Source organism: Blastococcus sp. SYSU DS0753 (assembly GCF_054051175.1).
Genome location: NZ_JBJHAT010000029.1, coordinates 1 through 56,481, shown reverse-complemented (window position 1 = coordinate 56,481; position 56,481 = coordinate 1). Strand labels below are relative to the sequence as shown.

Annotated in this window: 52 protein-coding genes (1 of these 52 only partly in view); 22 read left to right on the top strand and 30 right to left on the bottom strand. The window is 74.5% G+C overall.

Features of this window, described 5'->3' with window-relative positions:
- Positions 1 to 650, top strand: partial view of a 2-oxoglutarate dehydrogenase, E2 component, dihydrolipoamide succinyltransferase gene (gene sucB / locus ACI799_RS18040; RefSeq protein ID WP_456613620.1) — the final stretch only. Its footprint begins 1,192 nt before the window's first position; the window shows 650 of its 1,842 coding nt (coding positions 1,193–1,842); its start codon lies beyond the left edge, outside the window; it ends in the stop codon at positions 648 to 650.
- Positions 651 to 737: 87 nt separating this feature from the next.
- Positions 738 to 1,643, top strand: a complete 906-nt coding sequence (locus ACI799_RS18035; protein WP_456613619.1) for a TIGR01777 family oxidoreductase — start codon at positions 738 to 740, stop codon at positions 1,641 to 1,643.
- 14 nt (positions 1,644 to 1,657) lie between these two features.
- Here the strand turns inward: ACI799_RS18035 and ACI799_RS18030 are convergent, their stop codons facing one another.
- On the bottom strand, positions 1,658 to 3,244 hold the full coding sequence (locus ACI799_RS18030; protein WP_456613618.1) for a protein kinase domain-containing protein: 1,587 nt from the start codon (positions 3,242 to 3,244) through the stop codon (positions 1,658 to 1,660).
- Positions 3,245 to 3,343: 99 nt separating this feature from the next.
- Here ACI799_RS18030 and ACI799_RS18025 point away from each other — a divergent pair, with 99 nt between their 5' ends.
- The 4 genes from ACI799_RS18025 to ACI799_RS18010 all read left to right on the top strand — a co-directional run bounded on the left by ACI799_RS18025 (position 3,344) and on the right by ACI799_RS18010 (position 6,712).
- On the top strand, positions 3,344 to 4,591 hold the full coding sequence (locus ACI799_RS18025; protein ID WP_456613617.1) for an FAD-dependent oxidoreductase: 1,248 nt from the start codon (positions 3,344 to 3,346) through the stop codon (positions 4,589 to 4,591).
- Positions 4,591 to 5,322: a Type 1 glutamine amidotransferase-like domain-containing protein gene (locus ACI799_RS18020; RefSeq protein WP_456613616.1), complete on the top strand. Its 732-nt coding sequence runs from the start codon at positions 4,591 to 4,593 to the stop codon at positions 5,320 to 5,322. The genes ACI799_RS18025 and ACI799_RS18020 overlap by 1 nt, the downstream gene beginning before the upstream one ends.
- Before the next feature lie 67 nt (positions 5,323 to 5,389).
- On the top strand, positions 5,390 to 6,046 hold the full coding sequence (gene lipB, locus ACI799_RS18015) for a lipoyl(octanoyl) transferase LipB (RefSeq protein ID WP_456613615.1): 657 nt from the start codon (positions 5,390 to 5,392) through the stop codon (positions 6,044 to 6,046).
- Positions 6,047 to 6,118: 72 nt separating this feature from the next.
- Positions 6,119 to 6,712, top strand: a complete 594-nt coding sequence (locus ACI799_RS18010; RefSeq protein WP_456613614.1) for a carboxymuconolactone decarboxylase family protein — start codon at positions 6,119 to 6,121, stop codon at positions 6,710 to 6,712.
- Between the two features lie 40 nt (positions 6,713 to 6,752).
- On the opposite strand, the gene leuS is transcribed toward ACI799_RS18010, so the two are convergent.
- Positions 6,753 to 9,647: a leucine--tRNA ligase gene (gene leuS, locus ACI799_RS18005; protein WP_456589058.1), complete on the bottom strand. Its 2,895-nt coding sequence runs from the start codon at positions 9,645 to 9,647 to the stop codon at positions 6,753 to 6,755.
- Positions 9,648 to 9,921: 274 nt separating this feature from the next.
- Between leuS and ACI799_RS18000 the strand changes: the two genes are divergently transcribed.
- Together ACI799_RS18000 and ACI799_RS17995 are read left to right on the top strand one after the other, a co-directional pair.
- Positions 9,922 to 12,246: a putative bifunctional diguanylate cyclase/phosphodiesterase gene (locus ACI799_RS18000; RefSeq protein ID WP_456589057.1), complete on the top strand. Its 2,325-nt coding sequence runs from the start codon at positions 9,922 to 9,924 to the stop codon at positions 12,244 to 12,246.
- Positions 12,247 to 12,306: 60 nt separating this feature from the next.
- Positions 12,307 to 13,848 carry a diguanylate cyclase domain-containing protein gene (locus tag ACI799_RS17995; RefSeq protein WP_456613613.1) on the top strand — a complete coding sequence of 514 codons (1,542 nt, stop codon included), beginning with the start codon at positions 12,307 to 12,309 and terminating at the stop codon, positions 13,846 to 13,848.
- Between the two features lie 40 nt (positions 13,849 to 13,888).
- Here ACI799_RS17995 and ACI799_RS17990 read toward each other — a convergent pair whose 3' ends face one another.
- The gene (locus ACI799_RS17990) at positions 13,889 to 14,818 is read right to left on the bottom strand and encodes an LLM class F420-dependent oxidoreductase (protein WP_456589055.1); all 930 of its coding nucleotides are present in this window, start codon (positions 14,816 to 14,818) and stop codon (positions 13,889 to 13,891) included.
- Positions 14,819 to 14,874: 56 nt separating this feature from the next.
- On the opposite strand from ACI799_RS17990, the gene ACI799_RS17985 reads away from it, so the two are divergent.
- From ACI799_RS17985 to ACI799_RS17975, 3 genes are all read left to right on the top strand, one after another.
- On the top strand, positions 14,875 to 15,996 hold the full coding sequence (locus ACI799_RS17985; RefSeq protein WP_456589054.1) for a hypothetical protein: 1,122 nt from the start codon (positions 14,875 to 14,877) through the stop codon (positions 15,994 to 15,996).
- 84 nt (positions 15,997 to 16,080) lie between these two features.
- Positions 16,081 to 17,067, top strand: a complete 987-nt coding sequence (lipA, locus tag ACI799_RS17980) for a lipoyl synthase (protein WP_456589053.1) — start codon at positions 16,081 to 16,083, stop codon at positions 17,065 to 17,067.
- A gap of 83 nt (positions 17,068 to 17,150) precedes the next feature.
- Positions 17,151 to 17,987: a DUF4191 domain-containing protein gene (locus ACI799_RS17975; RefSeq protein WP_456589052.1), complete on the top strand. Its 837-nt coding sequence runs from the start codon at positions 17,151 to 17,153 to the stop codon at positions 17,985 to 17,987.
- A 22-nt stretch (positions 17,988 to 18,009) separates the two neighbouring features.
- On the opposite strand, the gene ACI799_RS17970 is transcribed toward ACI799_RS17975, so the two are convergent.
- Both ACI799_RS17970 and ACI799_RS17965 read right to left on the bottom strand, forming a co-directional pair.
- Positions 18,010 to 18,543 carry a GNAT family N-acetyltransferase gene (locus ACI799_RS17970; RefSeq protein WP_456599207.1) on the bottom strand — a complete coding sequence of 178 codons (534 nt, stop codon included), beginning with the start codon at positions 18,541 to 18,543 and terminating at the stop codon, positions 18,010 to 18,012.
- Positions 18,544 to 18,592: 49 nt separating this feature from the next.
- On the bottom strand, positions 18,593 to 19,012 hold the full coding sequence (locus ACI799_RS17965; RefSeq protein ID WP_456589050.1) for an RDD family protein: 420 nt from the start codon (positions 19,010 to 19,012) through the stop codon (positions 18,593 to 18,595).
- Between the two features lie 190 nt (positions 19,013 to 19,202).
- On the opposite strand from ACI799_RS17965, the gene glnA reads away from it, so the two are divergent.
- Positions 19,203 to 20,636: a type I glutamate--ammonia ligase gene (glnA, locus tag ACI799_RS17960; protein WP_456613612.1), complete on the top strand. Its 1,434-nt coding sequence runs from the start codon at positions 19,203 to 19,205 to the stop codon at positions 20,634 to 20,636.
- A 68-nt stretch (positions 20,637 to 20,704) separates the two neighbouring features.
- Here the strand turns inward: glnA and ACI799_RS17955 are convergent, their stop codons facing one another.
- Positions 20,705 to 20,830 (bottom strand): hypothetical protein, encoded by a 126-nt coding sequence (locus ACI799_RS17955; RefSeq protein ID WP_456589048.1) that lies wholly within the window; start codon positions 20,828 to 20,830, stop codon positions 20,705 to 20,707.
- 245 nt (positions 20,831 to 21,075) lie between these two features.
- Between ACI799_RS17955 and ACI799_RS17950 the strand changes: the two genes are divergently transcribed.
- The gene (locus ACI799_RS17950) at positions 21,076 to 23,148 is read left to right on the top strand and encodes a cutinase family protein (RefSeq protein WP_456613611.1); all 2,073 of its coding nucleotides are present in this window, start codon (positions 21,076 to 21,078) and stop codon (positions 23,146 to 23,148) included.
- Between the two features lie 30 nt (positions 23,149 to 23,178).
- On the opposite strand, the gene ACI799_RS17945 is transcribed toward ACI799_RS17950, so the two are convergent.
- Entirely contained in the window at positions 23,179 to 23,868 is a 690-nt protein-coding gene (locus ACI799_RS17945) for a Pr6Pr family membrane protein (RefSeq protein ID WP_456613610.1), read from the bottom strand.
- 56 nt (positions 23,869 to 23,924) lie between these two features.
- A complete protein-coding gene (locus ACI799_RS17940; RefSeq protein WP_456599203.1) occupies positions 23,925 to 24,767 on the bottom strand; it encodes an SDR family NAD(P)-dependent oxidoreductase in 843 nt (280 codons plus the stop codon).
- Between the two features lie 63 nt (positions 24,768 to 24,830).
- Here ACI799_RS17940 and ACI799_RS17935 point away from each other — a divergent pair, with 63 nt between their 5' ends.
- A complete protein-coding gene (locus tag ACI799_RS17935) occupies positions 24,831 to 25,856 on the top strand; it encodes an iron-containing redox enzyme family protein (RefSeq protein WP_456613609.1) in 1,026 nt (341 codons plus the stop codon).
- Between the two features lie 13 nt (positions 25,857 to 25,869).
- Here the strand turns inward: ACI799_RS17935 and ACI799_RS17930 are convergent, their stop codons facing one another.
- On the bottom strand, positions 25,870 to 26,784 hold the full coding sequence (locus tag ACI799_RS17930; RefSeq protein WP_456613608.1) for a bile acid:sodium symporter family protein: 915 nt from the start codon (positions 26,782 to 26,784) through the stop codon (positions 25,870 to 25,872).
- Between the two features lie 241 nt (positions 26,785 to 27,025).
- On the opposite strand from ACI799_RS17930, the gene ACI799_RS17925 reads away from it, so the two are divergent.
- A complete protein-coding gene (locus ACI799_RS17925; protein WP_456613607.1) occupies positions 27,026 to 28,573 on the top strand; it encodes a methyl-accepting chemotaxis protein in 1,548 nt (515 codons plus the stop codon).
- 18 nt (positions 28,574 to 28,591) lie between these two features.
- On the opposite strand, the gene ACI799_RS17920 is transcribed toward ACI799_RS17925, so the two are convergent.
- The 5 genes from ACI799_RS17920 to ACI799_RS17900 form a co-directional block, all read right to left on the bottom strand.
- Positions 28,592 to 28,912: a CDGSH iron-sulfur domain-containing protein gene (locus ACI799_RS17920; protein ID WP_456589041.1), complete on the bottom strand. Its 321-nt coding sequence runs from the start codon at positions 28,910 to 28,912 to the stop codon at positions 28,592 to 28,594.
- A 51-nt stretch (positions 28,913 to 28,963) separates the two neighbouring features.
- Complete coding sequence (locus tag ACI799_RS17915) at positions 28,964 to 30,544, bottom strand: AMIN-like domain-containing (lipo)protein (RefSeq protein WP_456613606.1); 1,581 nt, start codon at positions 30,542 to 30,544, stop codon at positions 28,964 to 28,966.
- A 117-nt stretch (positions 30,545 to 30,661) separates the two neighbouring features.
- A complete protein-coding gene (locus ACI799_RS17910) occupies positions 30,662 to 33,766 on the bottom strand; it encodes a bifunctional [glutamine synthetase] adenylyltransferase/[glutamine synthetase]-adenylyl-L-tyrosine phosphorylase (protein ID WP_456613605.1) in 3,105 nt (1,034 codons plus the stop codon).
- Positions 33,763 to 34,503: a type 1 glutamine amidotransferase gene (locus tag ACI799_RS17905; RefSeq protein ID WP_456589038.1), complete on the bottom strand. Its 741-nt coding sequence runs from the start codon at positions 34,501 to 34,503 to the stop codon at positions 33,763 to 33,765. The genes ACI799_RS17910 and ACI799_RS17905 overlap by 4 nt, the downstream gene beginning before the upstream one ends.
- A 118-nt stretch (positions 34,504 to 34,621) precedes the next feature.
- Positions 34,622 to 35,962 (bottom strand): glutamine synthetase family protein, encoded by a 1,341-nt coding sequence (locus ACI799_RS17900; protein ID WP_456589037.1) that lies wholly within the window; start codon positions 35,960 to 35,962, stop codon positions 34,622 to 34,624.
- Between the two features lie 152 nt (positions 35,963 to 36,114).
- On the opposite strand from ACI799_RS17900, the gene ACI799_RS17895 reads away from it, so the two are divergent.
- On the top strand, positions 36,115 to 37,950 hold the full coding sequence (locus ACI799_RS17895) for an NAD+ synthase (RefSeq protein WP_456589036.1): 1,836 nt from the start codon (positions 36,115 to 36,117) through the stop codon (positions 37,948 to 37,950).
- Positions 37,947 to 38,777 carry a 3-methyl-2-oxobutanoate hydroxymethyltransferase gene (panB, locus tag ACI799_RS17890; RefSeq protein WP_456613604.1) on the top strand — a complete coding sequence of 277 codons (831 nt, stop codon included), beginning with the start codon at positions 37,947 to 37,949 and terminating at the stop codon, positions 38,775 to 38,777. The genes ACI799_RS17895 and panB overlap by 4 nt, the downstream gene beginning before the upstream one ends.
- A 115-nt stretch (positions 38,778 to 38,892) precedes the next feature.
- Here panB and ACI799_RS17885 read toward each other — a convergent pair whose 3' ends face one another.
- The 3 genes from ACI799_RS17885 to ACI799_RS17875 all read right to left on the bottom strand — a co-directional run bounded on the left by ACI799_RS17885 (position 38,893) and on the right by ACI799_RS17875 (position 40,673).
- On the bottom strand, positions 38,893 to 39,654 hold the full coding sequence (locus ACI799_RS17885) for a helical backbone metal receptor (protein WP_456613603.1): 762 nt from the start codon (positions 39,652 to 39,654) through the stop codon (positions 38,893 to 38,895).
- Between the two features lie 70 nt (positions 39,655 to 39,724).
- Positions 39,725 to 40,420: an NADPH-dependent F420 reductase gene (gene npdG / locus ACI799_RS17880; RefSeq protein WP_456589033.1), complete on the bottom strand. Its 696-nt coding sequence runs from the start codon at positions 40,418 to 40,420 to the stop codon at positions 39,725 to 39,727.
- A gap of 70 nt (positions 40,421 to 40,490) precedes the next feature.
- A complete protein-coding gene (locus ACI799_RS17875) occupies positions 40,491 to 40,673 on the bottom strand; it encodes a hypothetical protein (protein WP_456589032.1) in 183 nt (60 codons plus the stop codon).
- A 148-nt stretch (positions 40,674 to 40,821) separates the two neighbouring features.
- Here ACI799_RS17875 and ACI799_RS17870 point away from each other — a divergent pair, with 148 nt between their 5' ends.
- Positions 40,822 to 41,937, top strand: a complete 1,116-nt coding sequence (locus ACI799_RS17870) for a diguanylate cyclase (RefSeq protein ID WP_456589031.1) — start codon at positions 40,822 to 40,824, stop codon at positions 41,935 to 41,937.
- A 71-nt stretch (positions 41,938 to 42,008) separates the two neighbouring features.
- Positions 42,009 to 43,307: a M24 family metallopeptidase gene (locus ACI799_RS17865; RefSeq protein WP_456613602.1), complete on the top strand. Its 1,299-nt coding sequence runs from the start codon at positions 42,009 to 42,011 to the stop codon at positions 43,305 to 43,307.
- Between the two features lie 45 nt (positions 43,308 to 43,352).
- Here ACI799_RS17865 and ACI799_RS17860 read toward each other — a convergent pair whose 3' ends face one another.
- Together ACI799_RS17860 and ACI799_RS17855 are read right to left on the bottom strand one after the other, a co-directional pair.
- Complete coding sequence (locus ACI799_RS17860) at positions 43,353 to 43,781, bottom strand: ChaB family protein (RefSeq protein ID WP_456599192.1); 429 nt, start codon at positions 43,779 to 43,781, stop codon at positions 43,353 to 43,355.
- Positions 43,782 to 43,960: 179 nt separating this feature from the next.
- Complete coding sequence (locus ACI799_RS17855; RefSeq protein WP_456589028.1) at positions 43,961 to 45,163, bottom strand: endo-1,4-beta-xylanase; 1,203 nt, start codon at positions 45,161 to 45,163, stop codon at positions 43,961 to 43,963.
- Between the two features lie 231 nt (positions 45,164 to 45,394).
- Here ACI799_RS17855 and ACI799_RS17850 point away from each other — a divergent pair, with 231 nt between their 5' ends.
- Positions 45,395 to 46,432, top strand: a complete 1,038-nt coding sequence (locus ACI799_RS17850; protein ID WP_456613601.1) for a LacI family DNA-binding transcriptional regulator — start codon at positions 45,395 to 45,397, stop codon at positions 46,430 to 46,432.
- A 56-nt stretch (positions 46,433 to 46,488) separates the two neighbouring features.
- Positions 46,489 to 47,037: a DUF4240 domain-containing protein gene (locus ACI799_RS17845; protein WP_456613600.1), complete on the top strand. Its 549-nt coding sequence runs from the start codon at positions 46,489 to 46,491 to the stop codon at positions 47,035 to 47,037.
- On the opposite strand, the gene ACI799_RS17840 is transcribed toward ACI799_RS17845, so the two are convergent.
- From ACI799_RS17840 to ACI799_RS17825, 4 genes are read right to left on the bottom strand one after another with little or no spacing between them, the layout of a single operon-like run.
- On the bottom strand, positions 47,038 to 47,421 hold the full coding sequence (locus ACI799_RS17840; protein ID WP_456589025.1) for an acyl-CoA thioesterase: 384 nt from the start codon (positions 47,419 to 47,421) through the stop codon (positions 47,038 to 47,040).
- Between the two features lies 1 nt (position 47,422).
- A complete protein-coding gene (locus ACI799_RS17835) occupies positions 47,423 to 47,653 on the bottom strand; it encodes a hypothetical protein (protein ID WP_456589024.1) in 231 nt (76 codons plus the stop codon).
- A 1-nt stretch (position 47,654) separates the two neighbouring features.
- Positions 47,655 to 47,912: a DUF2795 domain-containing protein gene (locus ACI799_RS17830; protein WP_456589023.1), complete on the bottom strand. Its 258-nt coding sequence runs from the start codon at positions 47,910 to 47,912 to the stop codon at positions 47,655 to 47,657.
- Positions 47,913 to 47,944: 32 nt separating this feature from the next.
- The gene (locus tag ACI799_RS17825) at positions 47,945 to 49,072 is read right to left on the bottom strand and encodes a baeRF2 domain-containing protein (protein WP_456589022.1); all 1,128 of its coding nucleotides are present in this window, start codon (positions 49,070 to 49,072) and stop codon (positions 47,945 to 47,947) included.
- A 171-nt stretch (positions 49,073 to 49,243) separates the two neighbouring features.
- Here ACI799_RS17825 and ACI799_RS17820 point away from each other — a divergent pair, with 171 nt between their 5' ends.
- Positions 49,244 to 49,588, top strand: a complete 345-nt coding sequence (locus ACI799_RS17820; protein ID WP_456589021.1) for a hypothetical protein — start codon at positions 49,244 to 49,246, stop codon at positions 49,586 to 49,588.
- A gap of 133 nt (positions 49,589 to 49,721) precedes the next feature.
- Here ACI799_RS17820 and ACI799_RS17815 read toward each other — a convergent pair whose 3' ends face one another.
- Genes ACI799_RS17815 through ACI799_RS17785 form a run of 7 tightly spaced genes read right to left on the bottom strand, consistent with a single transcriptional unit; the run spans position 49,722 to position 56,341 of the window.
- The gene (locus ACI799_RS17815; RefSeq protein WP_456599187.1) at positions 49,722 to 50,618 is read right to left on the bottom strand and encodes a type II secretion system F family protein; all 897 of its coding nucleotides are present in this window, start codon (positions 50,616 to 50,618) and stop codon (positions 49,722 to 49,724) included.
- Complete coding sequence (locus ACI799_RS17810) at positions 50,618 to 51,559, bottom strand: type II secretion system F family protein (RefSeq protein WP_456613599.1); 942 nt, start codon at positions 51,557 to 51,559, stop codon at positions 50,618 to 50,620. Before ACI799_RS17810 ends, ACI799_RS17815 begins: the two co-directional genes overlap by 1 nt.
- Positions 51,556 to 53,034: a CpaF family protein gene (locus ACI799_RS17805; protein WP_456589018.1), complete on the bottom strand. Its 1,479-nt coding sequence runs from the start codon at positions 53,032 to 53,034 to the stop codon at positions 51,556 to 51,558. Before ACI799_RS17805 ends, ACI799_RS17810 begins: the two co-directional genes overlap by 4 nt.
- A complete protein-coding gene (locus ACI799_RS17800; protein ID WP_456613598.1) occupies positions 53,031 to 54,224 on the bottom strand; it encodes an AAA family ATPase in 1,194 nt (397 codons plus the stop codon). Before ACI799_RS17800 ends, ACI799_RS17805 begins: the two co-directional genes overlap by 4 nt.
- Entirely contained in the window at positions 54,221 to 54,961 is a 741-nt protein-coding gene (gene cpaB / locus ACI799_RS17795) for a Flp pilus assembly protein CpaB (protein ID WP_456589016.1), read from the bottom strand. Before cpaB ends, ACI799_RS17800 begins: the two co-directional genes overlap by 4 nt.
- A 10-nt stretch (positions 54,962 to 54,971) precedes the next feature.
- Complete coding sequence (locus ACI799_RS17790; RefSeq protein WP_456599185.1) at positions 54,972 to 55,943, bottom strand: pilus assembly protein TadG-related protein; 972 nt, start codon at positions 55,941 to 55,943, stop codon at positions 54,972 to 54,974.
- Positions 55,931 to 56,341, bottom strand: coding sequence for a TadE/TadG family type IV pilus assembly protein (locus ACI799_RS17785; RefSeq protein WP_456613597.1), 411 nt, complete (start codon positions 56,339 to 56,341; stop codon positions 55,931 to 55,933). The genes ACI799_RS17790 and ACI799_RS17785 overlap by 13 nt, the downstream gene beginning before the upstream one ends.
- Positions 56,342 to 56,481 lie beyond the last annotated feature (140 nt).

Here is a 56,481-nt window from a genome sequence, read left to right as displayed (position 1 = left end):
GCGCCCAGCTGACGACGGTCGTCGAGGCCGACGTCACGCGCATCGCGCAGCTGCGGCAGCAGGCGAAGGGCACCTTCGAGGCCCGCGAGGGCGTCAAGCTCTCGTTCCTGCCGTTCTTCGCCAAGGCGGCGGTCGAGGCGCTCAAGCAGCACCCGTCGGTGAACTCCTCGATCGACCTCGAAGCGGGCACGGTCACCTACCACGACGCCGAGAACCTCGGGGTCGCCGTCGACACCGAGCGGGGGCTGCTCGTCCCGGTGATCCACGGTGCGGGGGACCTGAGCCTGGGTGGCCTGGCCCGCAAGATCGCCGACCTCGCGGAGCGCACCCGCACCAACAAGGTGACGCCGGACGAGCTCGGTGGTGGGACGTTCACGCTGACCAACACCGGCAGCCGCGGCGCCCTGTTCGACACGCCGATCATCAACCAGCCGCAGGTCGCCATCCTCGGCACCGGCTCGGTCGTGAAGCGGCCGGTCGTGGTGCAGGACGCCGAGCTGGGTGAGGTCATCGCCGTCCGGTCGATGGTCTACCTGGCGCTGACCTACGACCACCGGATCGTCGACGGGGCGGACGCCGCCCGTTTCCTCACCACGGTGAAGGAGCGGCTGGAGGCCGGTCAGTTCCACGGCGAGCTCGGCCTCGGCTGAGCCAGGGCACCCCGCCCGCAGCACCCGCGAGCCCGCGGCGGACCCCCGGCACGGGGTCCGCCGCGGCCTGCCTCCCCAGGAGCGTCCGTGAAGATCGCCGTGGCCGGTGCCTCCGGGATGATCGGCGGCGCGCTGCTGCCCGCGCTGCGCGCCGACGGCCACGAAGTGATCCAGCTGGTCCGCCGCACCCCGCGGACGGCCGAGGAACACCGCTGGGACCCGCAGCACCGGCGGATCGACCCGGCGCTGCTGCGGGACGTCGACGCCGTCGTCAACCTCGCCGGTGTGGGAGTGGGCGACCGGCGCTGGAACGAACGGCACAAGCAGGCGGTCCTCGGCAGCCGGGTCGACAGCACCGCCACGCTGGGCGAGGCCCTGCGGGACGCCGTCGCCGCCGACCCCGACCGCCCCCGGGTGCTGCTGAACGCCTCCGGCGTCGGCTGGTACGGCGACACCGGTGACCGCGTCGTCGACGAGTCCGACCCGGCCGGCGACGACTTCCTCGCCCGCGTCTGCGTGGCGTGGGAGGGCGCGACCGCGCCGGCCGCCGACGCCGGGGTGCGCGTGACCACCCTGCGCACGGGGCTGGTCCTCGGCCGCGGTGGCCTGCTCGCGCGGATGCTGCCGCTGTTCCGCGCCGGGCTGGGCGGGCGGCTGGGCTCGGGCCGGCAGTACGTGCCCTGGATCAGCCAGGAGGACGAGATCGGGGCGATCCGGTTCCTGCTCACCCACGCCGTCCCGGGGCCGGTCAACCTGTGCGGCCCCGCGCCGGTCACGAACGCCGAGTTCACCGCCGCGCTGGGCCGGGTCCTGCACCGGCCGACCGTGCTGCCGGTGCCCGGCCCGGCGCTGTGGGTGGTGCTCGGGGAGTTCGCCCGGGTGGGCGTGCTGGCGGGTCAGCGCGCAGTCCCCGGCCGGCTGACCGAGGCCGGTTTCCGGTTCACCCACGGGGACGTCGACGCCGCGCTGCGCGCCGCGGTGGCCCGGGACTGACCCGGCCGGCGGGATCAGGCCAGGCGTTCGGCGCTCCCGATCCGCCAGCCCTCCGGGGTGCGGACGAGGACCATCCGCACCTGGGCCTCGGGTCGGCCGGGAACCGTGCGCAGCGCCGGGCCGTCCGCTCGGTCGGCGGGCACCACGCGGTAGCCGGGCCAGCTGTCGGTCAGCAGCAGTTCCGCCCGGAAGTCCGAGGACTCGACGACGGTGACGTCGTCGACCACCGGCGCGAAACCGCTCAGCGCCTCACCGGCCGCGGCCAGCGCGCGCGCGTGCTCCTCGTCCGCGGCCAGCAGCGGGCTGTTGATCACGTGCACGGCCCGCAGCAGGGCCGGGCTGCCGCTGAGCCCCTCGGCGCGCCGGGCGTAGAGCTCGCTGACCAGCGCCGTCCAGTCGCCGGCGGTCTCGGGGACCACGGGCCCGGGCAGCGGTCGCTCCTCCACGGCGGGAGACGGCGGGTCTGCCGCACGGGAGTCCGGGGCCGACGACCCGGCGGCGGCCGCGCGCGGCAGGTCGGCGTCACTCCCCCAGCGCGTACCGAGCCAGGCGGTGACGGCGAGCGCCGCCAGCACGAGCGCCGTGGCGAGCAGCCCACGGGTCACCGCTGCCACGCCGACGCCGGAAGGCCGGAACCGCCGTCGCCGCGTCGACGGCTCGACGGCGACCGGCCCGGGACGGGGACGGCGCCCCGGCACCACGTGGGTGACCGCGGAGCGCACGTCGGGGCGGCCGTGGCCGCCCCCGGCCACGGCCCCCAGCGCCACGGGCTCCGCCCGGCAGGCGTGCCGCAGGTCGCGCGCGAACTCCGCCGCGGTGCCGCGGTCGTGCGGATCGGCGGCGAGACCCCGGGCGATGACCTCGACGAGTCGGGGCGGCGCCTCCGGAGCCAGCTCGGTCAGGTCGGGCAGCTGCCCGGTCGCGGCCACGACGAGGGCGCCGGCGGGGGTCGCGGCGTTCCACGGGGCGATGCCGGTGAGCGCGTGGAAGGCCGCCGCCGCGGCGCCGAAGACGTCGGAGGCGGGACCCGGCGCGATGCCACGGGCCACCGCCGGGTCGACGTAGGCCGGGGTGACCTCGGCCGCCGCCGTCTCCCCCAGCACCCGGGCCACCCCGAGGTCGGTGAGCACCGGCCGCCCGTCACCGGTGAACACGATGTTCCCCGGCGCCAGGTCGCCGTGCACCACTCCGTGGTCGTGGGCGTGCGCCAGAGCCGCGGCCACCGGCGCGATCGCCGTCACCACCTCACCGGGCCGAAGCCGGCCGCGCCGGGCGAGCAGCGCGGCGAGGCTGCCCCCACCGAGCAGCTCGAGCACCAGCGCGACCCGCGACCCGCCGCCGCGCCGGGGCTGGTGCACCACCTCGATCAACCGGACCAGGTGCGGGTGGTCCAGCCGGCCCAGCAGCACGGCCTCGCGCGCCTGGCGCGCAGGGTCCCCGGCCACCAGGACCTTCACCGCCACCGGCTCCCCGCCCTCCCGGGGCACCGCCTGCCACACCTCCCCCGACGCGCCGCGGCCGAGCAGGGTCTGCAGCACGTAGCCAGGCACCGCGGGTGGCTGCGCAGCCCCCGGTGCCGCGGGCGGAACGGCGGTGGTCACGAGGGAGGACCGTAGGCGCAGTCGGGTCGCCGGCGCCGCGGTCGTCCACAGCCCACGGGCGCGCCCGCACGGCTCCCCGGCGACGGATACCGTCGGGCGGTGTCCACGTCGCTGCGGGCGGAGGTCCTCGTCGTCGGGGCCGGCCTGGCCGGGTTGTCCGCCGCCACCCGGCTGGCCGCCGCCGGCCTGGACGTGCACGTGCTGGAGTCCGGGGGGCACGCCGGCGGGCGGCTGGCGACCGAGCACATCGACGGCTTCGTCGTCGACCGTGGCTTCCAGGTGCTCAACACCGGCTACCCCAGGGCGGCCGACCTCGACCTCGACGCGCTGGACCTCGGCTGGTTCGAGCGGGGCGCGGTGATCCGCGTGGCCGGACGGGCGCACCAGGTGGTCGACCCGCGCCGCCGGCCGGCCTCGGTCGTCGGCACCGCAGCGGCGCCGCTGGGCTCCCCACGGGAGAAGGCGGCGCTGGTGGCCTACTCGCTCCGCGCCGGGTACTCCCCCGTCGGCCGCCTGCTGCGGGCGCCGGAGGACTCGGCGGAGCAGGCTCTCCGCGCGGCCGGCGTGGGGAACGCCGCCCTGGAGCGGTTCCTGCGCCCGTTCCTGGCGGGGGTGCTCCTGGAGGACGAGCTCGCCACCTCCAGCCGGTACCTGCACCTGCTGTGGCGCAGCTTCGTCCGGGGCTCGATCGGGCTGCCGGCGGCCGGGATGCAGGCGGTCGGCGAGCAGCTGGCGGGGCGCCTGGGTGCCGGGCGGCTGCACCTGCACACGCCGGTGCGCTCGGTGTCGCCCGGCTCCGCGTCCACCGACGCGGGCAGCTGGGCGGCCGACGCCGTCGTCGTCGCGACCGATCCGGCCACGGCGTCGCGGCTGCTCCCCACCGTCGGGGCCGACGCGCCCCGGGAGGTCACCACCCACCTGCACGTGCTGCCCGCCTCCCCCTGGCCCGCCCCGCTGATCGTGCTCGGGCAGCCCCGGGGCCGGCTGGTGAACAGCGCCGTGCTCTCCGACGCCCAGCCGCGCTACAGCCCCGACGACCGGGCGCTCGTCGCCAGCTCCATCCTCGCGCGGAGCCGGGAGGACGAGGTGCGCGGCGAGATCGCGGCGGCGCACGGGGTCGCGCCGTCGGACCTGGAGCACCTGACGTCGGTCACCGTGCCGGGGGCGCAACCGGCGGCGCTCCCGCCGCTGCGGCTGCGCCGGCCGGTCGACCTCGGCGAGGGCCTGTACGTCTGCGGTGACCACCGGGACACCCCGTCCATCCAGGGCGCGATGGCCAGCGGTGCCCGCGCCGCCCGCGCCGTGCTGCGCCGCCTGCGCCCGGCCCCGTCCGGAGGAGCTTCCTGATGCCCGCGTCCGCACCGACGATCGTGGCGACCAGCATGGGCTTCGCCCCGCGCGGCCGCGGCCCCACCGACTGGCGGCCCGGACCGGTCTTCGACCTCGCCGCCGAGCTCGCCGGGCGCCCCGAGCGCCCGCGCCTGTGCTACCTCGGCACCGCTACCGGCGACGACCCGGCACGGGTCGCCGGCGTGTACGGCGCGTTCGCCGGCAGCTCCGTGCAGGTCAGCCACCTGAGCCTGTTCCCGATGCCCACGGTCGCCGACCTGCGCGCGCACCTGCTCGCGCAGGACGTGGTGTGGGTGGGTGGCGGGAGCGTGGCGAACCTGCTCGCCGTGTGGCGGGTGCACGGGCTGGACGAGGTTTTCCGCGAGGCGTGGCGGGCCGGCGTCGTGCTGGCCGGGGTGTCGGCCGGGTCGCTGTGCTGGCACGTGGGCGGGACCACCGACTCCTACGGTCCCGACCTCCGGCCGGTCACGAACGGGCTCGGCCTGATCCCCACCAGCAACGGCGTCCACTACGACTCCGAGGAACAGCGCCGCCCGCTCTACCACCGCCTGGTCGCCGACGGCACGCTGCCAGCGGGCCATGCCACCGACGACGGCGCCGGGCTCGTGTACCGCGGGACCGAGCTCGTCGAGGTCGTGAGCGACCGCCCCGGCGCCGCCGCCTACCGGGTGGAACGCGGCCCGGACGGCACGGCGGTGGAGACCCGGCTCGAACCGCGCCGCCTCTAGAAGGACCCCGTCCTCCTCCCCCTCGCATGCTCGGGACGAGCCTCGGGACGGGGCCTAGGCTGGTGGCGTGACCGAACTGCGGGTGGTGCGCGCCGGAACCGTGCCCTACGAGGAGGCCTGGGAGACGCAACGCGAACTGCACGCCCGGCGGGTCGCCGGCGACATCCCGGACACGATGCTGCTGCTGGAGCACCCGTCCGTCTACACGGCCGGCCGGCGCACCGAGGCGCACGAACGACCGTTCGACGGGACCCCCGTCGTCGACGTGGACCGCGGCGGCAAGATCACCTGGCACGGACCAGGCCAACTGGTCGGCTACCCGATCGTCGCGCTGCCCGATCCGGTCGACGTCGTCGCCTACGTGCGGCGGCTGGAGGGCGCGCTCATCGACGTGTGCGCCGGGTTCGGGGTGGACGCCGGGCGGGTCGAGGGGCGCAGCGGGGTGTGGCTGCCCGCCGACCCCGCGACCCACCGGCCCGAGCGCAAGGTCGCGGCGATCGGCATCCGGGTCGCCCGCGGCGTGACGATGCACGGCTTCGCGCTCAACTGCGACCCCGACCTGTCGTTCTTCGCCAACATGATCCCGTGCGGCATCCCCGACGCCGGCGTGACGTCGCTGTCGGCCGAGCTGAGCCGCGACGTGACGGTGGCCGACGCGCTGCCGCCGGTCGAGAGCGCGATGCGCGCCGCCCTCTCCACCGCTGGGGCCGCGGCGGCGCGCTAGCCACTTCGGCACGGTCGGCGCCCAGCGGTATCTCAGCGCTAAGGTAAGGCTCCGTCCCGAGGAGGAGCCGCCATGCCCAGGATCGAGCCGCTGGCGCGCGAGTCGCTGCCGCAGTACGAGGAGACCTTCCGCGCCGTGGAGGCCGCGCTGGGCGTCCTCCCCAACAGCACGCTGACCATGGCCCGCCGGCCCGAGGTCATGGAGGCCTTCGCCCACCTCAACGCGGTGGTCATGGCCGAGGGCACGGTCGGCGGCGTGCTCAAGCAGCTGGTCGCGACCGTCGTCTCCGGCGCCGCCGGCTGCGCGTACTGCCAGGCCCACACCGCCCACGTGGCCGAGAAGCGGGGCGCCGACGCCGCCAAGCTCGCCGCCGTCTGGGAGTTCGAGTCCAGCCTCCTCTTCACCGACGGCGAGCGGGCCGCCCTGCGCGTGGCCCGGGGCGCCGGGGTGACGCCGAACGCCGTGACCGACGAGGAAGTGGCCGACCTGCGCCGGCACTTCGACGACGACCAGGTCGTCGAGATCGTCGCCGTCATCGCGAACTTCGGCTTCCTCAACCGGTGGAACGACACCATGGCCACCGAGCTGGAGCGATCGCCGCTGGCCTGGGCCGCCGACCACCTGCGGGACGCGGGCTGGGAAGCGGGCAAGCACGCCGGCTCCTGAGGAGCCGGCGCACCCTTCCCCGCGGCGACGGGCCCGGACCTCAGCCCAGGACGAAGTTGACCAGCCGGCCGGGGACGGCGACGATGCGGCGGATCGTCGCGCCGTCCAGGTAGCCGGCGATCTTCTCGTCGGACCGCGCCGCCGCCTCCAGGGCCGCGGCGTCGGCATCGGCCGGCACCGTCACCTGCGACCGCACCTTGCCGTTCACCTGCACGGCGACCTGCACGGTGTCCTCGACCAACCAGCGCTCGTCGGCCACCGGGAACGGCGCCCACGCCGACGAGCCCTCGTGGCCCAGCCGCGACCACAGCTCCTCGGCCAGGTGCGGCGCCAGCGGGGCGACCATCAGCACCAGCGGCTCGGCCACCGAACGCGGCACCGGCCGGTCGGCGCCGTAGGCCTGGGTGAGGTGGTTGGTCAGCTCGGTGACGCGGGCGATCGCGATGTTGAACCGCAGGGTGGCGTAGCCGTCGCGGACGCCGTCGATCGCCTTGTGCAGCGCGCGCAGCGTCTCCTCGGCCGGCTCGACGTCGTCGGCCCGCACCCGGCCGGTCTCCTCGTCCACCACGACCCGCCAGATGCGCTGCAGCAGGCGCTGCGAACCGACGACGGCCTTGGTCTCCCACGGCCGTGACTGCTCCAGCGGGCCGGTCGACATCTCGTAGACGCGGAAGGTGTCCGCACCGTAGGCGCCGATCATCTCGTCCGGCGTCACCATGTTCTTCAGGCTCTTGCCGATCTTCCCGTACTCGCGGTTGACCGGCTTGCCCTCGTAGAAGAAGCGGCCGTCCTTCTCCTCCACGTCGGCGGCCGGCACGTAGAACCCGCGCTCGTCGGTGTAGGCGTAGGCCGAGATGTAGCCCTGGTTGACCAGCCGGCGGAACGGCTCCTCGCTGGAGACGTGGCCCAGGTCGAACAGCACCTTGTGCCAGAAGCGGGCGTACAGCAGGTGCAGCACCGCGTGCTCCACGCCGCCGACGTACAGGTCGACACCGCCGGTGTCACCGGGCTCCCGCGGGCCCATCCAGTACCGCTCCAGCTCCGGGTCGACCATCCGGCTGTCGTCGCCCGGGTCGAGGTAGCGCAGGTAGTACCAGCACGACCCGGCCCAGTTGGGCATCGTGTTGGTCTCACGGCGGTACTTCTTCGGGCCGTCGCCGAGGTCGAGCTCGACGGTGGTCCAGTCGCCGGCGCGCGACAGCGGCGGTTCCGGCGCGGAGTCGGCGTCGTCGTCGGCGAAGGTCTTGGGCGAGTAGTCGTCGACCTCGGGCAGCAGCACGGGCAGCATCGACTCGGGGACGGCGACCGGCCGGTCGTGCTCGTCGTAGACGATCGGGAACGGCTCCCCCCAGTAGCGCTGCCGGCTGAACAGCCAGTCGCGCAGCTTGTAGGTGGTGGTGGCCTCGCCGTACCCGTGCTGCACGAGCCAGTCGGTGACCCGGGCGATGGCGTCGGCCTTGTCCAGGCCGTCCAGCGAGATCTCGTCGTTGGCCGAGTTGATCATCCGTCCGGGGCCCGTGTACGCGCCGCTGTCGTCGTCGAAGCCTTCCGGCCGCTCGACGGTCGGCACGATCTCCAGGCCGAACTTCCGTGCGAACTCCCAGTCCCGCTGGTCCTCGCCCGGCACCGCCATGATCGCGCCGGTGCCGTAGCCGGTCAGCACGTAGTCGGCGATGAACACCGGCAGCTCGCGTCCGTTCACCGGGTTGACGGCGGTGGCGCCCAGCCAGACACCCGTCTTCTCCCGGCCGGCGTCCTGGCGGTCCAGCTCCGAGCGCCGCGAGGCCTGCCGCTGGTAGTCGCGCACCGCCTCGGCCGGGGTGGCCGCACCGCCGGTCCACCGCGGGTCGGTGCCCGCGGGCCAGGCGTCCGCGGTCAGCTGCTCGACCAGCGGGTGCTCGGGCGCCAGCACCATGTAGGTGGCGCCGAACAGGGTGTCCGGCCGGGTGGTGAAGACCTCGATGGTCTGCGACCCGGCGGCGAACCGGATCCGGGCGCCGGTGGAGCGGCCGATCCAGTTGCGCTGCATCAGCTTCAGCGAGTCCGACCAGTCCAGCCGGTCCAGGTCGGCCAGCAACCGGTCGGCGTAGGCGGTGATCCGCATCATCCACTGCTTCAGCGGCCGCCGGAAGACCGGGAAGTTGCCGCGCTCGGAACGCCCGTCGGGCGTGACCTCCTCGTTCGACAGCACGGTGCCCAGGCCCGGGCACCAGTTGACCGGCGCCTCGTGCAGGTAGGCGAGCCGGTGCGCGTCGACGACGGCGCCCTTCTCCACCTCGTCCAGCTCGGCCCAGGGGCGGCCGTACGGATTCGTCCCCTCGGCCGGCTCACGGGTGCCGGCGTCCAGCTCGGCCACCAGCTCCTCGATCCGCCGCGCCTTCCCGGCGGCCTCGTCGAACCAGGAACCGAAGATCTGCAGGAAGATCCACTGGGTCCACTTGTAGTAGCCCGGGTCGATCGTGGCGAAGGTGCGCCGCTGGTCGTGGTCGACCCCCAGCCGGCGCAGCTGCGCCTTGATCGCGGCGATGTTCGCCTCGGTGGTGATGCGCGGGTGCTGCCCGGTCTGCACGGCGTACTGCTCGGCGGGCAGCCCGAAGGCGTCGTAGCCCATCGGGTGCAGCACGTTGTCGCCGTCCATGCGGCGGAACCGGCTGGTGACGTCGGTGCCCAGGTAGCCCAGTGGGTGACCGACGTGCAGGCCCGCGCCCGAGGGGTACGGGAACATGTCCATCGCGAAGAACTTCGGCCGGTCGGCGACGCGCTCGAAGCCACCGCTCAGCCGGCCGACCGGGTTGGGCGTGTGGAAGGTGCCCTCGGCCTCCCAGCGGTCCTGCCAGGCCAGCTCGATCCGCTGGGCCAGCGCCGGGGTGTACCGGTGCCGAGGTATGTCCCCGCCGCCCGTGGCCTCGGTGCTGTGGCTGTCGGTCTGGCTCATCGTCTCGTGCTCCCGGATCGTGGTGCGGGCGGTGCGGTACCGGTGGTGGGCAACAAAAAACCCCTCACGCAGGAGGGGTCGCCGTGCTGTCCGAGGGGTCTGCGGTCAGCACGGCCGGCGAAGCAGGAGCCGCCCGGTCACGCGCCCGATGCTATCGCGGCGCGCCGGGGCCGCGGCCCGGACGCCTCCGCGAGCCACGCGGCGGCCTCCCCCCTTGGAGGGGAAGCGCGCGATCCGGCTGCGGCGCGGGCGGTGCGGTACCGATGACGTCCCCGTGGCCGGACCAGACACGCAGCTCCGTGGTGGGCGCGCACCCGCGACCGGCGGGCTGCTGCTCGCCTGCGCCGGGGTGGTGGCGGCCTACGCCACCGGGGCGTTCGGGCGCCCGCCCGGCACCGCGGTCACCGTCGTCTACGACCTCGTCCTCTACACCGCCGTGTACCTGCTCGGGGCGGCGGTCTGCCGGCGGACCGCGCGAGGTGGCGGGCCGGACCGGCTGATCTGGAACGCCCTCACCGTGGCGTTCGCCGCCACCGCGACGAGCACGCTCCTCTACTCGCTCGTGTTCGTCCCCCTGCTCGGTGACGTGCCGACGTGGTTGCTGCTGACCCTCTGGGCACCGGCCTACCCGGCGATGGGCGTGGCCCTGGTGGGAGTGGTCCGGTCCCGGGTCACCGCGACGCACCCCAGCATGTGGTTCGACGCGCTGACCGGGGCGTGCGGTGCGGTCATCTTCGCCGTCACCCTGCTGCCGTCGATCGCGGCCGGCCCGGCCGACGGCCCGTTCGCCGTCGTGCAGCTGTACCCGGTCACCGACACCCTGCTGCTGGCCGCCGTGTCGGCCGTCTGCGCGGTGATGGGGTTCCGGCGCGACTGGCCGTTGGTGCTGCTCGTCGCCGGCCTGCTGTGCACCCTCACCGCGGACGCCCTCTACCTGAAGCAGGCGGTGCGCGGGGAGATCGCCCCGCACAGCACCCTGACCCTGATCTGGCTGTCCGGTGCGGCCTTCGCCGCCGCGGCCGCGCACGTCGCGGGACGCACCGACCGGATCGAGCCCGCGGACGCCGATCCGGTCGCACGCCTGAGCTGGCGGGTGGCCTTCGTCCCCCTCGGTTCGAGCGTGATGAGCGTGGTGGTGCTCGTCTCCACCTGGGGATCGGGCGCCCTCGGTGTCGCCGGCTGGGCCGCCGTCACCTGCCTGCTGGCGATCCTCGCGCGCACGGCCATGTCGGTCCAGGAGCTGCGCGGGCTGCACGAGATCCGCGAGCAGGCGCGCACCGACGAACTCACCGGCCTGCCCAACCGGCGTGAGCTGCTCGAGCGGGCGCGGACCGCCCTCCGGTCGGGCACCGGCCGGCCGGTGGCCCTGCTGCTGCTCGACCTGGACGGGTTCAAGGAGGTCAACGACAGCCTGGGGCACGCCGCGGGCGACGACCTGCTCCGCATGGTCGGCCCCCGCCTGTGCCCGGAGCTGGGGCCGGGCGACCTGCTGGCGCGGCTGGGCGGGGACGAGTTCGCCGTCCTGCTGCCGGGCTGCGGTCTGGACGACGCCGTCGCCCGCGCCGACCGGCTGCGCGCCCGGGTGCTCGAGCCGTTCGTCGTCGACGGGGTCCGGTTGCACGTCGGGGTCAGCATCGGCATCGCCACCGGCCCGGTGCCGGCCGCCACGGTGACCGAGCTGCTGCGCTGCGCCGACGTGGCGATGTACGCGGCCAAGAACGCCCGCGAGGGGGTGCGCTCCTACGTCCCGGACCCGGCGAGCGGCTCCGGCGACCGGCTCCGGACCATGGAGGACCTCCGCACCGCCCTGGACGAGGGGCAGCTCGTGGTCCACCTGCAGCCCCAGGTCTCCCTGGCCAGCGGGGACGTCGTCGGCGTCGAGGCGCTCGTGCGGTGGGAGCACCCGGTGCGCGGTCTGCTCTCCCCGGCCGTGGTGCTGCCCGCCGCCGAGCAGGCCGGCCTGATGCGGCCGCTGACCGACACGGTCCTCGGCCTCGCGCTGGCTGCCGCGACCCGCTGGTGGCCGGAGCGGGCGGTGCCCGTGTCGGTGAACCTGTCGGCGGCCAACGTGACCGATCCGGACCTGCCGGCCACCGTGTCCGGCCTGCTCCGGGCGCACGGCCTGCCGGCCCGGGCGCTCACCCTCGAGCTCGTCGAGGACACCCTCATGGCCGATCCCGACCGGGGCCGCACGGTGCTGGGCGAGCTGCGCCGGCTGGGCATCCGCACCTCGATCGACGACTACGGCACCGGGTACAGCTCGCTGGCCTACCTGCGGCACCTCCCGGCCGACGAGCTCAAGCTCGACCGGAGCCTCACCCACGACGTGGGTCGAGACGACCGGGCGACGGCCATCGTGCGGCACACCGTGGCGCTGGCACACGACCTCGGGCTCAGCCTCGTCGCCGAGGGCGTGGAGGACGACGAGACGGCCGCCGTGCTCGCCGGCCTGGGCTGCGACGTCGCCCAGGGCTGGGCCGTCGCGCGGCCGATGCCGGTCGCGGACTTCCTCACCTGGCTGGCCGACCGCGTCCGGACCGCACCGCCCCGCCGGGCGGTACCCGCCCCCCGCGCGGCCGGGGAACGGGCTCGCACCTGAATGCGCGCGTCGGGCCGCGGTTCGCCGCCCCCTGAGCCGTCGGTGTGCCAAGGTGCGCGCGTGCCCCGAGGTCGCGCCGAGACGGTGAGAAGTGGCTGGTCGGACGCGGGGTGGCGGCTGGTGGTGGCGGCGACCTTCGTCTGCACGGCTGTGTTCGCCCTGGGGCTGTGGCAGGCTCCGGGGACGCTGGCGGCCGACCTCGTCGACTCGGGAGCGCTCGGCATCGGCGCCCCGCTGCTCGCGGTCGCGGTGTGCCTGCGGGCGGCCCAGCGGGTGCCCGCGGAACGGTTCGTCTGGTGGGCTGCGGCCGCCGCCTGGCTGTTCAACCTGGCCGGCGACCTCACTCACCGGCTGCTGCTGGCCGGGAACCCGGATCCGCCGTTCCCCTCCGCCGCCGACGCGTTCTGGCTCGGCGCCTACCCGGCGCTGTTCGCGACGCCGGTGCTGATGGTGTACGCCCGGCTGACCCGCCCCCGTCCCGGCACCTGGCTCGATGGCCTGGTCGGTGCCCTGGGCGCCACCGCGGTCGCCGTCACGGTCCTCGACCCGGTCGTCGGGGCCCCGGGCATGTCGGGGTTCGGCGTGGCCGTGAACCTGGCCTACCCGGTCGCCGACGTGCTGCTGCTGGCGCTCGTGGGCGCGGTGCTGGCGATGATCGGGCACCGGGCCGACCTCGTTCTCACCATCGTCTGCGTGATCGTCGCCGTGAAGTTCGCCGGTGACCTGCTGCTGGCCAGGGAGCAGGCGTCCGGCGGGTACGTCCCGGGCGGCCCGCTGGACCTGCTCTGGATGGTCAACGCCAGCCTGACCGCTGCCGGGGCCTCGCTGACCCGGCCCCGCCGACGCGCCCCCGACGTACCGGAACACCGCGTCCGCTGGCGGTCGCTGGCCATCCCCCTGGCGTGCGCGGTGGGCTCGCTCGGGGTGCTCGGTGCCCAGTGGGGCGACGGCCGCACCGGCCCCGGCGAGATCTGCGCCGTGGCCTGCGTGGCGGCCTTCCTCCTGCGCAGCACGGTGACGTTCGCGGAGAGCCGGGCCCTGCACGAGGCCCGGCGCCAGGCGGGCACCGACGACCTGACCGGTCTGCCCAACCGCCGGTCCCTGATGCGCCGCCTGGCGGACGACCTCGGCGCCGCCAGGCCCACCGGGTTGCTGCTGCTGGACCTCGACGGGTTCAAGGCGGTCAACGACGGCCTCGGGCACGAGGCAGGGGACGAGCTGCTGCGTCGGCTGGGCGAGCGGCTGCGCGCGGCGCTGCGCCCCGGCGACCTGGTGGCCCGTCTCGGGGGGGACGAGTTCGTGGTGGTGCTGGATGCCACGGATCCCGGCACCGCCCCCGACTGCGCCGAGCGGCTGGCCGAGGTCGTGCGCCTGCCCGTGACCGTCGCCGGCGTGCCGGTGCGGGTGGGCGTCAGCATCGGCCTCGCCCTGGCCCCCCGCGACGCCGGCGACCCCGCTGCGCTGCTGCGCCACGCCGACGTGGCGATGTACGCCGCCAAGCGCGCCGGCGGCGGAGTGCGGCAATACGTCCCGGAGGCACGGGAGCACGTGCCGGCGCCTCGGCCACCGGTCGCCGAGGCCGACGTCGCACCGTCCGGCTGAGCGGCGAGCTCCCGGGCGAGAGGCGTGTTCGCCGGGCCGCTCAGCGCAACTGCGGTGCCACCTCGGCCGCCACCAGGTCCAGGTGGTCGAGATCGGCGAGGTCGAGCACCTGCAGGTACACCCGCTGCGCGCCGGCCTCGGCGTACCGGCCCAGCACGTCGACGGCCTCGGCCGGCGTGCCGGCGACGCCGTGCTCGCGCAACTCGTCCACGTCACGGCCGATGGCCGCCGCCCGGCGAGCGAGCTCCGCCTCGTCCCGGCCGACGCAGAGCACGAGCGCCGAGCTGTACACCAGGGACGACGGGTCGCGGCCCACCTCGTCGCAGGCCTCGCGGACGCCGGCGAACAACCGGGCGTTGTCCGCGGCGGACATGAACGGCACGTTGAACTCGCTCGCGTACCGGGCCGCCAGCCGCGGGGTGCGCTGCTTGCCGCGGCCACCGACGAGCACCGGGATGCCGCCGTCCTGCACCGGCTTGGGCAGGGCCGGGGAGCCCGAGAGCTGGTAGTACCGCCCGGCGAAGTCGAACGTCTCCCCCACCGGCGCGCGCCAGAGCCCGGTGACGACCGCGAGCTGCTCCTCGTACCGGTCGAAGCGCTCCCCCAGCGGCGGGAACGGGATGCCGTACGCGGTGTGCTCGGCCTCGAACCACCCCGAGCCGATGCCCAGCTCGACCCGGCCCCCGCTCATCTGGTCGACCTGCGCGACGGAGATCGCCAGCGGGCCGGGCAGGCGGAACGTGCCGGCGGTCATGAGCGTGCCGAGGCGGATCCGGCTGGTCTCGCGGGCCAGCCCGGCCAGGGTGATCCAGGCGTCGGTGGGGCCGGGCAGGCCGTCCCCACCCATGGTCAGGTAGTGGTCGGACCGGAAGAAGGCGTCGAAGCCGGTGTCCTCCGTGCGCCGGGCGACGGCCAGCAGGTCGTCGTAGGTGGCGCCCATCTGCGGTTCGGTGAAGATGCGCAACTGCACCGCCGGACCGTAACCAGATCGCCGCCACGTCACTCACCCACCTCCGTCCTCGGGGTGTGGGCACCGGCCGGACCGGGCAGGATGACCGCCAGACGATCAACTCGGAGGTGCAGCTCGTGTTCCGCAAGAAGACGCGCGGCGAAATCATCAGCGCGGAAGTGCAGGAGGGCCTGTCCCACCTGGGAACGGCGGTGACCGAGGCAGGTCGCGCCGCCGCAGATCAACTGACCCCGCACGTGGAGGCGGCCCAGCGGGCCGTGGCGCCCAAGATGGCTGCCGCGGTGGCGGCGGCCGCGCCGGCCGTCGCGTCGGCGCGCGACACCCTCGGCCCCCGGGTGGAGGCCGCCCGTGACGCCCTGACCCCGCGGGTGGAGGCGGCCCGGGAGGCCGCCGCACCACGGCTCACCGCCGCACAGCTGGCCGCCGCGCGGGCCGCGGCCGACTTCGGCCCCCGGGTGGAGGCGGCGCGCGGGGCGGCCCAGCGGGCGCTCACCGAGGACGTCGCCCCGCGGCTGACCGCGGCCCAGGCCGCGGCGCTGGCGTACACCACGCCACGGGTCACCGCCGCCCGCGACGTGGTGACGCCGGCCCTGGAGAGCGCCCGCGGCACGCTCCTCGCCGGGGTGGACAGCGCCCGCAGCGAGCTCGACGCCCGGCGCGCCGAGGTGGCCGCAGCGGCCGCCGAGTCCACCCGCAAGGCCCGGAAGACGGCGAAGAAGGCCCGCAAGAAGGCCGGCAAGAAGCGCCGCGAGTTCGAGAAGGCCGCCCAGGCCACCGCGACGACCGTCAAGCGGCGGGGCGGGGTGCAGCCGGAGCCGAAGCGCTGGCCCTGGGTGTTCGCGGTGCTCGCCCTGGGTACGGCCGCGTTCGTCCTGCTGCGGCGCAAGAAGGCCGACGCGTGGACGCCCGCACCTGCCGGTGACGGCCCGGTGCCCAGCTACCGAGAGGACCCCGTGCCCAGTTCCGACAGCAACTCCGGCAAGACCGTCTCCACCGCGTCGCAGACCAGCGACTCGGCGCCGGCGGAGTCCGACATGGGCGTCCGCGACGCGCAGCTGGTGGAGGGCGACGGCCCCGACGCCGCGACGGAGAACGGCAGCGACGCGCCCAAGCCCTTCACCTCGGGCGGCGGCTCGGACGCCGGCCCGACCGCCGGCCCGGACGACAAGCAGGTCTGAGCTACTCGACGACGGATCACCGCCGCAGCCCCCGCCGCCTCGCGCGACGGGGGCTGCGGCGTCTTCGCGAGTACCGTGGGGATCATGAGCGAGGCACCGCCGAGGATCCCGGAACCGACCACCGCCCAGGACTCCCGGATCGAGCCCGCCGGCCGGAAGCTGCTGCGCCTCGAGGTGCGCAACAGCCAGGTCCCGATCGAGCGCAAGCCCGAGTGGATCAAGACCCGGCTCAAGACCGGGCCCGAGTACACCGAGCTGAAGTCGCTGGTCCGCCGCGAGGGCCTGCACACGGTCTGCGAGGAGGCCGGCTGCCCCAACATCTACGAGTGCTGGGAGGACCGGGAGGCGACGTTCCTCATCGGCGGGGACCAGTGCACCCGGCGGTGTGACTTCTGCCAGATCGACACCGGCAAGCCGGCCGAGTTCGACGCCGACGAGCCGCGCCGGGTGGCCGAGAGCGTGGCGACCATGGGTCTGAAGTACGCCACGGTCACCGGCGTCGCCCGCGACGACCTGCCCGACGGCGGCGCGTGGCTGTACGCCGAGACGGTGCGGCAGATCCACGCCGCGCTGCCCGGCTGCGGTGTCGAGCTGCTGATCCCGGACTTCAACGCCGACCCCGACCAGCTCGCCGAGGTGTTCTCCTCCCGGCCGGAGGTGCTCGCGCACAACGTGGAGACGGTGCCGCGGATCTTCAAGCGCATCCGCCCGGGCTTCCGCTTCGAGCGCTCGCTGGCGGTCATCACCGCGGCGCGCGAGGCCGGGCTGGTCACCAAGTCCAACCTCATCCTCGGCATGGGCGAGGAGCCGCACGAGGTCGTGGAGACGATGCAGGCGCTGCACGACGCCGGGTGCGACCTGCTCACCATCACCCAGTACCTGCGCCCCTCGCCCCGGCACCACCCCGTCGTCCGGTGGGTCAAGCCCGACGAGTTCGTGCAGTTCCAGAAGGACGCCGAGGAGATCGGCTTCCCGGGTGTCCTGGCCGGGCCACTGGTGCGCAGCTCCTACCGCGCCGGGCGGCTCTACCAGCAGGCGGTCGAGGCGCGGGGGCTCACCCCCCGGGGCTGACCCCGGGTGCGGCCCTGCTGCAGGGTCCCGACGCGAGCGTGCGAGCGTCGGGGGCAGGAGGGTCCTTCTTCTATCCTGGGGTCATGGCACGCAGCAGGTCCTCTGACCCCACCGCCCCGGGCGGCAGCGCCGGGCGCACCCCGAAGGACGGTGGCCGGAGCTCGGGTGCCTCGGCCGCCGGCTCGGGCAAGGCGGGCAAGGCCCCCAAGCTCGACAAGAACGGCCGGCCGAAGGTCGGCCGCCTCAAGAAGGTGCGCAGCCAGGTCGGCATGCTCAAGCAGGCCTACACCCTGACGCGGCGCAACGACCCGAAGCTGCCGTGGATCATGCTGATCTGGTTCGTCGCGGTCGCGGCAGTGATCGAGCTGATCGGCATCCTGCTGAGCGCGCCGTTCCTGTTCATCCCGCTGGCGCTGCTCTTCGGTGGCCTGGCGGCGCTCATCGTCTTCGGCCGTCGCGCCCAGCGCTCGGCCTACACCCAGGTCGAGGGCCAGCCGGGTGCGGCCGCCTGGGTGCTCGAGGGCATGCGCGGCGACTGGCGGGTCACCTCCGGGGTCGCCGGCACCCCGCAGATGGACGCGGTGCACCGGGTGCTCGGCCGGCCGGGGATCGTGCTCGTCGGCGAGGGCTCCCCGAGCCGGGTGCGCGGCCTGATCGCGCAGGAGAAGAAGAAGATCGCCCGCGTCGTCGGTGACACGCCGATCTACGACGTCACCATCGGCGACGACGAGGGACAGGTGCCGCTGAAGAAGCTCAGCACCCACGTGATGAAGCTGCCGCGCAACCTCAGCGCGGCCGAGGTCAACGCCCTGGGCCGGCGGATGAGCGCGCTGGGCGGGCCGCGGATGCCGGTTCCCGGTGGCCCGCTCCCGGGCGGCCGCCAGATGTCGATCAGCCAGCGCCAGGTCCGCCGCCGCTGACGGCCTCCCTGCAGGGAGGCCGTCAGAGCCGGTCGAACGGCGCGGCGTAGCGGAACGTGCCCCGCAGCCGCGGGCCGTCGAGGTGCCTGGCCTGGAAGTGCGCGCCCCACCGGGGATCGGGCGCGGTGACCCCGAGGTCGGCGGCCGGGGCGAACCCGAACCGCCGGTAGTAGTCCGGTGAGCCGAGCAGCGCGACGAGCCGCTCGCCGGCCGCCTCGGCCACGGCCAGGAGGGCGTGCACCAACACGGTGCCGACCCCGCGGCCCTGCCGGGCGGGGTGCACGCCGAGTGGGCCGAGCCCGAGCACCGAGGTGCCGAAAGGCTCCAGCCATCCCCGGGTCGCGATCACGTGGCCGAGCACGTCGTCCCCGTCCACGGCGACGAGGGACAGGTGCGGCAGGAAGCCCGGATCGTTCCGGAGCGCGTCGACCAGCCGCGCCTCGGGGACGTCGTCCGCGGCGCGGACGGCGCCCGTGGCGGGGTCGGTGGCGAAGGCCGAGCGGTGCAGCGCACCCACGGCGGCGTGGTCGGTGGGGCGTTCGCGGCGGACGATCACCGGCGCAGTGTGCTGTCCGCCGGCGCTACCGGTCCACCGGGTTACGGGTTCAGTCGAGCACGACGGCCGTGCCGGTGAGCCGGTCGTGCAGGCCGCGGCCGTCGGCGTCGACCAGCAGGGCCGGCACGAGGAGCATCAGCAGAGCGGTGCGGACCACGGCCCGCCACGGCGCGAGCCGCGCGCCGGGCGTCGGGTGGGCCAGCCGCATGCCGAGCACCCGGTGCCCCGGGGTCTGGCCGAAGAGCACCAGGGTGACGACGGTCAGGACGCCGAAGACCAGCAGGCTCCAGTTGCCCGGGCCCTCGGGGGCGGTGAACGCCCAGGCGATCAGCGCCGAGGCGACGGCGTCGACGAGGTAGCCGCCGACCCGCCGGGTGAAGGGCGCCAGCGAGCCGGGTCCGCTGGACGGCAACCCCAGGGAGGCGCCGCGGGCGGGGGCCTGAGAGGGTTGTCCGGCATCACTGACCATGACCGCCAGCGTAATGACCGGTACCCCCCGCCCCCCGGCGCTCGCACGCCCGCAGCGGGACCGCGCAGGGAGCCGCGTGACCCGCGACACGCCCAGGGCGTTGTTACCGCCACGAAACACTCGGGACACCGCGGGGCAACTCCCCGCTCATAACGTGTCGCCCGGCAGTCCGCCCACACCCGGAGGATCGATGTTCACCAGTCCCGACGAGGTCGCCGCCTACATCCGCGACAACGACGTCGAGTTCGTCGACGTCCGCTTCTGCGACCTGCCCGGCGTCATGCAGCACTTCACCATCCCGGCATCGACGTTCGGTGAGGACACGTTCAGCGAGGGCCTCGGCTTCGACGGCTCCTCGATCCGCGGGTTCCAGGCGATCAACGAGTCGGACATGCTGCTGCTGCCCGACGCCAACAGCGCGTTCGTGGACCCGTTCCGCAAGCACAAGACGCTGAACGTCAACTTCTTCATCCACGACCCGATCACGCGTGAGGCCTACAGCCGCGACCCGCGGAACGTGGCGAAGAAGGCCGAGGCCTACCTCGCCGCCAGCGGCATCGCCGACACCGCGTACTTCGGCCCCGAGGCGGAGTTCTACGTCTTCGACTCCGTGCGGTACGACACCTCGATCAACGAGGGGTACTACCACATCGACTCGGAGGAGGGCTCCTGGCGAACCGGGGCCCGCACCGAGCTCGACGGCAGCCCCAACCGCGGCTACAAGGCCCGCCCCAAGGGCGGCTACTTCCCGGTCGAGCCCTACGACCAGCAGAGCGACCTGCGCGGCGACATCATGCGGAACCTCATCGGTGTCGGGCTCGAGCTCGAGCGCGGGCACCACGAGGTGGGCACCGGCGGGCAGGCGGAGATCAACTACAAGTTCGACACGCTGCTGCGGTCGGCCGACAGCCTGATGCTCTTCAAGTACGTCGTGAAGAACACCGCCTGGGCCGCCGGCAAGACCGCCACCTTCATGCCCAAGCCGCTGTTCGGTGACAACGGCTCGGGCATGCACTGCCACCAGAGCCTCTGGAAGGACGGGCAGCCGCTCTTCCACGCCGAGACCGGCTACGCCGGGCTGTCCGACACCGCCCGCCACTACATCGGTGGCCTGCTGGCCCACGCCCCGTCGCTGCTGGCCTTCACCAACCCGACGGTGAACAGCTACCACCGCCTGGTCCCCGGCTACGAGGCCCCGATCAACCTGGTCTACTCGGCCCGCAACCGCTCGGCCTGCTGCCGCATCCCGATCTCGGGCGACAACCCCAAGGCCAAGCGCATCGAGTTCCGCGTGCCCGACCCGTCGGCCAACCCCTACCTCGCCTTCTCGGCGATGCTCATGGCCGGCCTCGACGGCATCAAGAACAAGATCGAGCCGCCGGCTCCGGTGGACAAGGACCTCTACGAGCTGCCGCCCGAGGAGGCCCTGGGCATCGACAAGGTGCCCGCGTCCCTGGACGCCGTCCTCGACCGGCTCGAGGTCGACCACGAGTACCTCATCGACGGCGGCGTCTTCACGCCCGACCTGATCGAGACGTGGATCGAGTACAAGCGGGAGAACGAGATCGACCCGATCCGCCTCCGCCCGCACCCGCACGAGTTCGCGATGTACTACGACATCTGATCTCGCCTGCTGACGCCGCGGCCCCCGACCTCCTCCAGGTCGGGGGCCGCGGTGCGTGATGCCGACGGTCAGAGGCGGTCGGTGACGAAGCGGGCCAGCGACCAGGCCCCGATCAGCATCAGCGCCAGCGCCAGCGCCCAGGGCACCAGCAGTGAGCCATCGACGGGATCGGTACGGATCGACTCCAGGCGCACGTCGCCACGGCATACGGCGCACGGCCGCACAGCGCACCTGCTTTCCCCTGTGCTCCCCGGAGGACTGCGACGAACGCTCAGCCCTGGCGTGAGCGGGCCGCGGTGCGTCCGGACCTCGAGGAGCCGGGCGCGGGAGCGTAGCCGACGTCCGCGCCGTGGCGTAGCGTCCGGAACCCTCAGGCGGATGCGCATCCGGCGACGGGCTCCCGCCGTCGGCGCCCATCCCGATCACGGGGGGTCGTGTCGTGGGACGTGCACGTCGGAGCGCGCTGACGATCGGCAGCGTCCTCGCGCTGCTCACCTCCTCCGTCGCCGTGACCCTGGCGGCCGGCGCGGCCGATGACGACTGCCCGGACGTGGCGATCGTGGGCGCCCGGGGATCGACGGAGCCGATCACCACGGCCAACCGCGGGATGGGAACGAACGCCGACTACTTCGCCGACGGGCTCGAGCGCGAGCTCAGGGCCAGGCACGGCAGCGGGCTGGTGGTCGAGAACGTCGCGGTCACCCACTCCCCCACGTCGGTCACCGTCCTGACGCCGACGAGGGCCGAGCTGACCCAGCTGGCGGACCCGGCGCGGCGGCCGGCGGCGATGGAGCGCTACACGACCGAACGCCTGGGGACCTACACGCACAGCGTCGACCAGGGCGTCGGCTCCGCCGTCGACCAGATGGTCGCGCTGCACACCCGGTGCCCGGGCGCGGGCTTCGTCCTGGCCGGGTACTCGCAGGGCGCCATGGTGGTGCACCAGGCGCTGACCCGGCTCGCGGACGACGGCCGGGCGGGGCTGCTGTCCCGCATCACCGCCAGCGTCCTCGTCGCCGACGGGGACCGGGTGGGCCAGACCGCCGCCACCCGCCGCGGCACCGCGCCCGCCACCGCGCAGGGGGTCCGCACGGCCCTGCAGCCGGGCGCACGGGACGTCGTGACGACGTCCCCGGTCTTCGACCTCTGCCTCGCCCGGGACGTCGCCTGCGACTTCGACGCGGCGCGCCTCCTGCACCAGGGCGTCTCCCCGTCCCTCGCGGCGCTCAAGCAGGCGTCGCAGATCCACACCGGGACCGGCTACCGCCCACTGATGCTGCAGGCGGCCAGGGAGATCGCCGCGTCGTTCACCCCGGCGCCGTCGCCCACCCCCACCCCCTCCCCGGCGCCGAGCACGACGACCCCCGCGCCCACCTCCTCGGCCCCGACCACCACGACGCCGACCAGCACGACCGCACCTACGACCACCACGGCACCGACCACCACGACCGCACCCACCACCACGCCGCCTCCGTCGGGGGGCACGGAAGGGCTCGACGCCTTCCGCGCGGCCCGTGCCGACAGCGCCGCGGGGCGCGGCCCGCTCGACGTGGTCGTGGTCGGTGACTCGGTGACCGAGGGCCGGGACGTGGGCAAGGGCAACCGCTGGGTCGATCACCTGCTCGGGCTCCTGCGGGCCCGCCACCAGCCGCCCGGTGTCGCCGGCGGCGAGGGCTACGTCCCCGCCTACTACGCCGCCGCCGGCATGGTGGACCGGTTCACCTTCGGCGGCACGTCCACGCTGGGCTCCCAGTACGGCTTCGGCATGCGGGCGAACCACATGCCCTCCGGCGCGGGCAACTCGATGACCACCACCTTCACCGGCACCTCGTTCGAGCTGCACTACGCGAGCAGCCTCAACACCGGGACGATCACCGTCTCCGTCGACGGCACGGCAGGCATCCCGGTCACGACCACCGGCGGTGGCTACACCCCGAGCGACGGCGGCAGCTGGACCTCGCCCCCGCTGCCCCCGGGCCCGCACACGGTCACCCTGACCAACACCAGCGGCCGCACCGTGCTGATCGAGGGCATCAGCGTGTACGACGGGGACGAGGCCGCCGGTGTCCGCGTGTGGGAGGCCGGCCACTCCGGCTGGCAGGCCGAGGACTACGCCAACCTGCCCACCGCGCCGCAGCACGGCCAGGCGGTCGCCGCGGCCGCGCCGCACCTGGTCGTGGTGGCGCTCGGCTACAACGACGTCGTCGCCGGGTTCACCGCCGCCCAGTTCCGCGACTACCTCACCGCGACCATCGGGCACCTCCGCGGACCGGACGTCGGTCCCGACCCGTCGGTCCTGATCGTCGGGTACCCGCGGCGCACCGACGTCTCCGTCGCCGCCTGGGATGCCTACCTCCAGGCCATGGCGGACGTGGCGGCCGACCAGGGGTACGCGTTCGCCGACCTGTCCGCGCTGCCGGACTTCGGCATGTCGGGCGACGGTGTGCACCCGACCCCGACCGGGCACCGCCAGATCGCCGAGGCGCTCGACCGCTTCCTCGCCGCCGCCTGACCCAGCGCCGGCAGCAACGGCCGGCCGGGCTCAGCGGATCCCGGCCGCGACCCGCTCGTCCACCGCGGTCCCGGGCGTCGCCGCCAACCGGCGGTCGACCAACCGGTACAGCAGCAGGAAGGCCAGGGCCAGCAGCACCACGACGACCAGGTTGCGCAGCGCGACCGCGTAGCCCAACTCGGCCGCGTCCATGAAGTCGTAGGGGTACCACCCGGTGACGACCCCCTGCGCGAGGATCCAGCCGATCCAGGCGACCGGCCAGAGGAGGGCGCGGGCCACCACCCCGCCGTCGATGCGCGGGCGTGGCCCGAACAGCAACCAGCCCAGCACGGTCATGACCGGTGCGACGTAGTGGTCACCGGCGTTGGTCCAGGCATCGATCCCCCGCGGGTCGTGCAGCGGCGCGAGGACCACGGCATAGACGAGGCCGGTGATCGTGATACCCAGCAGGGACGCCAGCCGCACCACCCCCCAGAGTCGCCCGTCGTACCCCGGGTCCCACACCAGCGGCAGCGTCGCGGCCAGCACGAGCAGGTTGCTCTGCACCGTGAAGTAGCTGAAGAACCGGACGATCCGCTCGAGGACGCCCAGCGCGGGACCTGCGGGGTCGGCCACCTGCAGCACGAACTGGGTCGCGATCGACACCGCGACCACGACCGCGAGCGCGCCCCACCAGGTACGGGCCACGGCGCGGGAGGAGGTCGGCGTCGTCCCGGTCACGAGCGGATCATGCCAACCCCTCCCGGGCGCCGGCGGGCACCGCCCGGGTTGCCGCGTCACACCCGGCGGCGCACCGCCCGCTCCGCGGCCGCCCGGATGTGGCCGGCGTTGGCCGACAGCGCCCGGTCCAGCAGGCGGTCCACCGGGGGGAGCTCCCCCAACCGCGCCAGCCCCGACCAGCGAGGGACCGAGATCGTCCGCGCCCGGGGCGAGGTCAGGCACTCGGCCACCCGGTCGGCCACCCGCTCGGGGGCGATGCCACGGGACAGCCGCCCGCGCGCGTCGGCGTCCGACGCCGGGGCACGACCGTGGCCGCGTGCCAGCCACTCGGTCGACACGAAGAACGGGTTCACCGTGTGCACGCGGACGCCCCGGGCCGCGACCTCCCGCCGCAGCCCCGACGAGAAGCCCTGCACCCCGGCCTTCGTCGCCGAGTACACGGTCAGGGGAGGCACCTGCGACCAGGCGGCGACCGAGGAGACCGTCACGACGTCGGCCCGGCCCCGCTCGGCGGCCGACCGCAGGAGGTGGGGCAGCGCCAGCCGGGTCAGCTCGACGACCGCGACCAGGTTGGTGGCGACCACGCCGGCGACCACCTCCCCCGGCATGTCCTCCAGCAGGCCGGCCCAGCCGAGGCCCGCGTTGTGGACGACCGCGTCCAGCCGGCCGTGCTCGGCCAGCACCCGGTCGACCAGCTCGGCCCGGGCCGCCGCGTCGGCGACGTCGGCCTCCGTGGCGGTGACCCCGGGCAGCCCGATCACCGCCGCCCGCAGCCGCTCACCGTCCCGGGCGCAGGTCGCCACCCGCGCACCGTCCGCGGCCAGCCGGGCGACGGTGGCGCGACCGATGCCGGCGCTGCCGCCGGTGACGAGCACGACGCGCTCAGCCGAGGTGGTCATGCCCCCGTCCTACCCGCGGGGGACATCACATCCGCCGGCGCATCGAACCGACGTTCGTTGGGCATGCTCACGATCATGCGCCTGCCCGAGCCCCGGGGCCCCCTCAGCGACGCCCTCGCGCGCGACCTCGCCACCCGCGCCGACCTGTCGGCCGCGACGCGGGAGTGCGCCGAGCGCCTGGAGCTCCACCGCTCCGGGGCCCTCCTCGACGACGACCTGCAGCTCGCCCTCGCGATCTGCTACGAGCTCCACTACCGCGGGTTCGACGGGGTGTCGGAGGACTGGGAGTGGGACCCGGAGCTGCTCCGGCTGCGCGCCGGGCTGGAACGGCGACACCTCGCCGCGCTGCGCGGGCTGGTGGGCGAGGTCGCGGTCACCGGTGAGCCGATCGACCGGCAGCTGACCGCCCTGATCGCGGCGGACGACGGTCCGTCGCTGTCGGCCTACATGGCCAAGCGGGGCACGCTGGAGCAGTGGCGGGAGTACCTCGTCCTCCGGTCGGTCTACCACCTCAAGGAGGCCGACCCGCACACGTTCGCCATCCCCCGGCTGAGCGGGCGCACCAAGGCCGCCATGGTCGAGATCCAGGCCGACGAGTACGGCGGCGGCTCGGCGGAGCGGATGCACAGCGAGCTGTTCGCCGGGCTGATGCGCGACCTGGGGCTCGACGCCGGCTACGGGGCGCAGTGGGACGACGCGCCCGCCGTGGCGTTCGCCTCGGTCAACACCATGTCGCTGTTCGGGCTGCACCGCCGCTGGCGCGGAGCCGCCCTGGGGCACCTGGCGACCGTGGAGATGACCTCCTCCGAGCCCAGCCGGCGGTACTCGGCCGGGCTGCGCCGGCTGGGGTTCGACGAGCGGACCACCGTCTTCTACGACGAGCACGTGGAGGCCGACGCCGTGCACGAGCAGATCGCCTCCGTGGACATGTGCGGCTCACTGGTCGCCGCGGAACCGGAGCTGGCCCCCGACGTGCTGTTCGGGGCGGCCAGCTCGCTGGCCATGGACGGGCTGGCCGCCCACCACCTGCTGGGCGCGTGGGAGGCCGGCCAGTCGGGCCTGTTCCGGCGCCCGGCGCTGGCGGCCTGACCGTTCGACCGCCCTACCGCGGGGGGCCGGTCACCTCACCGACTCCCGCGGTGTCGGCCCGGCCCGGAGCGGTGGCGCGGTTCCGGGTGATCACCCAGCCGAACGCCGCGGCGACGGGGAACATCAGCACGCCGTAGACCGCGGCCGGCACGGCCAGCTCGACGCTGCCGAGCACGCTGACGGCCACCGCGATCGCCAGGGTGCTGTTGTGCACGCCGATCTCGAAGGAGCTGGCGATCGACTGCGCCCGGGCGATGCCGAACAGGCGCGGCACGGCGAACCCGATCGCGAGGCTGCAGAGGCAGAACAGCAGCGCCGGCAGCCCGACGTCGCGCAGGTAGCCCCCGATGTTCTCCCGCTCGGCCACCATGGTGCCGACGATGACCAGCGCGAGGACCACCGCCGACAGGGCGCGCACCGGCTTGTCCGAGCGGTCGGCGAAGGCGGGGGCCGACCGGCGCACGAGCATGCCGAGGGCCACGGGGACCAGCACGATCGCGAAGACCTGCAGCGTCTTGCCGAACTGCAGGCCCAGGCTGCCGCCGGCGGCCGGCTCGAAGAAGCCGATCGCCAGGTTGGTGACCACCGGCAGCGTGACGACGGCGATCACCGAGTTCAGCGCGGTGAGGCTGATGTTCAGTGCGACGTCGCCCCGGTAGAGGTGGCTGAACAGGTTCGCCGTGGTGCCCCCGGGCGAGGCCGCGAGCAGCAGCATGCCGACCGCCAGCAGCGGGGGGAGGTCGAAGAGGAGCACCAAGCCGAAACAGAGCACCGGCAGCGCCAGCAGCTGCAGGCCCAGGGCGATCACGACCGCCTTCGGCTGCCGGGCGATGCGGGTGAAGTCGCCGGGGGTGAGCGAGAGCCCGAGCCCGAACATGACGACGGCCAGCGCCAGGGGCAGCGCGACGGCGGTGAGCGCGGAATCCATGGGTCCTCCGTTCGGGCACCGGCCGGGGAGCCGGCCGGGCAGGACGTTGCGCGCATCCTGTGCGATGCGGGTCACATCGAGCAACCGGCCCCGCCGCAGGCCACCCCTCCGTGTCGCGGGCCCGGCCGTTCCGTTCCCGGCCCGTCTCGGGTACGGCTCAACAACCGTGGTTGCAGGCCGAAACCTCGTGCGCGATCAGACCGCTCCCCACCGGGCGCGGCGCGGACCACGGGAGGGTGCCATGCACAGGCGGGAGACGCGTCGGACGCCGGAGCAGGCGGAGCAACCGCGCGACGTCGAGGCTCTGGAGCGCGTCATCGCGTCGCTGGAGGGCGACGTGACCGGTGAGCTGGACGCCCACCGGCGGATCATGCGCGCGCTCGTGGAGGCGCTCGGGCTGAGCTACGGCGCCGCCTGGCTGCCCGACGGGCAGGGCAACTACGTCCTCCGGGTCACCGAGGGCACGGCCGCCGCGGCCATGGCCGCCGGATGGCCCACCGGCGAGGCGATGGTGGCGGGCGCGGGCTACGGCGGCGAGGCCCTGCGCCGGCGGACGCCGGTGCTCATGGATGCGGGCACGGCCACCGGCACCTGCCTGCGGTGGGCCACCGCCCACGCGGCCGGCGCCCGTCAGGGCTGCTTCCTCCCCGTCGTCGAGGGCAACCGGGTGACCGCGGTCCTCGAGTACTACAGCGAGCGCGAGCTGCCGTTCTTCGGCGGGCGTGCCGAGAAGTGGCAGGCTCTGGGCCGGCTGATCGCCCACGCCCGGCGCAGCGCGCTGACCGCCGCCACGCTCCGCGAGACCCTGGACGACCGGGAGGCGGTGACCACCGTCGTCGCCCGGGTGGGCGAGGCACACGACGAGGCGACCGCCCTGCGGGTGGCGCTCGAGACGGTCCGGACCGCCTTCGGCTGGGCCTACGGCTCGTTCTGGGCGCTCGACGAGGAGCAACGCGTGCTGCGGTTCTCCGTCGAGTCCGGCTCGGCCGGGGACGAGTTCCGCCAGGTCACCCTGGCCGCCAGCTTCGCCGAGGGCGTCGGCCTGTCCGGGCGCGCCTGGCGCTCCCGTGACCTGGTCTTCGTCCCCGACCTCGCGGAGGTGACCGACTGCGTGCGCGCACCCGCCGCGCAGCGGGCCGGGGTGCGCTCCGGCGTCTGCTTCCCGATCCTCTGCGACGGGCGCGTCGTGGGCACGATGGACTTCTTCGTCACCGAGACCATCGACCTGTCCGAGTCACGCGCCGCGGCGCTGCGCAACGTGCAGCAGCTGGTCTCCCAGCGCCTGGACATCCTGCGCCGCGCGGAGGCCGACCGGGCCAACTCCCGGGAGCTGCTGGAGACGGTCTCCCGGCTCCGCGAGGCCGGCGACGACGCCGGGCGGGTGGCGGAGAGCGCGGTCGCCGAGGCCTCGTCGATGACCACGCAGGTGCAGGCGCTGGCCAGCGCGTCGGCCGCCGTCGGCGACGTCATCCGGATCATCTCGGCGATCGCCGACCAGACCAACCTGCTGGCCCTCAACGCGACCATCGAGGCGGCCCGCGCCGGGGAGTCCGGCAAGGGGTTCGCCGTGGTGGCCAACGAGGTCAAGGAGCTCGCCCGGGAGACGGCTCAGGCGACCAGCCGGGTGTCCGAGCAGATCGCCGGCATCCAGGCGGGCACGGAATCCGTGACCTCCGGCATCAGCGCGACGAGCGCCGTCATCGGGCAGCTCGACGCCGTCCAGGCCCGGATCGCGCAGATCCTGGAGGAGCAGGTCCGGATGGCCCGGGCGTTCGAGTCCGCGCGCTGAGCCGGGACGGGCGACGGGTCAGGTCTCCCGGCGCCCGTCCCGGAGGATCCGCGCGGCCGGTCGCGGCCTGCTCGGCCCGCTCGGCGCGGAGAAGCCGGAGCGCTTGTGGGACCCGTCGCAGAACGGCTTGATGCCGGACTTCCCGCAGCGGCAGAGCGCGATGGTGTCGCGTCCGGGATCGATCTCGGCGCCGTCCTGGTCCAGCAACCGGAAGTTGCCGCGCACGATCAGCGGCCCGTCGCGGTAGGGCGTGATCGTGGCGCCGTCGGCCGGTCCACCGCCGGGGTCCGTGCCGGCGATGTCCTCGGGGGGTTCGGGCTCGGCCGACGGTGACGACACGCCTCCAGCATGCCCTGCCGGCTCCCGGGTACACGGCGCCGGTCCAACGGATCAGGGCTCGGTGAGCTCCAACGTCTCGACCATGCGGTCCAGGACCCGGACGTTGCGCGCGTAGTCGAACTGCGGCAGGCCCACCGTGTTGACCACCAGGGTGCGCGGGCCGTCCTCCCCCTCGCCGAGGTCGACGACGTAGCTGGTGGTCCGCACCCCTTCGGGCCAGAGGCCCTCACCCGAGGAGACCCGCTCGACCCGCACGGCGGTCCGGCCGCCGACGGTGGTGTCGGTCCGGCTCAGCTCCTCCGCGCCCGCGGGGTTGGCGACCCGGTCGAACGGTGCCGGCTCGACCGAGGCGGTCACCGCGCCCACCCGGGCGTCGGTGCCGGGCGGCACGGTGAACGGGTCGGGCGCGAACCGCGTGCACGCGGGGACCGTGTCCCCCGGGTTCACCGCCCACGACTCCGGATACGACAGGGCGAACCCGGCGGGGCTCTCGCAACGCTGCGACAGCGCGACCGGGGCGGCCGGCTCCTCCGCGAGGATGTCGACCACGATCCGCTGCGGCGAGTTCAGCAGTCCGACCGCGAACGGCCGTTCCCGGTCCACCCCGGCGAAGAAGGTGTAGTGGCCCTCGAAGAGGGTGTCCTCGACCAGGGTGTCCAGCACGGTCGCCCCGGCGATCGCCTGCTGGTCGGGCCCCTCCCAGGGCTGCACGCCCTCGGGGGCGTCGAACGGCAGCGCGATGTTGGTCAGCGTGATGCCGAGGACTGCGTCGCCGGGCACCTCGACCGGGGCTCCGGACCCCTGGGCACGCGGCTCGTCGGTGTAGCCGACCCGCCAGCCGGCCTCGCCCTCACCGGCCAGCTCGAACACGATCCGGTCGAACCCCTCGTGGGCGCCGAGCCGCACGTCGGTGAGTGCGACGAGCGGCCCGTCGCCGGCAGCGATGGACTCAACGGTGTCGCCGTCGCCGACCGGCTGCAGGGTGCCCGGTTCCTCGTCCGACGGGTGGCGGACGTCGACCACCAGGCGCGGCGGGTCCGCGAGGGTGGCCACGCCGAACGACACGCGCTCCTGCAGGCCGACCGTCCAGGCCATGTTCGCCTCGAAGTCCCCGGTCTGGACCACCTCCGTGACCACGGACCCGCCCGTCGGCTCGATGCGCTCGGGGCCCTCGTACACCTGCTCGGGGCGCTCGCCGGACAGGTCGACCGTGCTGGCCGGGCTGGTGCGCAGCTCCAGGAAGGCGTTCCCCTCGATCTCCACCGGGCGCCCCGAGGCGTCCTGCGTCACCGGTGGCTCGACGTAGGACACCCGGTAGCTGGGCACCCGGTCGCCTTCGAACTCCAGGACCACCCGGTCGAAGCCGTCGTGCTCGGCGGCCCGGACATCGGCCAGGTGGGCGACCGGCCGGTCGGCATCGGGGAAACCACCACCCTGCACCGCGGCGGTACCCGGGTCGCCGACCGGTTCGACGGCCTGATCGTCGCTCAGCGCCGTCGTGGTCGGCGACGCCGTCGGCGAAGCGGTCGCGGCGGCGTCGCCGTCCGAGCTGCCGCCGTCCGAGCTGCCGCCGTCCGCGGTGCAGGCCGTGAGGAGCAGAGCCGCGCAGACTCCGGCGGGGAGGAAGCGCATCGCAGATCCTGCCTTGATCTCGGCGTCAGGTCACCTCTGTCCCCTTGCCGCCGCGCCCGGCGGTGAACCTCCGCCGTCCCGATGCAACCTGATCGTCATGTACCGCCGGGGCTCCGGTCAGGGCACCGGACCGGACTGCGGCTGACCGTAGAAGACCTGCTCGACCACGGCCCGGGCGTGCCGGGTGGTGCGGCGGTAGTCGTCGAGGAACCGGCCCGGGTCGTCGTCCGCGCCGTACCCGCACGCCCGGGCGACGCCGCCCAGCTCCAGCCCCGGCCTCGGCAGCTGGTCGCTGGGCCGCCCGCGCACCAGGAAGATCGCGTTGCGCGCCCGGGTGGCCAGCTCCCACGCCGCGGTGAGCGCCTCGGCCTGCTCCGCCGGCAGCAGCCCTTCCTCGGCGAGCGCGGTCAGCGCCCCCGGGGTGGAGGCCACCCGGAGCGCCGGCCTCGCGGCGGCGTGCTGCAGCTGGAGCAGCTGGACGGTCCACTCGACGTCGGCCAGCCCGCCGCGGCCCAGCTTGGTGTGGGTGGCGGGGTCGGCCCCCCGGGGCAGCCGCTCCCGCTCCACCCGCGCCTTGATGCGCCGGATCTCGGCGACCTGCTCGCCGGACAACCCGTCGGCGGGGTACCGGACGGGGTCGACCAGCGCGACGAACTCCGCGCCCAGGGCTTCGTCGCCGGCCACCGGGACGGCGCGCAGCAGCGCCTGCACCTCCCACACCGACACCCAGCGCTGGTAGTACTCGCGGAAGGCGGGGAGGCTGCGCACCAGGGCGCCCTGCCGCCCCTCGGGCCGCAGGTCGGCGTCGACCTCGAACGCGGGGTCCGGTGCCGGCTCACCGAGCAGCCGCCGCAGGGTGTGGGCCACGGCGTTCGCCGCGGCCGAGGCCCTGGCCTCGTCCGCTCCCGGCCGGGGCCGGTGGACGAACAGCACGTCGGCGTCGGAGCCGTAGCCGAGCTCCCCACCGCCCAGGCGCCCCATGCCGATCACGGCGAGGTCCATCGGCAGGTCGGCGACGTCGACGCGCGACTCGAGGGCGTGCGTCCGCAGCGCGGCGTCGAGCCCGGCCTGCAGCGTGGCGACGGCGACGTCGGTCAGCGCCTGCCCCACCCGGTGCACGTCGAGCCGGCCGAGCAGGTCCGCCGCCGCGATCCGCAGCAGCTCCTGTCGGCGCAGCCCGCGGATGACCCGAACGCCGGCCTGCGGGTCCGGCGCGCGGCCGGCCGCCTGCCGCCACGCCCGGGCCAGGGTCGCCGCCGAGCGCGGCTCGAGCTCGGCGTCGTCGGCGAGCAGCCGCAGCGCCTCCGGCGTCCGGGTGAGCAGCGAGGCGACGTACTGGCTGGAGCCCAGCAGCTGGGCCAGCCGCTCGGCGACCTGCCCCTCGTCGCGCAGCAGCCGCAGGTACCACTGGTTCCCGCCGAGGGCCTCGCTGACCTGCCGGTAGGCCAGCAGCCCGGCGTCGGGGTTGGGGCAGGAGGCGAACGTCTGCAGCAGCACCGGCAGCAGGTACTTCTGGATCGAGGCCGAGCGGGAGACCCCGCCGGTGAGGGCCGCCAGGTGCCGGAGCGCGCCGTCGGGGTCGGCGAAGCCGAGCGCCCGCAGCCAGTCACCGGCGGCCTTGCTGCCCAGCTGCGCGGCCTCCGACGGCACCTTGGCCACGGCCGACAGCAGCGGCCGGTAGAAGAGCTTCTCGTGCAGGCGCCGCACCTCGCGGGTGTGCAGCGCCAGCTCCGCCCGCAGCACGTCGACGGCGTCGCCGCGGTGGTCGGGCTTGTACCCCATCGAGCGGGCCAGCCAGCGCAGCTGCTGCTCGTCGGTGGGCAGCAGGTGGGTGCGCCGCAGCCGGAGCAGCTGCAGCCGGTGCTCGACGGTGCGCAGGAAGCGGTAGGAGGCGATGAGCGTCGCCGCGTCCCCCCGACCGACGTACCCACCGGCCGACAGCGCCAGGAGCGCCGGCAGGGTCCCGCCCACCCGGAGGTTCGGGTCCGAACGGCCGTGCACCAGCTGCAGCAGCTGGACGGCGAACTCGACGTCGCGCAGCCCGCCGCGGCCGAGCTTGAGCTCCCGCTCGGCCTGCGCCGGCGGGATGTTGGCCTCCACGCGGCGGCGCATGGCCTGCACCTGGCCGACGAAGCCGGGCCGGTCGCCGGCCTTCCAGACCAGCGGCCACAGCTCCTCGACGTAGGCGCGGCCCAGGTGGGGGTCGCCGGCCACCGGCCGCATCTTCAGCAGCGCCTGGAACTCCCACGTGTCGGCCCACTGGCCGTAGTAGGCGGCGTGCCCGGCGACGGTGCGCACCAGCGCACCGGCCTTGCCCTCGGGACGCAGCGCGGCGTCGACCTCCCACGCGGCCTCGTGGCAGATGCGCATGAGCGACGCGGCCACCCGGGTGGCGGTGGCCAGCGCCGGGCTCTCCGGGTCGCTCGGATCGGCGGGCTCGGCCACGAAGACGACGTCGACGTCGCTGACGTAGTTCAGCTCCCGCCCACCGGTCTTGCCCAGCGCGATGACGGCCAGCCGGCAGGCGGCGGCGTCCGCCGGCTGCTCGGCGACGGCGAGCGCCAGGCCGGCGGTGAGCACGGCGGCGGCGATGTCGGCGAGCTCGGCCGCGGCCTCCTCTGCCGGCACGCCGTCGCCGAGGTCCCGCCCGGCCAGGGAGAGGATCGCCCGGCGGTAGGCGTGCCGCAGGGCCGCGATGCGCGACGGGCCGGCGTCCGGGGCTCCCTTCCCCAGCCGCACGCCCCACGGGGGGTCGTCGGGGTCGGCGCCGACGGCGGCCAGCATCTGCTGCTCCAGCGCGTGCGGGGTGGGCCGGCTCGGCCCGTTCCCGTCGTCGAGCACCTCCCAGTCCAGCGGGTAGGCGGCCAGGTGGTCGGCCAGCCCGGCGCTCGCGCCCAGGACGGCCAGCAGACGGGCGCGGAGGGAACCCGACCCCCGCAGCCGCGCCAGCAGCGCGGCCGCTGCATCGCCCGTGTCGTCCTCGGCGTCCAGCGCCTCGATCAGCCGCTGCAGCGACCGCACGGCGAGGTCGGGGTCCCCTGCCCGGGCGAGTGCGGCCACGACCGGCCCGGCCTCCGGGTCGGCGGGCTCGTTGCGCTCGAGGTCCCACAGGCCCAGGGCGGGGTCCGACAGCAGCCGGGCGGCGCGCTCGCCGTCCTCGAAGCCGAACCGGACGAGGCGGACGATCGCGCGCCGCGGGATCTCCACCTGCGGCGCGCTCACGCGCGCACCTGTGCCCTCGCCCGGACCAGCTCGGCGAACCGCTCGGCGAACGGGCGCCACGCCTCGGCCACGTCGTCGTGGGCGGCGGCAGCCCGGGCGCACAGCGTCTCCCGGTCCAGCGGGGAGGCTGCGACGCCGACGGGGTCGCTGCCGGCCCAGGCCCGCACCATCTCCGGCGTCGTCTCGATGTGGAACTGCAGGCCGTACACGGAGGTCCCCACCCGGTAGGCCTGGTGCGGGTAGTGCGGGTTGCCGGCCAGCAGGGTGGCGCCCCCCGGCAGTTCGGAGATCTCGTCGTGGTGCCACTGGATCACGTCCGGCGAGAGCGGCAGCGGCCCGAACACGGGGTCGGCGTCCGCGGCGTCCCGCTTGGCCACCAGCGTCGCACCGACCTCGGGCCCGTCCACCCCGACCCGGGTCCGGCCGCCGCCCACCTGGGCCAGCAGCTGGGCGCCCAGGCAGATCGCGAGGGTGGGCAGATCGTCCCGCAGCGCCTGCCCGAGCAGTCGTCGCACGCCGACGAGCTCGGGGCTGGTCTCCTCGTCGTCCATCGACGACTGGGGGCCGCCCAGCACGAGCAGCCCGTCGAAGCCCTCGAGGCCGTCCGGCAGCTGCGCGCCGAGGCCGAGCCGGCGCTCGTCGAGCTCCATGCCCGCGTCGCGCAGCCACTCCCCCAGCCGGGCCGGCGGATCGGTCTCGCTCGGGACGACGACGAGCAGGCGGCCGGTGGAGGTCACGCGACCGAGGTTAGTGGCCCGCGCCGTCGGGGCTCACCCGCGCTCTGCGGGTGCTGTCCGCGCCCTGGCAGTCCTGCAAGGCCCGCAGAGCACGAGCAGCACTCCCAGAGCGGGCGGGTCAGAGGCCGGGGAGGTACCGGCGCAGCTCGAAGGGCGTGACGTTCTGCCGGTAGGAGTTGAACTCCTCCCACTTGTTGCGCAGGAAGAACTGGAAGACGTGCTCGCCGAGCGTCTCGGCGACCAGCTCGCTGCCCTGCATCGCCGTCAGCGCCTCGCCGAGGCTGACCGGCAGGTCCTCGTAGCCGGCCGCGCGGCGCTCGGTGTCGGTGAGCGACCAGACGTCGTCCTCGGCCTCCGGCGGCAGCTCGTAGCCCTTCTCGATGCCCCGCAGGCCGGCGGCCAGCAGGACGGCGAAGGTGAGGTAGGGGTTGCACGCGGAGTCCGGCGAGCGCACCTCGACCCGGGCCGACTGCGCCTTGCTGGGCTTGTAGCTCGGCAGCCGGACCAGCGCCGAGCGGTTCGCCCGACCCCAGGTCGCCGCGGTGGGCGCCTCGGTACCGGCCAGCAGCCGGCGGTAGGAGTTCACCGTCTGGTTGGTGATCGCGGTGACCTCGCGGGCATGGGTCAGCAGGCCGGCGATGAACTGCTTGCCGGTGGTCGACAGCCGCATCGGGTCGGCCGGGTCGTGGAAGGCGTTGCGGTCGCCCTCGAACAGCGACAGGTGGGTGTGCATCGCCGAGCCCGCCAGCTCGGTGAACGGCTTGGGCATGAACGTGGCGTGCACGCCCTGGGCCAGCGCGACCTCCCGGACGACGTGCCGCAGCGTCATGATGTTGTCCGCCATCGACAGCGCGTCGGCGTAGCGCAGGTCGATCTCCTGCTGCCCCGGGGCGACCTCGTGGTGGCTGAACTCCACGGAAATGCCCATCGCCTCCAGGGCGAAGACCGCCTCGCGCCGGAAGTCGTGCGCCACGTTGTGCGTGGAGAGGTCGAAGTAGCCGCCGGTGTCGGCGGGCTCCGGTGCGGTGCCGTCGGTGGGCAGGTCCTTGAGCAGGAAGAACTCGATCTCGGGGTGGGTGTAGAAGGTGAACCCCATGTCGGCCGCCTTGGCCAGGGTCCGGCGCAGCACGTGCCGGGGATCGGCCCACGAGGGCGAGCCGTCGGGCAGCGTGATGTCGCAGAACATCCGCGCGGTGTCGCTGGCCCGGCCCTCGCGGGCCGGCATCACCTGGAAGGTGCCGGGATCGGGCTTGGCGAGCATGTCGGACTCGTAGACGCGGGCGAAGCCCTCGATCGCCGAGCCGTCGAAGCCGATGCCCTCGGCGAAGGCGGCCTCGATCTCGGCCGGGGCCACCGCGACGGCCTTGAGGTAGCCGGAGACATCGGTGAACCACAGCCGCACGAAACGGATGTCGCGCTCTTCGAGGGTCCGCAGGACGAACTCCTGCTGTCGGTCCATACCGGCCATGATCCAGTCCGCTCGTTTCAGGTGTGTGACGTCGGCGCAAGCCTGCCCAATCCGGGCGATCCGCACACGGTTCCCGGCCGCGACGGTGCCCGTGTCGCGCCCCCACCTGGCCGTCGGCCCTGGTGGGCGACGAGACTGGCGGCGTGAGCGATCAGCAGCCGGTGCAGATGCGGGTCTCCCTCGCCCAGGTCGACACGCGGGTCGGTGACCTCGCGGGCAACAGCGACCTGGTCCTCCGGTGGGCGGCGGAGGCCGCGGCCGCCGGCGCGCACCTCGTCGTCTTCCCGGAGATGACGCTCACCGGGTACCCACCGGAGGACCTGGTGCTGCGCGAGTCGTTCGCCCGCGCCAGCGAGCAGGCGCTGGTGGACCTCGCGGCCCGGCTGGCCGCCGACGGGCTGGGCGAGCTCGCCGTCGTCGTGGGGTACCTGGCGCACACCGAGGGCAGCGGACCGGCCCCGGTCGACGAGCCGCCCACCGACGACGACCGGCCCAGCGACGCCAACCCCCGCCGGGGTGCTCCCCGCAACGCGGCGGCCCTGCTGCACGGTGGCGACGTCGTCGTCCGCTACTACAAGCGGCACCTGCCCAACTACGGGGTCTTCGACGAGGCGCGCTACTTCGTGCCCGGCACCGAGCTACCGGTGGTGCGGCTGCACGGCGTGGACGTCGCGCTCACCGTCTGCGAGGACCTCTGGGTCGAGGGCGGGCCGTGCGGGGTCGCCGGCCAGGCCGGGGTCGACCTCGTCGTCTCCCCCAACGCCTCCCCGTACGAGCGGGCGAAGGACGACCTCCGGCTCCCGCTGGTGCGTCGCCGGGCGGCCGAGGCGGGGGCGGCGATCCTGTACTGCAACCAGGTGGGCGGGCAGGACGAACTGGTGTTCGACGGCGACTCGATGGCCGTCTCCCCCACCGGGGAACTGCTGGCCCGCGCCCCCCAGTTCGTCGAGCACCTGCTCACCGTCGACCTCGCGCTGGACCCGTCCGCGGTGCCCGAGCGCCGCTCGGGCCGGGTCGGGCCGATGACCGTCACCCGGCACGTGCTGAGCGAGGAGCCGGTGCCCGCCTTCGACCCGCGCCCCGCCACGGTCGCCGAACCGCTCAGCGACTGCGAGGAGGTGTGGCGGGCCCTGGTGCTGGGTCTGCGCGACTTCATCGACAAGAACGGCATGCCCTCGGTGGTGCTCGGTCTCTCCGGGGGCATCGACTCCGCCGTCTGCGCCGCCCTCGCCGTCGACGCGCTGGGCGCCGACCGGGTGCACGGGGTCGGGCTGCCGTCGAAGTGGTCCAGCGAGCACTCGCTCGCCGACGCCGAGGACCTTGCGCGCCGCACCGGCCTGCACTACTCCGTCGTGCCGATCGCGCCGATGGTCGACGCCTACGAGTCCTCGGTGGAGCTCTCCGGGGTCGCCGCCGAGAACCTGCAGGCCCGGGTCCGCGGCACGCTCCTGATGGGGCTGTCCAACCAGCACGGCCACCTCCTGCTGACGACGGGCAACAAGAGCGAGATCGCCGTCGGCTACTCCACCCTCTACGGCGACTCGGCCGGCGGCTTCGCCCCGATCAAGGACGTGCCCAAGACCCTGGTCTGGGAGCTGGCCCGCTGGCGCAACGCCGAGGCCCGCCGCCGTGGCGAGACCGAGCCGATCCCGCAGAACTCGATCGACAAGCCGCCGTCGGCCGAGCTGGCGCCGGGTCAGGTGGACAGTGACTCGCTGCCCTCCTACGACGAGCTCGACGCGGTGATCGCCGACTACGTCGACCGCGACCTCGGCATGGCCCAGCTGCTCGAGCGGGGGCACGACCCAGAAGTGGTGGCGCGCGTCCTCCGGTTGGTGGACGCCGCGGAGTTCAAGCGCCGCCAGTCGGCGCCGGGCACCAAGATCAGTCTCAAGGCGTTCGGGCGCGACCGGCGCCTGCCCATCACCAGCCGCTGGCGGGAGACCCTCCCCACCGTGCGGGAAGGAGCACAGGCGTGAGCGAGTCGGTCCTCTACGGCGGCCAGTCGACGGCGCGGGTGCGCATCCACCACCTGCAGCAGGCCAAGGCACGCGGCGAGAAGTGGGCGATGCTCACCGCCTACGACACCTACAGCGCGGCCATCTTCGAGGAGGCCGGCATCCCGGTCATGCTCGTCGGCGACTCCTCGGGCAACGTCGTGCTCGGGCACACCAGCACCGTGCCGGTGACCGTCGAGGACATCCTGCTGATGACCAAGGCGGTCACCCGCTCCACCAAGCGGGCGCTGATCGTCGCCGACCTGCCGTTCGGGTCCTACGAGTCGGGCCCGCAGCAGGCGTTCGACACCGCCGTCCGCATGATGAAGGAGGGCGGCGCCCAGGCGGTGAAGCTGGAGGGCGGGGTGCGGGTGGCGCCGCAGATCCGGCTGCTGACCGAGGCCGGGATCCCGGTCATGGCGCACGTCGGCTTCACGCCGCAGAGCGAGCACGCCCTCGGCGGCTACCGGGTGCAGGGCCGGGGGGCCGGGGCCGAGCAGCTGCTGGCCGATGCGCACGCGGTGCAGGAGGCCGGTGCGTTCGCCGTCGTCCTGGAGATGGTGCCGGCGGCCGTCGCCGCCCAGGTGACCAAGGAGCTCGCCATCCCCACGATCGGCATCGGCGCCGGCGTCGAGTGCGACGCGCAGGTGCTGGTGTGGCCGGACATGGCCGGGCTCAACGGCGGCCGGGTGCCGAAGTTCGTGAAGAAGTACGCCGACCTGCGGGGCGAGCTGCTGCGGGCCGCGCAGGAGTTCGCCGACGACGTCCGCGGCGGGGCGTTCCCCGGCCCCGAGCACTCCTTCGAGTAGCCACTCAGCTCGCTCTGGGGGTCGAGCTCCCGCTGTCGGCGCCCTGCAACGCCCCCAGTGCGTGCGCACGACCCCCGGAGCCGGCCGCGCGCGGCGCAGCACGTCACCGGTCCGCTCAGGTGGTCAGCTGCCGGGCCAGCACCTGCGGCGCCTCCGCCAGCGAGGGGCCGTACCAGGTGAGGTGCCGGCCGCTGACGAACACCGGCCGAGCCTGCGGCCACGCCTCGGGGCCGTCGTCGGGCGTGAACGCGTAGGGCTCGTCGGGGAACACCACGAGCTCCGCGGGCACCGTCGCCGGCTCGTCCCGGCCGAGCTTCGGGTACCGGTCGGCATGCCCGGCGAACACGTTGCGGACGCCGAGCCGGGCCAGCACGTCACCGGCGAAGGTGTCACGGCCCAGCACCATCCACGGGCGGCGCCAGATCGGGACGACCGCCGGCACGTCCGGCAGCCGCGCCGGTGCCTCCCAGGCCGCGCGAGCGTCGGCCAGCCAGCCCGGGTCGGGGCGGCCCAGCACGCCGCAGAGCCGGGCGAGCGAGTCCAGCGCCTGATCGACGGTGGCCGGCGCGGTCACCCACACGGGTACACCGGCGGCCCGGAGCGCGGCGACGTCGGAGTCCCGGTTCTCCTCGGCGTTGGCGACCACCAGGTCGGGGCGGAGCTCCAGCACCCGGCCCACGTCGGGCCACTTGGTGCCGCCGACCCGCGGGACGTCGAGCCCGGCCGGATGGGTGCACCAGTCGGTCGCCCCGGCCAGCAGCCCGGTGTCGGTGGCCGCGATCGCCTCGGTCAGCGACGGCACCAGCGAGACGACCCGCCGCGGCGGCGGCCCCTCGTAGGGCCGCCGCTGGTCGTCGCGGATTCCAGCGCCGGTCACGGCTCAACTCCCCTGGCCCCGCCCAGAGGCTCACCCTGAGCATGCGAAGGGCGAGGAGGACGGGGTCCTTTCAGACGTCGGTGATCCGGACGCCCGCGTGCACCTTGTAGCGCCGGTTGACCGAGACGAGGTTGATCGTCAGCGCCTCCACCTGGCGGGCGTTGCGCAGCCGGCCGGCGTAGATCCCCCGCATCCCCGGCAGCCGGCCGGCCAGCGCCTGGACGGTGTCCATCGAGGCGCGGTCGTCGCCGACCACCATGACGTCGCCGTCGATCGTGGGCTTCGAGAGGTCCTCGAGCAGCTTGGCCGACAGGTGGTGGAAGGCGCCGACCACGTGCGAGTCCGGCAGCAGCGCGGCCGCCTGCTGCGCGGCGCTGCCCTCCTCGACGTCGAGCACGTAGGCACCGAGCTCGTCGAAGCCCATGGGCACGACGCAGTCGACGACGATCTTGCCGGCCAGCGGGGTGGCGAGCTCGGCCAGAGTCGCGGCGTGTCCGGCGAAGGGGACGGCGACGATGACCAGGTCCGCCGCGCCCGCGACGTCCACGTTGGAGCCCCCGGTGACCGACACCTCGACCCCGCCGGCCACCGTCGCGGCCCGCTCGGCCACCTCGGCGGCCACCTCGGCGGCGCGCTCGGCGTCGCGGGAGCCCAGCAGGATGCGCTGGCCCTGGGCGGCCAGCCGGACGGCCAGCCCACGCCCCTGCGGGCCCGTGCCGCCCAGCACTCCCACGACCAGTTCCTCGACCGCGCGACCGTCCGTCACGTCCACCCCTTCCACGGCGCCGGACGACCCGGCGGCTGGGACCGATCATGCCTGGCCCCCGGGACGGGGGTCAGCGCTCCTCCCACTCGCGGTCCTCCGCGTCGAGCCGCTCGTTCCGCTCGGCGACGGCCGCGAGCGCCTGCTCGGCCTCCTCCCGGGTCTCGTACGGCCCGAGCCGGTGCCGTTCGGCGCACCCGTCGCGGTCCTCGACCCGGTGGTGCTTGAGACAGAAGAACCAGGGCCCCCCGGCCATGCGCGACCTCCTCCACTCGTCGGACGACCTCAGCCTTCCACCCGGCGCGCGGGTCCGCTCGGACGACGACCGCCCGGGCTCGCACCCCAGGGTGACCGGCGGCGCACAGGGGGTGCCGGAACGCCGGTTGGTGCGGCATCCTGCACCCGTGATCGGCCCGGACCTGCGCACTTCCGCCCCCGTCTGCTCCGGGCCGGCCGCCCCCGGTGGGCACGAGCACCGCGTCGCCGCCGTCACCGTCGCCGTGCTGCTGGCCATGGGCGGTGTGATGGGCTCGGTCAACCTCCTGGTGGACGGCGTGCTCCGCGAGGGGGTGGCGCGGTGGGCCTACGCGGGCACCATGCTGCTGCTGCTCGCCCTCGCCGCGGCACTCGCCGCGCGCCGCCGGATCGGCCCCGGGTACACGCTCGTCCTGGTGCTGCTCGGAGATCTGATCTACCTCGTCGTGGTCCTCTGCATCCAGGATCCCCTGCGCTACGCCACCCCGCTGATGCTCCTGTTCCCCGCGCTGGCGGCCGCCTGGTTCCTGGAGCTCCGGGCGCTGGCGGTCCACATGGCGGTGACGACCGGCGTCTGCCTCGCCGCGCTGTGGCCCAGCTACGACAGCGCCGTGGCCCTCGGCGTCCAGGTCGGGGTCAGCGCCGTCACGCTGAACGTCGCGGCGACGGCGGTCTACCTGCTGCGCCGGCGGGTGCAGCGCCTGCTGGTGGAGACCGCGACCCTCACCCACCTGGATCCGCTCACCGGGCTGCACAACCGCCGCTACCTCGTCGAGCAGGCCGAGCGCCTCTGGGGACAGGCCCGGCGGGACGGGACCCGGATCTGCGCCATGGTGCTGGACCTCGACCACTTCAAGCGGCTCAACGACGAGTTCGGGCACGCCGTCGGCGACTCCGTCCTCAGCTCCGTGGCCGCCGCGCTGTCGGCCGCCGTCCGGCCCGCGGACGTGCTCGCCCGCACCGGCGGCGAGGAGCTCGTCGTCGTGGGCTCGGTGGGCGACCCTGCGGAGGCCCGCCGGCTGGCCGAGCGGCTGCGGGCTGCCGTCGCCCGCGGACAGGGCGCCGGCGGGCACGTGGTCACCGCGTCGATCGGCCTGGCCGTCACCCGGCCGGGCGAGGGGGATGACGCCGTCGCGGCGTTGTGGCGGCTGGTCGACGAGGCCGACGCCGCCATGTACCGGGCCAAGCGTGAGGGGCGGGACCGGGTGGCCACCGCCGTGGTCCCGCGCGCCCGCAGCCCCCGGGCGGAGCAGGCCAGCTCCTAGCCCGGCCGCCGGCGGGGGCCGGACGGTGCTCTCGACCGGTGCGTTCGGCGGTTCTCTGCTTCGCTAGGTGCATGACGCTCGTCGCGCCCGACCCGACGCGGACGGTGCCTCTGCCTCTGCGCGAGCAGGCCGACGTGCGCGACCGATGGCTCACCCAGCGGCTGCTCGACGTCCTCCCCGGTCTCATGGACCGGGCGGGCATCGATCTGTGGATCGTCGCCGGACGGGAGTACGACGAGGACCCGGTCCTCGCCACGCTGCTCCCGGCCACCTGGTTGTCCGCCCGCCGGCGCACCATCCTGCTGCTGCACCGCAGCGACGACGGCGTCACCCCCGCCGCGGTCTCCCGCTACCCGGTCGGCCAGTTCCTGCCTGCGTGGACCGCCGACCCGCGGGAGCCCGCCGAGCGCGCCCAGTGGGCGGAGGTCCGCCGGTTCGTGGAGCAGGCCGGCCCGCGCCGCATCGGCATCGACGTCTCCGAGCGCTTCGCCCTGGCCGACGGGCTCTCCCACACCGAGCACCGGCTGCTCACCGAGGCGCTCGGCCCGTACGCGGACCGGCTGGTGTCGGCCGAGCAGCTCGCGGTGAGCTGGCTGGAGACCCGCCTGCCGGAGGAGATCGAGGCGCTGCGGGGGATGAACCGGCTGGCGCACCAGGTGATCGCGGAGGCCTTCTCCCCCGCCGTCGTCCGGGTGGGCCGGACCACCGCGCTGGACGTGGCGTGGTGGCTGCGGCAGCGGCTCCACGACCTGGGCGTGGAGCCGTGGTTCCAGCCGTCGGTGCTGGTGCAGCGCGCCGGCGTGCCCCTGGTCGAGGACGGGGGAACGCTGCTGCCCGCCGTCCCCTCCGACGCGGTGGTCCGGGCCGGGGACCTGCTGCACTGCGACGTGGGCCTGAGCTCGCTGGGGCTGCGGACCGACACGCAGCGCAACGCCTACGTCCTGCGGCCCGGCGAGACCGACGCCCCCGAGGGCCTGCGGTCCGCCATGCGGGCGGCCAACCGGCTGCAGGAGCTGACCGCGGCCGCGCTCCTCCCGGGCCGGACGGGCAACGAAGTGCTGGCCGCCGCCCGCGCCGCCGCGGCAGCGGAGGGCCTGGACGGGGACGTCTACTCGCACCCGATCGGCTACCACGGCCACGGGGCGGGGCCGGCCATCGGCCAGTGGGACCAGCAGCGGGACGTGCCGGGCGCGGGCGACTACCCGGTGCACGCCGACACGGCCTACGCCCTGGAGCTCGCGGTGCGCCGGCCCGTGCCGGAGTGGGACGGCCAGTGCGTGCGGCTGGGGCTCGAGGAGGGCATCGCGCTCACTGCGGACGGCGTCGAGTACCTCGCCGGCCGGCAGACGGAGTTCCAGCTCATCGGCTGACGCGCCGCCGCTCCCCTGGACCAGGGAAGCGGCGACGCGGTGACCTCACTTCGTGCGGGCCTGGGCGGTCTTCTTGTCGTTCGCCTTCTGGATGGCGTCGACCAGCTCCTGCTTCTTCATCTTCGAGCGGCCGGAGATGTCGAGCTTCTTGGCGAGCTCCTGCAGGTGCTCCTTGGTGGCGTTCGCGTCGACGCCGCCCTTGGTCTGCTTGCCGGTGCCGCGGCCGCCGGCGGCCTGGGCGTCCGAGGGGCCCTTCTTGCCGCCCTCCTTCTTCTCCCAGTGGTCGCCGACCTTCTCGTAGGAGTGCTTGACCGCCGCCCACGCGACGCGGTTGGCGCGCTCCTCGTCGTCGTACTCGTCCACCGCCGAGTCGTAGGCCTTGGTGAACGTCCGCTGGGCCTTCTTGTCCGAGCGTCGCAGGGTGCTGGGCAGCTCGGACTGCTTCGCGTCGCCCTTCTTCGTCGTCTTCGGCATCGCTGTCTCCTCTCGGTTCGGGTGCGGCCCTACCCCGGGGGACGGAGATGATCACCTGATCGGGCCGCCGTCCCGCCGGACGGCGGGTCCACCCGCCCGACGGGACCGGGCGGCCGCTCCCCGGGTCGAGGAGCGACCGCCCGGCGCTCAGGCGGGTCCGGCGGGTCGGACCGGGCCGGTCACCGCCCGGCCTGCGCCTCCGCGAGCGTCTCGTGCAGGGCCCAGTAGGCGGGCTTGCGCTCGTAGTTCTCGAACATCACGGTCGCCGCCCCCTGGCCGGGCGAGAAGCTCGGGACCCACGAGTACTTGTCGTTGAAGCCCCAGATGGTGAAGGAGTTGCAGTCGTCCACCGACAGGCAGGCCTCGAGGACGCCCTCGTAGGTGTCCGCCTGCTCGGCGAGCTGCTCCGCGGTGGGCACCCCGCTCTCGGGGAGCGTGAACCGGACGTCCAGCTCGGTGATCGCGGTCTCCAGCCCCAGGTCGTCGAAGCGCTGCATGTTCTCGTCGAGGGTCTCCGGGAAGGGGTACTGCAGGTCCAGGTGGGCCTGGAAGGCGAACCCGTGCAGCGGGACCCCCTCGGCGAGCAGCTGCTTGGCGAGCTCGTAGTAGGCGTCGCTCTTCGGGCCGATGTCCTCGACGGCGTAGTCGTTGAGGAAGAGCTTCGCCTCCGGATCGGCCTCGTGCGCCCAGCGGAAGGCGTCGGCGATGATCCCCGGGCCGAGCCGCTGGATGAAGATGTTGGCAGTCGCGCCCGTCGAACCGTCCCGTAGCCGCACGCCGCCGTCGTCCCACGTGTCGGCGAAGATCTCGTTGGCGACGTCCCACTGGTCGATGCGGCCCTCGTAGCGGCCGACCACCGTCTGGATGTGCTCCTTGAGGATGGTCCGGAGCTCCTCGTCGGTGTAGTCGCCCTCGGTGACCCAGTCGGCCAGCTGGCTGTGCCAGAGGAGCGTGTGGCCGCGGACCTCCTGCCCGTGCCGCTCGGCGAATGCGACGATCGCATCCGCCGGCCCGAAGTTGTAGACCCCGGGCTCCGGGTGGATGAACTCCCACTTCATCTGGTTCTCGGGGGAGACCGAGCTGAACTCCGTGGCGAGGACCTTCCGGTACCGGGGGTCGCGGGTGAACGGATCGGGGTAGCCGGCGTCCACGTGGTGCCCCCCGCCGGCGACCGCGGTCCCGATGACCAGGTCGTCGGGGGCGACGGTGCGCAGGCCGTTCCGGATGGCTGGGCCGCCGGCCCGGTCCTCCTGGGCCTGGGCCGTCGGTGCCGCCTGGTCCTGGGGCGCCGCCGCGGCGGGCAGGACCGCGGCGGAGATCGCGACCGGGACCAGGGCCACCCCGACCGCGCAACGGGCTGCCGCCCGCGAACCGAACCTCACAGAGCGCATGGTTTGCCTTCCCTCGAGACGTCGGAACAGCTTCCGAAAGTTTCCGGAAACCGGAGCCCGGACGTTACGTAGGTCACATGTGGGCGTCAATACGGGAACCCGCGGGCATCGGACGCCGTCGCCGGAGGCCGGCCCTCGCCCGTCGGGGGGAGCTCCGCGGCGCACCCGCCCGGGGCCGCGGGGCCGGCCGTAGGCTGGCCGCCCCGACCAGGAGGAGGTCCGTTGGCCGACGAGCAGACCGGCGCGGTGACCATCGCGGCGATCGCCGCGGCGGCCGGGGTGTCGGTCCCGACGGTCTCCCGCGTCCTGAACGGGCGGTCCGACGTGGCTCCGCAGACCCGCGAGCGCGTGGAGCAGCTGCTCCGCGACCACGGCTACCAGCGCCGAGGCGGCCGGGCCCGGGCGCGGCTGATCGACCTGGTCTTCAACGACCTCGACAGCCCGTGGGCGCTGGAGATCATCCGCGGGGTGGAGGACGTCGCCCACGCGGCAGGCGTGGGCACCGTGGTCACCGCGATCCACCGCCGGGCCAGCGCCACCCGGGGGTGGCTGGACAACCTCGGCGCCCGGGCCAGCGACGGCGCCATCCTGGTCACCAGCGAGCTGGACCCCGAGCTCGACGCGGAGCTGCGCAACCTGCAGGTCCCCGCGGTCGTCGTCGACCCGGCCGGCGTCCCGGAGCTGGACGTGCCGACCATCGGCGCGACCAACTGGGCGGGCGGCCTCAGCGCCACCGAGCACCTGACCGGGCTCGGCCACCGGCGCATCGCCTTCGTCGCCGGCACGCCCGATCTCTGGGCCAGCCGCGCCCGCCTGGCCGGGTACCGGGCGGGCCTGGAGACCGCCGGGCTGCCGTTCGACGCCGACCTGGTGGTGGAAGGCGACTTCGGCTACGCCTCGGGAGCCCGCGCGGCCGACCGCCTTCTGGCCCTGCCCGACCCGCCGACCGCCGTCTTCGCCGCGAACGACCAGATGGCACTGGGGATCTACGAAGGAGTCCGGCGCCGGGGCCTGCGCGTGCCCGAGGACGTCAGCGTCGTCGGGTTCGACGACCTGCCGGAGGCCCGCTGGTCCTCCCCGCCGCTCACCACGGTGCACCAGCCGCTGACCGAGATGGGCGTGCTGGCAGCACGGACGGTGCTGCGCATGGTGGACGGCGAGACCATCGAGAGCCCGCGGCTGGAGCTGGCCACGCGGCTCGTCGTGCGTGACAGCACCACCCCGTCACGGCTGCGCCCCGCCGAGCCGGTCTCCTCCTAGGAACGGGAGGGCCGGGACGACCACGGCACCACCGCGCGCGCCGGTAGGTTCCCGCCGTGGACGCGAACACCTTCTGGACGCTGGTCGAGGACACCCGCGCGGAGGCGGCCGAGACCGCGAAGGACTCGGTGGTCGCCGAGCACGTCGCGACCCTCACGGCCGCCCTCGAGGAGCTCTCGGACGACGACGTCCTCGGCTTCTACCGCCAGCTGATGGCCGCCCGCGCCCGGGCCAACCGCTGGGACCTCTGGGCCGCCGCGTACCTCGCGCTCGGCGGCGCGAGCGACGACGCCTTCCTCGACTTCCGGAACTGGCTGATCAGCCAGGGACAGGCCGCCTACGAGCGCGTGCTCGCCGATCCGGACGCCCTGGCCGACCTCGAGTGGGACGAGGACGAGGACGACTTCGGGTGCGCCGAGGAGTGGGCCTACGCACCCCTGGAGGTGCTGGAGGACCGCGGCTTCGCCGAGGAGGACCTGGACCCGGGGCCCGACGAGGTGGACGACCAGTTCGGTGAGCCGTCCGGTGAGCCGTTCCCGCAGGATGACGACGAGTGGTTCGCCGCCCGCTTCCCGCGGCTCTGGGCCGCCTACGGCCAGAGCTAGCTAGCCCTCCAGGTACCTGCTCCAGTGCGCGCGCTCGGCGTCGGTCATCGGCCGGCTCGTGTTCGCCGCGAAGTCGAAGACCACCAGGACGACGTCGGCCCGGATGGCCACCTCGCCGTCCTGCGCCAGCTCCTGCCGCATCGTGAAGGACTTCGTGCCCAGCCGGGTCACCCAGCTGCGCACGCAGAGCTCCTCGCCGACCCGGTAGTAGAGCTGGCGCAGGTAGTCGACCTCGAGCCGGGCGAGGATCAGGCCGCCTCCGGCGTGATCCTCGCCCAGCGCGAGCCGCGCGTCCTCGAGCAGGCTCAGCGCCCGCGCGTGGTTGACGTGACCCAGCATGTCGGGGTCCGACCAGCGCAGCCGGACCGGGTGCTCGTGCCGCACGTCAGGGCAGGTCGGCGGTCTCGGCGGACTGCCGGTGGGCACCCTGGGCGTCGTCGGGATCGGCGTTGACCGTCCGCTCCTCCGACTCGGCCAGGATGACCTCGGCGGCGACCTCCTCCATGCCGCTGCCCTGCAACGCCGCCTCCTCCGGGAGCAGCTGGGACCGCGTCTCCACGTTGTCCTCGGTGACGTTGTCCAGCGCCTCGGCGCTGGGCTGCTTCTGCGTGGTCACGTCAGAACCGCTGCTGCTCGGTGCCGAGGCCGAGGGCCTCGGCCACCTCCTGGACGTTCTCGAACTGCCGGCCGGCCGGCAGGCGCTGCAGGTCCGAGAGCACCCGGTCGGCCGCGGGCCCCTCCTGCGCCTTGGCGATCAACTGGTCGCGGTCGGCCGGCCACACCTCCTTGCCGAGGGCCTCGGCGAGTGCGGCGCGGCGCTCGATGCCGCGCTGATCGGTTCCGGGCGCGGTGCCGGGCTGGTGCGGGTCGCTCACGGGTGGTTCTCCTTCGGGCTTCGTTGCGGATGTCAGGCCGACGGCGTCGAGTCGTCGGTGTAACGGAGGATCGCGGCGACCGGCTCGCCGTCGGGGAGCGCCGCACGGGGCGCGACGAGCACCCCGGCCGCGCTGGCGGCGGCGGCGGCGACCAGCGCCCGGCCGGCCGGCACGACGGTGCCGTGCACGCCCAGGGAGTCCATGTCCTGCTGCTTCACGCCGAGCTCGAGCGGGCCGTTGCCGACCAGGAGGGTGGCGTCGTCCTGCTCGTCGGCGAGCAGGAGGGTCTCGACCTGCCCCTTGCGCAGCGCCTCGACCACGGCGGCGGTGCCGGTGAGCGCGAGCCCGTGCGCACCGGCGGCCTGCACCTTCTCGAGGGCGTCTGCGATGTCGCGTGCCTCGTGCTCGGCGATCAGCTCGGCGGTGCGGGCGTCGATGGCTGCCCGCTCGGCACCGGCGGCGCGACCACCCTCCTCCATGGTGACCACCAGGTCCGACCACGCGGCGTGCGCCTTGTCGCTCAGGATCTGCCGGGCCCGCACGTCACCGGCGACGAGGATGAACCGCAGCGGCAGCCGCCGGGCCAGGGAGTCGAGCTCGTCGGCGACCAGTCCGAGGTTCTCCTCCCACTGGTTCTCGGCGGTGTGCATGTACGTGTTGTGCGCCCAGCCGCCGACCTTGACCTTGCGCATGTGGAAGGTGTCGCCCTCCACCTGCTTCTCCTGGTCGGGCCGGCCGGGGAGCCCGGCCGTGGTGATGTCGGCGCCCGTGCGGTCGGCGACCACGACGACGTGCGGCAGGCGGCCCGCGAGCTGGGGCAGGATCTGCACCAGGTCGGGCTGGTCGGCCCACTCCGCGGTCTCCCGGGCCGGCGCGTCGGCCAGCGCCTCGTCGAGCACGACGGAGCCGTCGGAGGCGACGACGACGGCGCGACCCTTCAGCGTGCCGGCCTCGCCGCCCTCGTTGCCCTCGAGCAGCCGGCCGCGGACGGCCTCGACGACCGTCTCCGGCGCACCCTGCTCCGCGAGCTGCTCGGTGAGCGCACGCACGCGCAGCTCCAGCTCCGCGTCGGCGTTCTCGTTGGTGTGCGTGACGTCGGCGCAGACCGTGGCGTAGGGCCCGGGCGCGGCGAACACCGGCTCCAGGAAGGACACGTCCATGTCGGGGGGACAACTCCTCGGTCGATCGGGGGTGTTCGGATGGCGGGGCGGCGCGGAGCCGCGACTCCCGCCGTCGCCGCCTACCCACCGGCCGGAAGCTCACACCCGGTGTCGTTTCCGGGAGGCGGGGGTAGGCGGTGCGGCGACACGGACCCGCAGAGAGGACGAGGGATGACGGAGCACGACCAGCTGCCACTGCCCGACTACGACCACCTGCCGGTGGAGGGCCTGGCCTCGCGGATCCGGACGCTGGACGCCCAGGGTCTGGAGACCGTGCTCGAGTACGAACGCGCCCACGCCGACCGCCCGCAGGTGGTGGCGATCATGGAGAACCGGCTCCAGGCGCTCCGCGAGGGCGCCCAGCCCTCGGGTGGCGACCCCGCCGCACCGGCGGCCGACGACCCGTCGCACGCCGCGGCCGGCTCCAAGGTCTCCGAGGCGACCACGGGGCCCGCGATGAACCCGCCCTCGCAGGGCGACCCGACGAACCCCGCCCAGCCCCGCTCCACCGGCTGACCTGACTCGGGCCGGCCCGTGCAGGGTCGGCCCGAGTGGGGGCCGGAGGCCTCCGCGCAGGGACGACGAAACGGCTCCACGTCGCCGGGGAACGGCCATGGGCCGCGGTGTCGTCCGGAGGACGACGATGTGCTCAGCCGCTGAACGCTGCGGCGATGTCCATGACCGCGGGGCCGAGCAGCACGATGAACAGCGTCGGCAGGATGCAGAGGATCAGCGGGAAGATCACCTTGACCGGGATCTGCATCGCCTTCTCCTCCGCGCGCTGGCGGCGCTTGAGCCGCATCTCCTGCGCCTGGGTGCGCAGCACGTCGGCGATCGAGACGCCGTACTGGTCGGCCTGCACCACGGCGCGGATGAAGCGGCGCAGGTCGGGGACGCCCGTCCGCTCGGCGAGCGCCAGGTAGGCGTCGCGACGCGGCTGGCCGACGGCGATGTCCTGCAGCGTGCGCACGAGCTCCTCCGCCAGCGGCCCCGTGCCGTTGCTCCCGGCCCGTGCCATCGCCGACTCGAAACCGAGCCCCGCCTCCACGGCGATCGTCATCTGGTCGAGCGTGTCGGCCAGCTCGAGGGCGATCGCCTCCTGCCGCTCCTGGCCGCGGCTGTACAGGAGCAGCTCGGGGAGGAAGTAGGCGACGACGGTCGCCACCACGGCGACCACGACGATCAGCGGGCCGGGCCGGGCGGTGGCCACGAGCAGCCCCAGCGCCCCCGCGACCAGGGCCAGCACCAGCTTCGCCGCCACCAGCCTCGGGACCGGCCAGGCCGCCGGGCGACCGGCCGTGCCGGCGAGACGGTTGAGCCGGGCGACCGTTCCGCGGGGGGTCAGGCCCCGGGCGACGCGGGTCAGCACCCCGGGCCCGGAACTGGCCGCGGCGGCCGCGCCGGTCGGGCCGAGGCCGCGCACCAGGTTGTCGCGCGCCTGGGCCGTCGCGGCGGAGGGGCGGGCGAGCAGCGCCCAGCCGAGCAGCGGGACGGCGACACTGACCGCGAGGGCGGCCAGCAGGACGGGAACGGGCACGCTGCTCATCAGAACCTGATCGCCACGGTCTTCTTGAGCCACAGGCCCCCGACCAGCAGCATCACGGCCGCCGCGGCGAGCATGGCGTAGCCGACGAGGCTCTCGGTGAACTTCGCGATGTAGGCGGGGTTGGTGATCGAGATGAACCCGGTCACGCCGAACGGCAGCGCCATGAGCACGACGGCCGAGAGCTTGCCCTCGGCCGACAGCGCCTTGACCTGACGGCGGATGGCGTTGCGCTCGCGGATGGTGTTCCCGACGGCGTCCAGCACCTCGGCGAGGTTGCCGCCGACCTCGCGGTGGATGGCGATCGCCTGGGCGACCCAGGTGAAGTCGTCGCTGCCCATCCGGGCGGCGACCTCGTCGAGCGCGTCGCTGAGATCGCGGCCGACGCGCGTCTCGTTGACGATCCGCGCGAACTCCTCCGAGGTCGGCGCCTCGGCCTCGGAGGACACCGAGTCGACCGCCCTCAGCAGGCTGTGCCCGGCGCGCAGGCTGCTGGCCATCAGCTGCAGGGAGTCGTCGAGCTGGTCGGCGAACGCGGCCTGCCGCCGCCCGGCGCGGAAGCCGAGCAGCAGCTTGGCGCCGACGGGCACCAGCACCACGAACAGCACGGCGAGCAGCGGGCCGCCGAGCAGCCCGCCGACGAGCCCGGCGACGACGGTGGTCAGCCCGACGGCGAGGACGAAGTTCGGCAACGTCGTCGCCATGCCGGCCCGTTCCAGGGCGGCGGCGCCGGCGGCGAGCCGGCCACGCTTGAGCAGCACCTTCTCGACCGCGGCTCCCGCCGCCGCGCCGGCGCCGGCCAGCGCGGACGCGGGGGGTGCCACGGACGGGTCGAGCCGGGTGAGGGGCACCCGCGGGGGGCCGGCCGGGACGACGACCAGCGCGAGGATCAGCAGGGCGGCGGAGATCGCGGCGACGCCGAGCACCAGGAGGAGCTCGCTCACCGCTCCCACCTCGAGGGGCGGGCCGGCTCCGCGGCGCCGAACACCCGCGGTGAGAGGGTGATGCCCAGCTCGTCGAACCGGTCGGTGAACCGCGGCCGCACCCCCGTGGGCACCGGCTTGCCGAGGAACCTGCCCGAGGCGTCCACGCCGGCGGAGTAGTCGAACAGGAACGCGTCCTGCAGCGTGACCGTCTCGCCCTCCATGCCCTGCACCTCGGTCACGTGGGTGACCCGCCGGGTGCCGTCGCGCAGCCGGGTGAGCTGGACGACGACGTCGACCGCGGAGGCGATCTGCTCGCGGATGGCCCGCAGCGGCAGGTCCATGCCGGCCATGAGCACCAGCGTCTCCAGCCGCGCGATGGCGTCACGCGGGGAGTTCGCGTGCACCGTCGACAGCGAGCCGTCGTGCCCGGTGTTCATCGCCTGCAGCATGTCCAGCGACTCCCCGCCGCGGCACTCCCCCACCACGATCCGGTCGGGCCGCATGCGGAGCGAGTTGCGGACCAGGTCGCGGATGGTGATCGCGCCCTTGCCCTCGATGTTCGGCGGGCGCGACTCCAGCCGGACGACGTGCTCCTGCTGCAGCTGCAGCTCGACGGCGTCCTCGATGGTGACGATCCGCTCGCCCTCCGGGATGAATGAGGAGAGCACGTTGAGCAGCGTCGTCTTCCCGGTGCCGGTACCGCCGGAGACGATGATGTTGAGCCGGGCGTCGACGCAGGCGTGCAGCAGCTCGGCCATCTCCGGCGAGAGCGTGCCGAAGCCGATCAGGTCGTCGACCCGGAACGGGTCCTTCGCGAACTTCCGGATGGTCAGGGTGGAGCCGCTGAAGGCCAGCGGCGGGATCACCGCGTTCACGCGCGAGCCGTCGGCCAGCCGGGCGTCGACCAGCGGGGAGGACTCGTCTATGCGCCGTCCGACGCGGGAGACGATCCGGTCGATCACCCGGCGCAGGTGCTCCTCGGAGGTGAACCGGGTCGCGGTGCGCTGGAGCCTGCCGCCGCGCTCGACGTAGATGGAGTCCGGCCCGTTCACCATGATCTCGCTGACCGCGTCGTCGTCGAGCAGCCGCTGCAGCGGGCCGTAGCCGAGCACGTCGTCGGCGAGCTCGGCGGTCAGCCGCTGCCGCTCCTCGGCGCTGAGCGGGACGTTCTCCTCCTCGACGACCTCGTCGAGCTCCTTGAGCACGACGGCGCGCAGCGCGTCCTCGGCCATCGACGGGTCGTTCATCCGGCTGCCCATGCGCTCGAACAGGGCCTTGCCCACGCGGTCCTTCAGCCGCGCCAGCGCGTCGGTCGGCGGCGCAGGGGCGGGCGATCCGGTCGGACGGGGGACGGCGGCCGGGCGCACGACCGGGGCGGGCACCGCGGTCGCCGGCCGGTCGGTGCCGGCGTCGGCTGCGGGCCGGGCCGCGGGCGCGGGCGCGGCGGGCCCCGTTCCCTGGCGCGCGGCCTCCAGCCGCTGGGCGAGGTTCACGCCTCCGCCCGGTGCTTGGCCCGGTAGCGGCTGGCCTTCATGAGCGGGGTGGCGGAGAAGCGCGACACCAGCCGGCGCAGCTCGCGCACCATCGGGTCGCGGCGGCCGCCGCTGGTCAGGATGGGCACGCCCTGGTTGGTGGTGGCCGGCACCGCCTTCGACCGGGGCAGGACGACGTCGACCCCCGTGCCGATCGTCGTCTCGACGTCCCGGACGGTCAGGCCGCCCTTGGGGTCGGCGAAGTTCATGACGACGTGCCGGCCGGCGGGGATCATGCACAGCTCGCGGAGCACGTCCATCTCCTTGCGCAGCCCGCGCACCCCCGGCACGTCCATGCTGGTGAGCATCACGACGTCGGATGCGCGGTCCAGCGCCGCCAGCGTCTGCTCCGACAGCCCCGGGGCGGTGTCGACGACGACGTACCGGAACTCCCGGGCCAGCGAGGCCAGCAACCGGCTGACGTCGTCACCGGTGATCGTGTCGCCGGCCGCCGGCGAGTCGGACCCGCACACCGCGTACAGCCCGCTGGGGTGCTGGGTGAGGAACGTCTTGAGGACCATGGTGTCCTCGCTGGCCGGCCCGTGGACGGCGTCGGGCAGCGTGTACTCGGGCACCAGGCTCAGGGCGGAGGCGACGTCGCCGAACTGCACGTCGAGGTCGACGAGCACCGTGGACTGGGGTGCGGCCGCGGTCAGCCCGATCGCCAGGTTCGTGGAGACCGTCGTCTTGCCCACGCCGCCCTTGGGCGAGGCGATGGTGATGACCCGGCCGGCGTAGCGGTCGGTCTCGGCCACCGGCCGCAGCACCCGGCGACGGCCGGCCGCCGCATGCCCGGCGCGCTCGACCGCGGCGGCGATCTCGGCCACGTCGGCGTCCGGCGGGAGCAGGTCGCGGATGCCGGCGCGCATCGCCGACCGCCACATGTCCGGGGACGGGTCGGCCACCAGGACGACGGTGATGCCCGGTGACTGCACGTCGAGCCGGCCGGCCAGGGTCAGCACCTCGGGCGCCGGCGTGTGCGGGCCGACGAGCAGCACGTCGGGCAGCTCGTCGTCGACCAGCTGCTCGAACAGCCGCGCCGGATCGCTGGGCAGCCGGCCCGGCGGCAGCACCTGCAGATCGCCGCCGGTGGCCTCCTTCACGCGCAGGACCAGGTCCTCGCCGGCTCCGGCCAGGACGACGCGGCTCATGAGTAGGCCTTTCCGTAGATGGTGTCGGGGGTGAGCACCTGGGTGCGGGAGACGTCGGGGTCGGGCGGTTCGAGGGACAGCCAGACGCTGGCGTGCTCGGCGGCGAAGACGACGGCCTCGGCCTGCGCGGCCGTCACGGCGAAGGTGACCATGAGGCTGCCGGAGGGGGCCGGTGCGGAGACGGCCGGCGTCGCCCCGTCGGCGGGCGCCGCGGGCGGGGCGGGTGCCCCCTGCACCTGGGTGACCAGGACCTCGTGCAGGACGGCGTGGGTCGTCGCCGGGTCGCCCATGGAGACGAAGACGCCGACGGTGTCGCCGGCGGCCAGCCGGCCGCCGACGGCCCGCTGGGGCTCCAGGACGATGCTCACCTCCTGCATCCCCTCCGGCACCGGCACCGTGCCGGGCGCCTGCCGCTCCTCGGGCCGTACGAACCGGCTGTCGAGCAGCTGCTCGCCGGGCGCGAGGTCGACGGTGGCGACGCGGTCGGCCAGCGTCGCCAGGTCGGTGACCCGGCCCGGCAGCGCCGCCTTCGCCGGCAGCAGCTCGATGCCCACCAGCTCGCCCAGGGCCGCGCCGGGGGTGCCGGCGGGGATGAGGGCCTCGGCCACCAGGACCTGGACGGTCTGCACGCCGGCGAGGGCGCGGGTCTCCGCGCCGCGCACGTAGCCCACGAGGACGACCGTGCCGGCGACGACGAGCGCGAGGGCCACCGCGGTGGCCAGGAGTCGACGTCTCACGTGGGCGCCCCTAACGGATGAGTCGGAGGATCGAGGCCCCGAGCTGCGGGGCGTCCGGGCTGTAGGTCCAGGCGTCGGAGAGCTCGACGAAGCGGGTGTAGTAGCCGGTGACGCACCGGTCGCTGGAGTTGGTGCCGGGCCCGCAGACCTTCTTGCCGCTGCTGATCGAGCCGTTGACCGCGTAGCCGGTGAGGGTGAAGGCGGCGTAGCCGTAGACGCGGTACCAGCCGTTGCTGCCGCCGTCGCCGAACTCGTCGAAGAGCGGCAGCAGGACCGTCCGGCCCAGCCAGCCCTGGAGGTCGGCCTCCGAGCAGCCGGACGGCAGCGACACACCCGTGTCGGAGGAGAGCCGCTGGCCGATCGCGGAGGTGGCGTGGCACCTGCCCGCGTCGGGCACGACCCAGCCGAAACCACCCGGCACGAAGTTGCCCGACGGCCCGGTGCACCCGCCGACGTCGTCGGACTTGCTGAACATGATCGTCTGCAGCGTCTCGGTCGACGGCAGCCCGCCCCCGGTCTGCGCCCGGAACGAGCACCAGGAGAAGGTCAGCGGCAGGACCGCGGTGCCCTGGCTCGGCGCGCCCCAGCCGACCGTCGCGGTCGCCGAGACGTGGCTGGAGTCGTGCCCGATGACGGGCGCGAACCAGTGCTCCTTGGGGGCACCACCGGTGACGGTGACGCTGACCGGGTCGCTGCTGAGCACGGGCTGGCCGGCCGTGCCCGTGGGGTCGTTGAGGGTGATGAGCTCCTGGGCGGTCGCCAGCATGTCGCCGCAGTTGCCGCGGGAGCAGTCCTGGGCCACCGCGATGGCGGCGGCGTCCGCCGCGACCTGGAGCCGGGCGCGCTCGGCGTACAGCGCGCCGATGTCCACGGCGATGGCCGCGAACCCCAGCATGGGGACCATCAGCAGCGAGAGGACGACGGCGCTCGCGCCGTGCTCGCCGTCCAGCCGGCGCCGGGCCAGCGAGATCAGCCGTTGCATCGCATGACCCCCGTTCCGGTGAGCTCGATCCCCGCGCCGAAGAAGTCCGTGAGGTACGGCTTCGGGTAGGTGATGGTGAGGCGGACGGCGGTGTCGCCGGCGCCGGTGGTGGGACAGGTCTCGGCGGTGCCGCCGACGATGGTGATGTGGATCTGGTCGTCGGTGATCGCCGGGTGCAGCGAGGCGGCGGCGGTCCGGACGACGTTGCGCGCGTCCACCGGGTCGTTGCGCAGCGCCATGGCCCGCACCCCCTCGCGGGCGGCAGCCGAGAGCGTGCCCTGCACCTGGAAGGCGTGGCCGAACTCGACGATGCCGATGACCAGCACGATCAGCAGCGGCACGATGAAGGCGAACTCCACGGCGCTGGCACCGCGCTCACCGCGCAGCCGTCCCCTCATCCCGATCCACCGCCCTTCTCGTGCGACGGGGGGGGGGGGGGGGGGGGGGGGGGGGGGGGGGGGGGGGGGGGGGGGGGGGGGGGGGGGGGGGGGGGGGGGGGGGGGGGGGGGGGGGGGGGGGGGGGGGGGGGGGGGGGGGG

What these genes read in the sequence shown, in the direction of transcription:
- ACI799_RS18020 (WP_456613616.1), top strand. Translation starts at nt 4,591, where the DNA reads ATGCCCGCGTCCGCACCGACGATCGTGGCGACCAGCATGGGCTTCGCC.
- ACI799_RS18010 (WP_456613614.1), top strand. Translation starts at nt 6,119, where the DNA reads ATGCCCAGGATCGAGCCGCTGGCGCGCGAGTCGCTGCCGCAGTACGAG.
- leuS (WP_456589058.1), bottom strand. Translation starts at nt 9,647, where the DNA reads ATGAGCCAGACCGACAGCCACAGCACCGAGGCCACGGGCGGCGGGGAC.
- lipA (WP_456589053.1), top strand. Translation starts at nt 16,081, where the DNA reads ATGAGCGAGGCACCGCCGAGGATCCCGGAACCGACCACCGCCCAGGAC.
- ACI799_RS17975 (WP_456589052.1), top strand. Translation starts at nt 17,151, where the DNA reads ATGGCACGCAGCAGGTCCTCTGACCCCACCGCCCCGGGCGGCAGCGCC.
- ACI799_RS17965 (WP_456589050.1), bottom strand. Translation starts at nt 19,012, where the DNA reads ATGGTCAGTGATGCCGGACAACCCTCTCAGGCCCCCGCCCGCGGCGCC.
- glnA (WP_456613612.1), top strand. Translation starts at nt 19,203, where the DNA reads ATGTTCACCAGTCCCGACGAGGTCGCCGCCTACATCCGCGACAACGAC.
- ACI799_RS17940 (WP_456599203.1), bottom strand. Translation starts at nt 24,767, where the DNA reads ATGACCACCTCGGCTGAGCGCGTCGTGCTCGTCACCGGCGGCAGCGCC.
- ACI799_RS17935 (WP_456613609.1), top strand. Translation starts at nt 24,831, where the DNA reads ATGCTCACGATCATGCGCCTGCCCGAGCCCCGGGGCCCCCTCAGCGAC.
- ACI799_RS17930 (WP_456613608.1), bottom strand. Translation starts at nt 26,784, where the DNA reads ATGGATTCCGCGCTCACCGCCGTCGCGCTGCCCCTGGCGCTGGCCGTC.
- ACI799_RS17925 (WP_456613607.1), top strand. Translation starts at nt 27,026, where the DNA reads ATGCACAGGCGGGAGACGCGTCGGACGCCGGAGCAGGCGGAGCAACCG.
- ACI799_RS17915 (WP_456613606.1), bottom strand. Translation starts at nt 30,544, where the DNA reads ATGCGCTTCCTCCCCGCCGGAGTCTGCGCGGCTCTGCTCCTCACGGCC.
- ACI799_RS17900 (WP_456589037.1), bottom strand. Translation starts at nt 35,962, where the DNA reads ATGGACCGACAGCAGGAGTTCGTCCTGCGGACCCTCGAAGAGCGCGAC.
- ACI799_RS17875 (WP_456589032.1), bottom strand. Translation starts at nt 40,673, where the DNA reads ATGGCCGGGGGGCCCTGGTTCTTCTGTCTCAAGCACCACCGGGTCGAG.
- ACI799_RS17865 (WP_456613602.1), top strand. Translation starts at nt 42,009, where the DNA reads ATGACGCTCGTCGCGCCCGACCCGACGCGGACGGTGCCTCTGCCTCTG.
- ACI799_RS17860 (WP_456599192.1), bottom strand. Translation starts at nt 43,781, where the DNA reads ATGCCGAAGACGACGAAGAAGGGCGACGCGAAGCAGTCCGAGCTGCCC.
- ACI799_RS17825 (WP_456589022.1), bottom strand. Translation starts at nt 49,072, where the DNA reads ATGGACGTGTCCTTCCTGGAGCCGGTGTTCGCCGCGCCCGGGCCCTAC.
- ACI799_RS17820 (WP_456589021.1), top strand. Translation starts at nt 49,244, where the DNA reads ATGACGGAGCACGACCAGCTGCCACTGCCCGACTACGACCACCTGCCG.
- ACI799_RS17815 (WP_456599187.1), bottom strand. Translation starts at nt 50,618, where the DNA reads ATGAGCAGCGTGCCCGTTCCCGTCCTGCTGGCCGCCCTCGCGGTCAGT.
- ACI799_RS17800 (WP_456613598.1), bottom strand. Translation starts at nt 54,224, where the DNA reads ATGAGCCGCGTCGTCCTGGCCGGAGCCGGCGAGGACCTGGTCCTGCGC.
- ACI799_RS17790 (WP_456599185.1), bottom strand. Translation starts at nt 55,943, where the DNA reads ATGCAACGGCTGATCTCGCTGGCCCGGCGCCGGCTGGACGGCGAGCAC.
- ACI799_RS17785 (WP_456613597.1), bottom strand. Translation starts at nt 56,341, where the DNA reads ATGAGGGGACGGCTGCGCGGTGAGCGCGGTGCCAGCGCCGTGGAGTTC.